At 60.3% G+C, this 57671-nt stretch carries 47 protein-coding genes and 2 pseudogenes (1 of these 49 running past the window's edge); 8 read left to right on the top strand and 41 right to left on the bottom strand.

What is annotated here, in order from left to right:
• From SE92_RS32015 to SE92_RS31980, 8 genes are all read right to left on the bottom strand, one after another.
• On the bottom strand, positions 1-1499 hold the 5' portion of the coding sequence (locus SE92_RS32015) for an ABC transporter substrate-binding protein (protein WP_063203870.1). 298 nt of this gene lie to the left of the window's left edge; the window shows 1499 of its 1797 coding nt (coding positions 1-1499); the start codon lies at positions 1497-1499; its stop codon lies off the left edge, out of view.
• Between the two features lie 74 nt (positions 1500-1573).
• The gene (locus SE92_RS32010) at positions 1574-1900 is read right to left on the bottom strand and encodes a DUF2160 domain-containing protein (protein ID WP_063202500.1); all 327 of its coding nucleotides are present in this window, start codon (positions 1898-1900) and stop codon (positions 1574-1576) included.
• A gap of 10 nt (positions 1901-1910) precedes the next feature.
• Entirely contained in the window at positions 1911-2699 is a 789-nt protein-coding gene (locus tag SE92_RS32005; RefSeq protein WP_063202498.1) for a carbohydrate ABC transporter permease, read from the bottom strand.
• Positions 2696-3589: a carbohydrate ABC transporter permease gene (locus SE92_RS32000; RefSeq protein ID WP_063202497.1), complete on the bottom strand. Its 894-nt coding sequence runs from the start codon at positions 3587-3589 to the stop codon at positions 2696-2698. Before SE92_RS32000 ends, SE92_RS32005 begins: the two co-directional genes overlap by 4 nt.
• 3 nt (positions 3590-3592) lie before the next feature.
• On the bottom strand, positions 3593-4666 hold the full coding sequence (locus SE92_RS31995; RefSeq protein ID WP_063202495.1) for an ABC transporter ATP-binding protein: 1074 nt from the start codon (positions 4664-4666) through the stop codon (positions 3593-3595).
• A gap of 2 nt (positions 4667-4668) precedes the next feature.
• Positions 4669-5796 carry an ABC transporter ATP-binding protein gene (locus tag SE92_RS31990; RefSeq protein ID WP_063202494.1) on the bottom strand — a complete coding sequence of 376 codons (1128 nt, stop codon included), beginning with the start codon at positions 5794-5796 and terminating at the stop codon, positions 4669-4671.
• 23 nt (positions 5797-5819) lie between these two features.
• Positions 5820-7607, bottom strand: coding sequence for a thiamine pyrophosphate-binding protein (locus SE92_RS31985; protein ID WP_063202492.1), 1788 nt, complete (start codon positions 7605-7607; stop codon positions 5820-5822).
• Positions 7608-7641: 34 nt separating this feature from the next.
• Positions 7642-9153: an FGGY-family carbohydrate kinase gene (locus SE92_RS31980; protein WP_063202490.1), complete on the bottom strand. Its 1512-nt coding sequence runs from the start codon at positions 9151-9153 to the stop codon at positions 7642-7644.
• Positions 9154-9386: 233 nt separating this feature from the next.
• Here SE92_RS31980 and SE92_RS31975 point away from each other — a divergent pair, with 233 nt between their 5' ends.
• The gene (locus SE92_RS31975) at positions 9387-11084 is read left to right on the top strand and encodes a glycerol-3-phosphate dehydrogenase/oxidase (protein WP_063202488.1); all 1698 of its coding nucleotides are present in this window, start codon (positions 9387-9389) and stop codon (positions 11082-11084) included.
• A 144-nt stretch (positions 11085-11228) separates the two neighbouring features.
• The gene (locus tag SE92_RS31970; RefSeq protein WP_198172844.1) at positions 11229-12005 is read left to right on the top strand and encodes a GntR family transcriptional regulator; all 777 of its coding nucleotides are present in this window, start codon (positions 11229-11231) and stop codon (positions 12003-12005) included.
• 295 nt (positions 12006-12300) lie between these two features.
• Here the strand turns inward: SE92_RS31970 and SE92_RS31965 are convergent, their stop codons facing one another.
• From SE92_RS31965 to SE92_RS31940, 6 genes are all read right to left on the bottom strand, one after another.
• A complete protein-coding gene (locus SE92_RS31965) occupies positions 12301-13722 on the bottom strand; it encodes an amidase (RefSeq protein ID WP_063202484.1) in 1422 nt (473 codons plus the stop codon).
• 135 nt (positions 13723-13857) lie between these two features.
• Positions 13858-14637 (bottom strand): ABC transporter ATP-binding protein, encoded by a 780-nt coding sequence (locus SE92_RS31960; RefSeq protein WP_198172842.1) that lies wholly within the window; start codon positions 14635-14637, stop codon positions 13858-13860.
• Positions 14561-15352, bottom strand: coding sequence for an ABC transporter ATP-binding protein (locus SE92_RS31955; RefSeq protein ID WP_198172840.1), 792 nt, complete (start codon positions 15350-15352; stop codon positions 14561-14563). The genes SE92_RS31960 and SE92_RS31955 overlap by 77 nt, the downstream gene beginning before the upstream one ends.
• Positions 15316-16326, bottom strand: a complete 1011-nt coding sequence (locus SE92_RS31950; RefSeq protein ID WP_063202481.1) for a branched-chain amino acid ABC transporter permease — start codon at positions 16324-16326, stop codon at positions 15316-15318. Before SE92_RS31950 ends, SE92_RS31955 begins: the two co-directional genes overlap by 37 nt.
• A 72-nt stretch (positions 16327-16398) precedes the next feature.
• Positions 16399-17250 carry a branched-chain amino acid ABC transporter permease gene (locus SE92_RS31945; protein WP_198172836.1) on the bottom strand — a complete coding sequence of 284 codons (852 nt, stop codon included), beginning with the start codon at positions 17248-17250 and terminating at the stop codon, positions 16399-16401.
• A 48-nt stretch (positions 17251-17298) separates the two neighbouring features.
• Positions 17299-18513 (bottom strand): ABC transporter substrate-binding protein, encoded by a 1215-nt coding sequence (locus SE92_RS31940; RefSeq protein WP_063202477.1) that lies wholly within the window; start codon positions 18511-18513, stop codon positions 17299-17301.
• A gap of 387 nt (positions 18514-18900) precedes the next feature.
• Between SE92_RS31940 and SE92_RS31935 the strand changes: the two genes are divergently transcribed.
• Entirely contained in the window at positions 18901-19497 is a 597-nt protein-coding gene (locus SE92_RS31935) for a TetR/AcrR family transcriptional regulator (RefSeq protein WP_063202475.1), read from the top strand.
• A gap of 72 nt (positions 19498-19569) precedes the next feature.
• On the opposite strand, the gene SE92_RS31930 is transcribed toward SE92_RS31935, so the two are convergent.
• The 9 genes from SE92_RS31930 to SE92_RS31890 form a co-directional block, all read right to left on the bottom strand.
• A complete protein-coding gene (locus SE92_RS31930) occupies positions 19570-21207 on the bottom strand; it encodes a flavin-containing monooxygenase (RefSeq protein WP_245324760.1) in 1638 nt (545 codons plus the stop codon).
• Positions 21208-21479: 272 nt separating this feature from the next.
• On the bottom strand, positions 21480-23366 hold the full coding sequence (locus SE92_RS31925; RefSeq protein WP_063202471.1) for an ABC transporter ATP-binding protein: 1887 nt from the start codon (positions 23364-23366) through the stop codon (positions 21480-21482).
• 34 nt (positions 23367-23400) lie between these two features.
• On the bottom strand, positions 23401-24246 hold the full coding sequence (locus SE92_RS31920; RefSeq protein ID WP_245324838.1) for an ABC transporter permease: 846 nt from the start codon (positions 24244-24246) through the stop codon (positions 23401-23403).
• A gap of 47 nt (positions 24247-24293) precedes the next feature.
• The gene (locus SE92_RS31915; protein ID WP_063202467.1) at positions 24294-25235 is read right to left on the bottom strand and encodes an ABC transporter permease; all 942 of its coding nucleotides are present in this window, start codon (positions 25233-25235) and stop codon (positions 24294-24296) included.
• Complete coding sequence (locus SE92_RS31910; protein ID WP_063202466.1) at positions 25235-26524, bottom strand: aminotransferase class III-fold pyridoxal phosphate-dependent enzyme; 1290 nt, start codon at positions 26522-26524, stop codon at positions 25235-25237. Before SE92_RS31910 ends, SE92_RS31915 begins: the two co-directional genes overlap by 1 nt.
• 68 nt (positions 26525-26592) lie before the next feature.
• Complete coding sequence (locus SE92_RS31905; protein WP_063202464.1) at positions 26593-28017, bottom strand: amidase; 1425 nt, start codon at positions 28015-28017, stop codon at positions 26593-26595.
• A 74-nt stretch (positions 28018-28091) separates the two neighbouring features.
• Positions 28092-29678, bottom strand: coding sequence for an ABC transporter substrate-binding protein (locus SE92_RS31900; RefSeq protein ID WP_063202462.1), 1587 nt, complete (start codon positions 29676-29678; stop codon positions 28092-28094).
• Between the two features lie 381 nt (positions 29679-30059).
• On the bottom strand, positions 30060-30662 hold the full coding sequence (locus SE92_RS31895; RefSeq protein ID WP_063202461.1) for a TetR/AcrR family transcriptional regulator: 603 nt from the start codon (positions 30660-30662) through the stop codon (positions 30060-30062).
• A gap of 297 nt (positions 30663-30959) precedes the next feature.
• Positions 30960-32657 (bottom strand): AMP-binding protein, encoded by a 1698-nt coding sequence (locus SE92_RS31890; RefSeq protein ID WP_063202459.1) that lies wholly within the window; start codon positions 32655-32657, stop codon positions 30960-30962.
• A gap of 108 nt (positions 32658-32765) precedes the next feature.
• Between SE92_RS31890 and SE92_RS31885 the strand changes: the two genes are divergently transcribed.
• A complete protein-coding gene (locus SE92_RS31885; RefSeq protein ID WP_063202457.1) occupies positions 32766-33989 on the top strand; it encodes an ABC transporter substrate-binding protein in 1224 nt (407 codons plus the stop codon).
• 21 nt (positions 33990-34010) lie between these two features.
• Here SE92_RS31885 and SE92_RS31880 read toward each other — a convergent pair whose 3' ends face one another.
• On the bottom strand, positions 34011-35000 hold the full coding sequence (locus tag SE92_RS31880) for a winged helix-turn-helix transcriptional regulator (protein ID WP_063202455.1): 990 nt from the start codon (positions 34998-35000) through the stop codon (positions 34011-34013).
• 337 nt (positions 35001-35337) lie between these two features.
• On the opposite strand from SE92_RS31880, the gene SE92_RS31875 reads away from it, so the two are divergent.
• Positions 35338-36147 (top strand): enoyl-CoA hydratase/isomerase family protein, encoded by an 810-nt coding sequence (locus SE92_RS31875; protein WP_063202453.1) that lies wholly within the window; start codon positions 35338-35340, stop codon positions 36145-36147.
• Between the two features lie 152 nt (positions 36148-36299).
• Positions 36300-36818, top strand: a complete 519-nt coding sequence (locus SE92_RS31870) for a VOC family protein (RefSeq protein ID WP_084251916.1) — start codon at positions 36300-36302, stop codon at positions 36816-36818.
• Positions 36819-36897: 79 nt separating this feature from the next.
• Here the strand turns inward: SE92_RS31870 and SE92_RS35255 are convergent.
• The 4 genes and pseudogenes from SE92_RS35255 to mdeB form a co-directional block, all read right to left on the bottom strand.
• A pseudogene (locus tag SE92_RS35255) lies at positions 36898-37480 on the bottom strand (transposase); the annotation flags it as partial.
• Positions 37481-38080: 600 nt separating this feature from the next.
• Entirely contained in the window at positions 38081-39811 is a 1731-nt protein-coding gene (gene lpdA, locus SE92_RS31855; protein ID WP_063202447.1) for a dihydrolipoyl dehydrogenase, read from the bottom strand.
• Positions 39812-39819: 8 nt separating this feature from the next.
• Positions 39820-41109 carry a 2-oxo acid dehydrogenase subunit E2 gene (locus tag SE92_RS31850; RefSeq protein WP_063202445.1) on the bottom strand — a complete coding sequence of 430 codons (1290 nt, stop codon included), beginning with the start codon at positions 41107-41109 and terminating at the stop codon, positions 39820-39822.
• Positions 41110-41128: 19 nt separating this feature from the next.
• Positions 41129-43816, bottom strand: a complete 2688-nt coding sequence (gene mdeB / locus SE92_RS31845; RefSeq protein WP_502686787.1) for an alpha-ketoglutarate dehydrogenase — start codon at positions 43814-43816, stop codon at positions 41129-41131.
• Between the two features lie 397 nt (positions 43817-44213).
• On the opposite strand from mdeB, the pseudogene SE92_RS37490 reads away from it, so the two are divergent.
• Positions 44214-44501 (top strand): annotated as a pseudogene (locus tag SE92_RS37490) (AraC family ligand binding domain-containing protein); the annotation flags it as partial.
• Positions 44502-44675: 174 nt separating this feature from the next.
• Positions 44676-45077: a helix-turn-helix domain-containing protein gene (locus SE92_RS37300; protein ID WP_245324834.1), complete on the top strand. Its 402-nt coding sequence runs from the start codon at positions 44676-44678 to the stop codon at positions 45075-45077.
• A 53-nt stretch (positions 45078-45130) separates the two neighbouring features.
• Here the strand turns inward: SE92_RS37300 and SE92_RS31835 are convergent, their stop codons facing one another.
• From SE92_RS31835 to SE92_RS31775, 13 genes are all read right to left on the bottom strand, one after another.
• Positions 45131-46363 carry an ABC transporter substrate-binding protein gene (locus SE92_RS31835; RefSeq protein ID WP_063202441.1) on the bottom strand — a complete coding sequence of 411 codons (1233 nt, stop codon included), beginning with the start codon at positions 46361-46363 and terminating at the stop codon, positions 45131-45133.
• A gap of 143 nt (positions 46364-46506) precedes the next feature.
• Complete coding sequence (locus tag SE92_RS31830; protein WP_063202439.1) at positions 46507-48378, bottom strand: AMP-dependent synthetase/ligase; 1872 nt, start codon at positions 48376-48378, stop codon at positions 46507-46509.
• A gap of 1 nt (position 48379) precedes the next feature.
• Positions 48380-49186, bottom strand: a complete 807-nt coding sequence (locus SE92_RS31825; RefSeq protein WP_245324759.1) for an enoyl-CoA hydratase/isomerase family protein — start codon at positions 49184-49186, stop codon at positions 48380-48382.
• Positions 49187-49188: 2 nt separating this feature from the next.
• Entirely contained in the window at positions 49189-50319 is a 1131-nt protein-coding gene (locus SE92_RS31820; protein WP_063202436.1) for an LLM class flavin-dependent oxidoreductase, read from the bottom strand.
• A 214-nt stretch (positions 50320-50533) separates the two neighbouring features.
• The gene (locus SE92_RS31815; protein WP_063202434.1) at positions 50534-51301 is read right to left on the bottom strand and encodes a creatininase family protein; all 768 of its coding nucleotides are present in this window, start codon (positions 51299-51301) and stop codon (positions 50534-50536) included.
• Between the two features lie 6 nt (positions 51302-51307).
• Positions 51308-52069: an enoyl-CoA hydratase/isomerase family protein gene (locus SE92_RS31810; protein ID WP_063202432.1), complete on the bottom strand. Its 762-nt coding sequence runs from the start codon at positions 52067-52069 to the stop codon at positions 51308-51310.
• Positions 52070-52263: 194 nt separating this feature from the next.
• Positions 52264-52983 (bottom strand): ABC transporter ATP-binding protein, encoded by a 720-nt coding sequence (locus SE92_RS31805; RefSeq protein ID WP_063202430.1) that lies wholly within the window; start codon positions 52981-52983, stop codon positions 52264-52266.
• Positions 52976-53701, bottom strand: coding sequence for an ABC transporter ATP-binding protein (locus tag SE92_RS31800; RefSeq protein ID WP_063202428.1), 726 nt, complete (start codon positions 53699-53701; stop codon positions 52976-52978). Before SE92_RS31800 ends, SE92_RS31805 begins: the two co-directional genes overlap by 8 nt.
• Positions 53698-54699, bottom strand: a complete 1002-nt coding sequence (locus SE92_RS31795; RefSeq protein ID WP_245324758.1) for a branched-chain amino acid ABC transporter permease — start codon at positions 54697-54699, stop codon at positions 53698-53700. The genes SE92_RS31800 and SE92_RS31795 overlap by 4 nt, the downstream gene beginning before the upstream one ends.
• Before the next feature lie 13 nt (positions 54700-54712).
• Positions 54713-55582 (bottom strand): branched-chain amino acid ABC transporter permease, encoded by an 870-nt coding sequence (locus SE92_RS31790; RefSeq protein ID WP_063202426.1) that lies wholly within the window; start codon positions 55580-55582, stop codon positions 54713-54715.
• Between the two features lie 237 nt (positions 55583-55819).
• Positions 55820-56347 (bottom strand): flavin reductase family protein, encoded by a 528-nt coding sequence (locus tag SE92_RS31785; protein WP_245324756.1) that lies wholly within the window; start codon positions 56345-56347, stop codon positions 55820-55822.
• Between the two features lie 49 nt (positions 56348-56396).
• Positions 56397-56756, bottom strand: a complete 360-nt coding sequence (locus SE92_RS31780) for a VOC family protein (RefSeq protein WP_063202424.1) — start codon at positions 56754-56756, stop codon at positions 56397-56399.
• A 612-nt stretch (positions 56757-57368) separates the two neighbouring features.
• Positions 57369-57671: cobalamin-dependent protein (locus SE92_RS31775; RefSeq protein WP_198172834.1), on the bottom strand; the 303-nt coding region annotated here is incomplete at its 5' end.

Here is a 57671-nt window from a genome sequence, read left to right as displayed (position 1 = left end):
TGCCACCACAGCTGCGCGAGCTTCGGATAGTCGGGCACGTTGTTGCCGGTCGGGGTCCACTGCACGCGCGCGGGCGAGCGGTAGAATTCGATCAGGCCGCCGAGCTTCGGCGCACGCTCGGTGAACGACTTGTCCCAGATGTCGGATTCACGAATGAAGGTGAGACCGACGTGGCTCTTCTTCAGCGACACCGTCTTGGAGACGATGAACTGGAGATACAGCCAGGCTGCCTTGCGGCGATCCGCCGGGGTCGACTTCAGAAGCGTGAGCGAGCCCGCGTCCTGGTAGCCGAGCTTCATGCCTTCCTTCCAGTAGGCACCGTGCGGCGACGGGGCCATGCGCCACTTCGGCGTACCGTCCGCATTCATCACGGCGATGCCCGGCTTCACCATGTCGGCGGTGAAGGCGGTGTACCAGAACATCTGCTGGGCGATGTTACCCTGCGCCGGCACGGGGCCTGCTTCGGAGAACGTCATGCCCTGCGCCTGCGGCGGCGCGTACTTCTTCAACCACTCGAGGTACTTCGTGATCGAGTAGACAGCAGCCGGACCGTTGGTATCGCCGCCGCGCTCGATCGACGAGCCGACCGGACGACAGCCTTCCATGCGGATGCCCCACTCGTCGACCGGCAGGCCGTTCGGAATGCCCTTGTCGCCATTACCCGCCATCGAGAGCCAGGCGTCGGTGAAACGCCAGCCGAGCGAGGGGTCCTTCTTGCCATAGTCCATATGGCCGTAGACCTTGACGCCGTTGATCTCCTTGACGTCGTTCGTGAAGAACTCGGCGATGTCCTCGTAGGCCGACCAGTTCACGGGCACGCCGAGCTCGTAGCCGTACTTGGCCTTGAACTTGGCCTTGTAGTCGGGGTTGGTGAACCAGTCGTAGCGGAACCAATAGAGATTGGCGAACTGCTGGTCCGGCAGTTGATAGAGCTTGCCGTCGGGCGCGGTGGTGAACGACTTGCCGATGAAGTCGTTGACGTCGAGCATCGGATCGGTGACGTCCTTGCCCTCGCCGGTCATGTAGTCGGACAGAACAACGGTCTGGCCGTAGCGGAAGTGCGTTCCGATCAGGTCGCTATCGTTGATCCAGCCGTCATAGACGTTCTTGCCGGACTGCATCTGGGTCTGCAGCTTCTCGACGACGTCACCTTCCTGGATGATGTCGTGCTTGATCTTGATGCCAGTGAGCTCGGAGAACGCCTTGGCCAGCGTCTGCGACTCGTATTCATGGGTCGTGATGGTCTCGGAGACGACGTTGATCTCCATGCCCTTGAAAGGCTGGGCGGCCTTGGCGAACCACTCCAGCTCCTTCTTCTGGTCGTCCTTCGACAGCGTCGAAGGCTGGAATTCCGCAATCCATTTCTGGATGGCGGCATCGTCGGCCGCGTGAGCCGGCATCGTGATCGCCGCAGACGCGGCTATCAACGCCGCAGCGCTTGTTACGGTTAGAAAGCGTGTCTTGGTCATAAGTCCGCCCCTTCTCCTTGAATGTCGCATGTGACGTTCCTCCATTGCAGCAACAGGCATCTCTCAGGCCCAGGTTGATCCCGGGTCTGCTTTTTTCGCCCGCCTCAAACGCTGCGAAAGATCGCAATGGTCGACGCGAGTGAAATCAATGTAGCAATCCACAGGCTCGAGATCTCAACTCCCTCGCCGATTGGCAGCGTGGCGATCGCATCCGTGCCGACGAGGCCGATCCACAGCAGGTGAACGACGGCGGCGACGATCAGGGACACGAACAGGCGGTCGCCGCGCGTCGTCGGAATGCGCAGGACGCCGACACGCTCGGCCTCCGGATAAGCGGCCGCAAGCCACGTCATGCCCCCGAGCGTCACGGCAAGCAATGTGAAGAAGATCGCTGTCGGCAGCGTCCAGGCCATCCATGCGATGGAGTCCATCGTTGCCTCCCTAAACCCGGCCGAGCGCGAAACCACGCGCAATGTGGTTGCGGACGAACCAGATCACCAGCGCGCCCGGAATGCTGGTCAGCACGCCCGCTGCTGCGAGCAGACCCCAGTCGATTCCGGTCGCCGATATTGCCTGCGTCATGATCGCCGAAATAGCCTTGTTGTTTGTCAGCGTGCGCGCCAGCAGCAATTCGACCCAGGAGAACATGAAGCAAAAGAACGCGGCGACGCCGATACCGCTTGCGATCAACGGCACGAACACCCGCAAGAAGAACGACGGCAAGGAATAGCCGTCGAGGAACGCGGTCTCGTCGATCTCGCGCGGCACGCCCGACATGAAACCTTCGAGTATCCAGACCGCCAGGGGAACGTTGAAGATGCAATGCGCGAGCGCGACGGCCCAAATCGAGTCGAACAGCCCGACCGCGGAATAGAGATTGAAATACGGAAGCGCAAACACCGCAGCCGGCGCCATGCGGTTCGACAGCAGCCAGAAGAACAGATGCTTGTCGCCGAGAAAACGATAGCGCGAGAACGCATAGGCCGCAGGCAACGCTACCAATAGCGATATGATCGTGTTGAGCGCGACGTATCCGAGCGAAAACAGCAGGCCGCCGAGCCATTCCCGGCTGTTGAAGATATAGGCGTAGTTCTTCAGCGTCGGCAATTGCGGCAGCAGCGTCATCGTGGTCGTGATCTCGTCATTGCCCTTGAAGCTGAGATTGACCAGCCAATAGAGCGGCATGATCAGGAACAACAGATACAGGAACATAGTAGCTCGTCGCGTCATGATGCCGCCCCCTCCTTCCCTTCGCGGGTCGTAATGACCGTGTAGAACAGCCAGCAAACACTCAACGTGATGAGCGTGTAGACGATCGACATCGCACCGGCCTTGCCCAGGTCGAACTGACCAAGTGCGATCTTGACGAGATTGATCGAAAGCATGGTGGTGTAATTCCCGGGGCCGCCGCCGGTGACGACGAACGGCTCGGTGTAGATCATGAAGCTGTCCATGAAACGCAGCAGGATGCCGATGGTCAGCACACGCTGCAGCTTCGGCATCTGGATGCGGAGGAACACCAGAAGCCGCGACGCGCCGTCGATCTTTGCCGCCTGATAGTAGGCCTCCGGGATGGCACGCAAGCCCGCGTAGCAAAGCAGCGCGATCAGGCTGGTCCAGTGCCACACGTCCATCAGCACGATGACGACCCAGGAGCTGACGGCACTGTTGGTGTAGTTGAACGGAATCCCGATCGCATTGACGGTCCAGCCGAACAGACCGATGTTGTCGCGCGCATAGAGCTGCCAGATGATGCCGACGACGTTCCACGGCAGCAGCAACGGCAAGGCCATGAGCATCAAGCAGAGCGCGAGGGCGGCGCCCCTCTTCGGCATCGACAGCGCGACCATGAGTCCGAGCGGCACTTCAATAGCCAGGATGATGGCCGAAAATGCCAGGCTGCGGCCGAGCGATTCGTAGAATCGCTCGCCCAATTCGCTGCGGGGATCGAGCAACTCCACGTACCACTGGACTCCGTTCCAGAAGAACTGATTGTTGCTGAACGTATCCTGGAATGAATAGTTCACCACCGTCATCAAGGGCAGGATGGCATTGAACGCCACCAGCATGAAAACTGGCGCGACGAGAAACCATGCACGGTTATCGACGGGCTTTTGCATCCGTCACTCCACCCTGTGGCTGTTGCAATAGACATGAATCTGCGTCTGCTCGGGAACGAGCATGACGCCGTCGGCTGGAATCTCCGCATCCTCGCCGGCGATCGCGGCGATCGGCATTCCCTCGAGCAGGCAATGGACGATCTTGATCCGCCCGATGTCGTCGACGCGGCGAACCTGGACCGGCAGGCCGCGACCACCTCTTTCGACCCGCAAATATTCCGGCCGGATGCCGATCTCCATTTTACCGTCGGACGCGGTCGCGGCGATGCCTTGGGCGAGCTGCAGAACCTGGGAGCCGATATGGGCCCGGTCGCCCTCGACCCGCGCCGGCAGCACATTCATGCCCGGGGAGCCGATGAAATAGCCGACGAATGTATGCGCGGGGCGATCGAACAACTCCTGCGGCGTGCCGATCTGCACCACTTCGCCCTGGTACATCACCACCACGCTGTCCGCAAACGTCAGCGCCTCGGTCTGATCGTGGGTTACGTAGATCATCGTGACGTCGGTCTCGGCATGCACCCGCCTGATCTGCGCGCGGAGCTGCCACTTGAGATGGGGATCGATCACGGTCAGCGGTTCATCGAACAGGATGGCACCGACGTCGGAACGAACGAGCCCGCGGCCCAGCGAGACCTTTTGCTGGAGGTCCGCCGTCAGACCCCTCGCACGTCGATTCATGATGGGCTCGAGGCCGAGCATGTGCCCAACCTGGCGCACACGCGCCGCGACGGTCGCCTTGGCAACGCCGCGGTTCTGCAACGGAAAGGCGAGGTTGTCGGCAACGGTCATCGTATCGTAGACGACCGGAAACTGGAAAACCTGCGCGATGTTGCGGGCTTCGGTCGGAATGCGCGATACATCGCGGCCATCGAACAGGATGCGGCCGTGGGACGGCGTGACAAGCCCCGAAATCACGTTGAGAAGCGTGGTCTTGCCGCAGCCGCTGGGTCCCAACAGCGCATAGGCCCCTCCCTGGCGCCATGTCATGTTCATCGGCTTCAAAGCCCACTGCCAGGACTGCGTCGGATTGACGAGATAGCTGTGCGCCAGATTTTCGAGCTGAATCTGGGCCATGATCAGGTCCGCTCCATCTTTGCGGTCGGCCCCACCGGCGCGACGACGAGGTTGTCCCGGGAGTCGAAGATGTAGAAGCGCTCGGGATCGAGATAGATTTCGATCCGTTCCCCGGGGGGGCGTTCATGTACACCGGCGAGCAGCGCGATCCAGCGCTCACCGCCTTCGGTGTCGACGTGCAGAAAACTGTCCGAGCCCGACAATTCCGTTACCGCGACCTCTCCCCTGACCTTGACCGACGCGGTCGTGCGCGGAGACAGCGCGACGTGATGGGCACGAAAGCCGACGGTGTAGCGTCCCGGAGGCAATTGAGCGACCAGGGGAGAGGCCGCGAACGGCACCACCCCCGAGGCGTTGTCGTTGGCAAAGTGCAGGGCAACGCGGCCGTCGCCTTCCGCGACCATCGCAGCGAAATTCATCGGCGGATCGGAAAGGGTCTGCGCGGTGATCCGGTTGAGGGGCCTGCGATAGACCTCGGCCGTATCGGCGAATTGAGCCACCTTGCCCTCGCAAAGCGCGGCGGTACGGCCGCCGAGCAGCAGCGCTTCGCTCGGCTCGGTCGTCGCATAGACGAAGATCGATCCGGTCTTGTCGAAGATGCGCGGCAACTCCACCCGCAGCTCCTCGCGCAGCTTGTAGTCGAGGTTGGCAAGCGGCTCGTCGAGCAGCACGAGCTCGGCGTCCTTGACGATGGCACGCGCGATCGCGGTGCGCTGCTGCTGTCCACCGGACAGTTGCAGCGGCTTCTTCTCCAGCGACGACTCGAGCTTGAGCAATTGAGCCGCTTTCCTCACCTTGCCGTCGATCTCCGCCTTCGACAGCCCCTTGGTTCGCAACGGGGCGGCGATGTTGTCGTAGACCGAAAACGCCGGGTAGTTGATGAACTGCTGATACACCATGGCGACGCTGCGCCGACGAATCGAACGCCCGGTCACGTCGACGCCATTGAGCACGATCCTCCCTTCCGTCGGCAGATCGAGACCCGCCATCAAGCGCATCAGCGTCGTCTTGCCCGCCAAGGTCGGGCCAAGCAGCACATTGACGCATCCCTCATGCAGGGTCAGCGACACGTTGCTGATATGGTCGACCGCATCCACCCGGCGGCTCACGGCTTGCAGTTCAATCGGCATCAGGCCACCACGCTGCTTTCTGTCTAGGACTGGCCGGACAGGATATCGGGCGACTTCTTCCACTCGCGCAGTTCGTAGACCGTTCCCGGCCGTGGCTGCACCTTGCCGGGCTGACCGAGCCGTCGCCGGAAACCATGGATGGGGGTCGCGCGCGGATCGATCAGGACTTCGAGCACGACGGGACCGTCGTGGGCGAAGGCCTGGTCGAGTGCCGCGTCGATCTGGTCGGGCGACTTGACCCGGATGCCCTTAAGGCCGAGGGCTTCCGCCGCGGCCGCATAATTCGGTCCGCCGTCGAACGAAAGATCGACCGATTGCCGAAGATTCGAGAAGTAGAACTCCTCCCACATCTGCAGCCAACCGAGAATGCCGTTGTTGAGGACGACATTGATCACCTTCATGCGGTTCTGCGCATGCGTGGCCAGTTCGCCGATCGCAAACGAATGACCGCCGTCGCCGGCGACCGTGACGACATGGCCGCCATCGCGGCCGAGCACGGCGGCCGCACCGATTGCCGCCGGAATGGAATAGCCAAGCCCGCCCTGCCCGCGCGCATAGAGAAAGCGCCGGCCCGCCTCGACCGCGGGAATGTGGACCCCGATCCAGCCAGCCGCCCAGCTTGCATCCGAGATGACGACATCCCGAGGACCGAGCTTCTCCGCAAGCGCACGCATCACGCGCGCAGGCTGAATGGGGACGGAGGAAGACGACACTTCTTCAGCCAATGCGTCGGTGTGCCGCGCCTTGACCTGATCGATATGGCTGAGCCATTCGTTCTGCGGCTCCGCCTGGAGCATCCCATCCAACGCCTCCAGCGTAAGCCGCACGTCGCCGCAAAGCAGAACCGTGGGGCGGAAGGTCCGTCCATGTTCGAGCGGATCGGAATCGATGGTGATGGTCGCCTGCCCCGGCAGCGGCAGGGTCCAGTTCATTGCCGTGTTCTGGCTCGCCTTCGAGCCGCACCAGACGACCAGGTCGGCATCCTTGATGAGCTCGATCGCGGCCGCAGACCCGAGCGGATTGAGCACGCCACCGGCATAACGCCGCGTTTCGGGAACGCTGCCCTTGCCCGACAGGCTGGTGACGACCAGCGGCTGGATCCGGTCGGCGATGCGGGTGAGCAGTTCGGCCGCGCCGGAGCCATGGACGCCGCCGCCGGCGACGATCGCCGGGCGCTTGGCGCGCTCGAACAGCCGGGCTGCCTCCGCGAGATCGGACTGCGGCGGAGCATAGCGGATCGAGGGCGCATGAATGTTACGATCGTCGACGACCGCCTTGATTGCGGCCTCATCCCATTCGGCGTCCATGACGTCATGCGGAATGATGAGCACGACCGGACCCGGGCGCGGCGCCGTCGCGATCCGAAACGCGCTACGCACGAGATCAGGAAGCGCGGCCGGGCTCGGCACCATGAAGGTTGCCTTGGTGATCGGCTGGAAAAACGCAACCTGGTCGAACCCCTGGGAGGCAACGCCCTTGGCACGCAACGAGGTCCAGTTGAGCGGCAGTTCTCCGACGATCGCCACCATGGGAATCGACGCGTTCAGGGCTTCGACAAGTCCATCAGGCAGCTTGGTGGCGCCAGGACCGACAGTCACGTCGCACACGCCGGGCTTGCCGGTCAGCCGCGCATAGGCGTCGGCGGCATAACCCGCGCTGCGCTCGTCGCGAACCAGGATATGGCGGATGGCCGGCGCGCGTCGTGCGATACCGTCGTGCAGGGCCGCAGTCTGCCCGCCCGGCATGCCGAACACGAATTCGACCTCCAATTGCTGAAGCATCTCCGCGAGGAGGTCTCCGATATGTGCCATTAGTACAAACCTTCCAGTTGATGGCCGCTCCGCACTAGCGGGCGGCGGAAAGCGTTCCGAGCGCCATGCTCGTTTCGCGAAAGCGTCGGTATTTCCGACCGTAGAAATCGTGACGTTGGAGGTCAGGCTCGAAGCGGCTGGTCACGCGAACCATGTTGCCGACGGCTCCGCGGACGCTGCCGTGCAACCCGACCGCGACCGCCGCGCAGATCGCCGCACCGCGCGCGCCGAGCTCGGAGCCGTCGGTCACCTCGATCGGAAGTCCGAGCGCATCGGCGAACAATTGTCCCCAGACGCGGCTCCGGGAGGCGCCTCCCGCGAGACGAATGCTTGTCGGCTGCGCGGCGTCCGATCCCGAGAGCAGGCGCTCTATGTCGGTCCGGTGCGCGAACGCGACGCCCTCGAAGATCGCACGGATCAGATCGCCGAGATTGTTGGAAGCCTGCATGCCGATCAGGCCGGCCGGCGCTCCATCCGGACTGCCGAAGAGATAGGGCAGGAACAGGATGTCGTTGTCGCGCGCGAGCGCGTCGTCAACGAGATCATTGCAGACGTCATAGATCGACCTTCCGCTCGCGACCGCGCGTGCCGCCTCGCCGTCAAGCACGTTGCGGCAAAACCATTCGAAGTTCGAGGCCGAGGTCGCCGATCCTTCCGTTGCGAGAATCCAGCCCTCGATCGGGTAAGGCATCTGAAGGAACGGCATGACGCTGAGCCGCGGCGCCTTATGCAGAGTCGAATTGATGCTGAAGGTGCCCGCGACCATGCTCATCTGGTGAGGCTCGATCACGCCCGACGCGAGCGAGGAGCCGACGACGTCGACAACCCCACGCACCACGGGCGTCCCTTCCTTCAATCCGGTCGCGACCGAAGCGTCCCTCGAGATGGCGCCGGCGACCTCGACCGACGGACGGATCGGCGGCAGCTTCGGACGCCAGGCTGCTAGCCCAAGGTCGTCGAGCATGGCTTCGGAATAATCCGACGTATTGACGTCGATGAATCCGGCGATGCCGGCATCGGTGGGATCGGTCGATCGATCTCCGCACAGCCGCATGCGCAGGAAGTCCTTGCACATCAGAACGGTCGCGGTGTTATCGAAGGTCTCCGGCTCGTGCGCCTGCAACCACGCCATCAGCGTGATGGCTTGGCCGGGCCAGATGCGCTGCTGGATCCGCGGTTCGTTCCGATCGAGGCGGCCTTCACCGCGCCATGCCTCGACGACATCAGCGGCGCGGCTGTCGGTTGAAACGACGCCCGGACGTACCACCCTGCCCGCTTGGTCGACGACATAGATGCCGCTGCCGTAGCCGGACACCGACACAGCCGCGACGTCCGCGGCATCCGTTCCCGTGATCTCCAGAAGGGAGTGAACGGCCTTGGCGGCCGCCTCCCACATGGCCTCGGGATCCCGCTCGGTGCAGCCTGCCTTCGGAAACAACATTCGATTGGGCCGCCGCTCGCAGGCGAGTTCCTTGCCTGCCGAGTCGAACAAGGCGGCCTTCGTCATGGTCCCACCGGCATCAATGCCAATGACGCGCTCGCGCATCTGAATTCCCCCCGCTGCGCTTCCTTGAGAAGCTTACTTGTAATTATATGTAGCTTGTGGGAAGCGACGATATTCTGTCAAGCCAGCATATTTCGCCAACTTGTATGCTTATATGCGCGCAAAATACCGCCGGAATGCTGACACGAACGGCGAAACAAGAAACCTCAAATTTCAACTTGTCATTATATGTTTTCGCCTCTTACCATGCCCCGAAAGGCAAGGGAGGAGTTGCGATGGATGCGCGCGAGGTCGTGCTGGGGCGTCAAGGGGCTATCGAAAGTCCCGACGTCCTGATCATAGGGGGCGGAATCAACGGCATCGGCGTGTTTCACGACCTGGCCCAGCAGGGCATCGCGAGCCTGCTCGTGGAGCGGGGGGACTTCTGCTCCGGCACCAGCGCCGCACCGTCGCGGCTGATCCATGGCGGGCTGCGCTACCTGGAAACGGGAGAACTGTCGCTGGTCCGGGAATCCTTGGTGGAACGCAACCGGCTGCTACTGAACGCACCTCATGTGGTGAAGCCGATCCGGGTATGGGTGCCACTTCGCAGCTGGACCGGCGGCGTGTTCGATGCCGTTGGACGCCTGCTGCATTTGAAGCGCAATCCCGGACAGAAAGGCGCGTTGGTCGTCAAGCTTGGACTTCTCATCTACGACCTGTTCGGCATGACCTTGCGGACCATGCCACGCCATCGCTTCGTCCCCTCAGGCGAACAGCGCAAGGTTTTGCCGGCCCTTGCACCGGACATCCGTGCCATCGGGGAATATTACGATGCCAAGGTCACGATGCCCGAGCGGCTCGGACTTGAACTCCTCGATGATGCGGAAGAGACCTGCCCCGGCGCTGTCGCACTGCCCTATGTGGAAGTCACTGGAATGAACGGTGGAGCGATCCGCCTGCGCGACGTCATCGGCGGCTCGTCATATGAGGTGCGGCCACGCGTTGTGGTCAACTGCACCGGCGCCTGGCTCGACCGCGTGGACGAGCGTCTCGACATTCACGAACGCATGATCGGCGGCACCAAGGGCTCACATCTCGTGCTGCGACATCCGGCGCTTGCCGGGCAGCTTCGCGACATCATGCTGTACTTCGAAACGGAGGACCATCGCATCTGCCTCGTCTACGCGCTCGACGCCAGCCACGTGCTGCTAGGCACGACGGATATGCCGACCGACGAACCCGATGAGCCCATCTGTACGCAGCAAGAGGTCGACTATCTCTACGCGGCGCTGCGGGAATTCCTGCCGGGGCTGGCCATCAGCAACGATCAAATCGTCTTTGCGTATGCCGGCGTGCGACCGTTGCCATTGACGAGAGGTGCCGTGGCGGGGGCTATCAGCCGTGATCACGAACTGCGGATGTTCGAACCGAACTCGGCGCGGCCATTTCCGGTCCTGTCCCTGGTCGGCGGCAAATGGACCACCTATCGAGCCTGCGCGGCCCAGATCAGCGACTCCGTGCTGGCACGGCTCGGCGTTGCGCGCCGCGTCAGCACGGCCGACGTCACGATCGGCGGGGGACGCGGCTGGCGATCCGATCCGGCCGAGCACACCCGTCTGATCCTGAAGCACAGCCGGTCGTTCGGCCTGGCGGCCGAGCGTGTCGAAATGCTGTTCGACCGCTACGGGTCCCGCGCCCTTCCCTTCCTGGAGCACCTGCCCGCCACCGGCGAAACCATGCTACGCCATCTTCCCAGCTATTCCGTACAGGAGATCTCGTTCCTGGTTCAACGGGAGCGTGTGGTTCGTCTCGAAGACGTTCTGCTGCGGAGAACCTCCATCGCCCTGCTTGGCGACGCCACTACGCCGGTCATCGACGAGATCGGGACGATCGTCGGGTGCAACCTGGGCTGGACAGATGAGCGCATCCGCGATGAGATCGCCGCAACGAAGCAGTTGCTTTCGAGCCGCCACGTAGTCAGAACAACCTAGCCAGGCCGATGTGCATGTTCGCAGCCAGACGCGGCAGATCAGACCATGAGATCGGCCTCGGAGCTTCAATCACAATCTTCCGGCTCCCTTGTTTTCCGAAGTTCCTGGGTGCCGGCTCATACAAACCTGGAGGGGGTAGTAGAATTGTCTGATCAGACGTCCGGCTTGGCACACCCCCGCGGACTCGCCTACGAGGCGGCTGACCGAAACTCCTCGACGCCACTCTGGTCTCAGGTCAAGGCGGCCATCCTCAACATGATCGCGACCACCCCGCTGGTGGAACACGCACGGCTGCCCTCAGAAGCGGAGCTTTGCGCGCAGTTCAACGTCTCGCGAACCGTAATACGCGAAGCGCTCAACCAGCTCGTTTTCGAGAGGGTCATCTACAAGCTGCAAGGCAAGGGCGCCTTCGTCGCGAGCCGTCGGGAGGATCAGGACTTCCTCGGTTCCAACATCGGATTCAGCGGCGAGTGGCGCGAGCGGAATCGATCGGTGTCGCGGCGTATCCTTCGTCAGGAGCTCGAGCAGGCGACCGAACGCGCGGCGCATCTGCTGCGTCTGACCTCCGATCGCTGGGTCATAGGGCTCGATCGTGTCCTCAGCGTCGATGGCGTTCCACGCATCCTTGTTTATACAAAGGTCGTCGCAGCTATCGCGCCGGGCCTCGAGCATATCCCGCTGGAGAACCGATCGCTCTACGAAACGCTGTTCCGCAAGTTCGGCCTGAAGATGCGGCGTGCCGAACGGTGGCTTGCGGCCGTGAAGGCCGGGGCCGAAGAAGCCCGGCTCCTGGATGTTGCGGAGAATACGCCACTGATTGCAATCGAATCGATTGGCTTTGCCACGCACGACGAACCGGCGGAGTACTACACGGCCTACTACCGTACCGATATAGGGCGACTGCATTTCTCGGCTGGCTGAGCAGCATAGAAGCACCAGGCCGTGTGAGAGCGCATCACCGTGGTAGATCGCGATGTATCCGATGCGTCGGGGGTTCGAATCCCTGGAGCGCTACCGCCATTCCCCCACACCAGCCCAGCTTGCGCTATTTTCTTCAATCATCCGCTTGAACCGACCCACCGCCTACCGGGCGAGTTCGAATTTTACTCGGGGCAATGCAACTGCTGAAAGACTACGACCTCTCTAAGCGGAGACGAGCGAACAACGCCGCAAAGAGCCGGACGGGAGCACATTTTCGGCGACTTGATGGAATCCATCAACACCGACCGATGATCGGACGCTGCCGCCACATCGGTACGGCGTCTTCGAACGCGGCGGCCGCCTGCAGGACTCCCAGATCGTTGAACCGGCGGCTCACGATCTGCAGGCCGACCGGAAGTCCAGCGGAGGTCATCCCACAGGGGACGCTCGCAGCCGGGTGACTGGACATGTTGAAAGGATAGAGAAACTCTGCCCAGGCCAGCCAGTCCCAAGTGTGCTCCGGCCAATGCGCCGGCCTCACCCGCTCGACCGGGAATGCCGCGACCGATGCGGCCGGCGTTATGAGATAATCCCAGTCCTCGAGGAACGACGCGATCCTGGCCACATAGGCCAGCTTGCGCTCCCGCATGTTGATGTAATCGGCCGCGGAGAACTTTGTGCCGGAGCGGATGCATGCCACGAGATCCGCGCTCATACGATCTTCCCATTCGGCCAGCAGCTTTGCGTGGCGCCCATTATAGACGCTCCAAAAAAAGCGCCCGAGATCCGGCCCAAGCGGACCCCAGTCGGGCGTCACCTCCTGGACGTCCGCCTGCAGCACGTCGGCGAAAGTCGACGCGGCACGGCGGACGATTGCGGCAACGTCGGCGTCAACGCGGGCGTGCCCAAGATCGAGGCTGAAGGCGATGCGCTTGCCTTTCATCGACGCCTTCAGCTTGGCGAGATAGGCGTCCGGCTGGGCCTCGCACGAGGTATGGTCCAGATGGTGCGGACCCGCCATGACCTCGAGCATCAACGCGGCATCGGCAACGGTTCGTGTCATCGGCCCGGCATGGGTACCGTAGTCGTTGTTCGAGACGGGAGCGTAGGGTATTCGCCCGAAGGTGGGCTTCAATCCGAATACGCCGCAAAAGTGCGCCGGCATCCGAATGGACCCGGCTCCGTCGGAGGCAAGGTGCAGCGGGCCAAAGCCGGCCGCCGCAGCGGCGCCGGCTCCGGCCGATGAGGCGCCTGCATTCATTCCGTGCCGCCACGGATTGTGGGTGACGCCGGTCACCGGGTTCCGACTCATGCCCGACCAGGCGAACTCCGACATGGTCGTCTTTCCGATCAGGACCGCGCCGGCCCGCCGCAGGCGATCCACGATGATGTTGTCGGCAGCCGCAATCGGTCCCCTCACGGCGTAGGAACCGGTCGACGTCTCGTGACCGGCGACGTCGAAGGCGTCCTTGATTGTGACTGGAATTCCCTCGAGAGGTCTCGCCGTCCCACTGCTAAGCAACGCCTCCGATTGCTTGGCGGATGCCAGCGCTTGCTCGCGCATCACCACGGAGAATGCGTTGACGATGGGATTGACGGCATCGATTCGATCGAGCACGGCGGACACGATTTCGGTCGGGGAGAGCTCTCTCCGGGCAAAGCTGTTCCGGAGTTCAACCGCCGTCGCGTATCCAAAATCGACGTCATGATCGGTCATCTGATATCCTCTTGTTGTAGGTGAGCGGCCGCTCCAAGCTCGAATTGAAGGTTCGACGCCGGGACCGCATGCGTAATTGCACTGCGCCGAAGTGGCTGACGCCGATGCGTCGGCGGGCAGCGGCGATGCAGATCTCTAATGGATGCCGAGATAGCGCTCGATCCGCTCCGGATCCTGCCGGCTTTCGTCCGCGGTGAGGCGATCGACGACGGCGCCGTTCTCCATGACCACGACGCGATCCGCGAGCGAAAGTGCAAAGGCGATGTTCTGTTCGACGAGAACGATCGACAAGTCTTCTCCGCGCAGGGCAGTCAGCATCTCTCCGACTTTCTTGACGATGACCGGCGCCAGCCCCTGCGAAGGCTCGTCGAGCAGCAGCAGTTGGGGTCCCAGCGCCAGACCGCGGCCGATCACCATCATTTGCTGCTGCCCGCCGGAGAGCTCCGCGCCTCGGCGCCTCAACAATGCCGCCAGATCCGGAAACCATCCAACGATGCGACGAAGATCGTAAGGCGAACCGGGACGATACCCGAGCATGATGTTTTCTTCGACCGTCAGCAAGGAAAACGGATCTCGCGTTTCCGGCACATAGGAAATTCCGGATCGCGCGATCTGATGCGGCCTCAGCTTCTCGATCCGGCGCCCGTTGAACGAAACTGCGCCGTTGCTGACCGGATTGATGCCCATGATGGACCTCAGCGTCGTGGTCTTTCCGGCGCCGTTCCGGCCAACGATCGCAACGACCTCGCGGCGACCCACCTCGAAACCGACACCGAACAAGGCCTGACTTCGGCCATAGTGGACGTCGATGGCATCGACGCTCAGCAGAGCCTCCTCCTCAACTGCCAAAATAGGCCTCCTGCACGTCTCTGTTCCCGCGAATTTCGTCCGGGCTTCCTTGAGCGACCACGACACCGCGATTCATCACGGTGATGCTGTCCGACAGATCCATGACAATGCCGACATTGTGCTCGATCATGATGATGCTGAACTCGCCCTTGAGCGACATGATCACCCGCTTCACGCGTTCCGCCTCCTTGCGCGACAGTCCGGCGGTCGGCTCGTCGAGAAGGATGATCTGCGGCGCGCATGCGAGGGTGACGGAGAGTTCGAGCAGACGCTGATCGCCGTACGACAGCTCCTTGACCGAGACATCCGCGATCTCGGACAAACCGAGGCGCGACAGGCAGGTGTCAGCCCATTGTCCCGCTTCCGGGAAGCTTGTTGCTTGCCGCCAGAACGCGAATGGATTTCCACCCCGGGCACGGTAGGCCGCGATCCAGACATTCTCGCGAACGCTCATGTCGGGATACACGCTCGATATCTGATAGGAACGCGCCACTCCCATTCTTGCCACGCGGTCCGGCGTCAACCGGCTGATATCGGTCGTGCCGAGGCGGATCGTCCCGGAGTCGAGCAGGAGATCCCGCGTCAAGAGATTGAACAGCGTGGTCTTGCCGGCTCCGTTTGGACCGAGAATGCTGTGCAGCCGGCCCTTGGCGAACGCTATGCTCACCCGGTCGACAGCGGTGTTTCCTCCGAAGCGCTTGCACAGCCCCTCGGCAGCCAAGGCGATCCCGTCGATATCCGCCGTCATACCCGAGCGCCTCGTTTGATCGCCCGCATCCACCTTTGCGAGGCGAGGCCCACGAGCCCCTGGGGCAAGTAGGTCATGATGATGATGACGAACAGTCCGAGGAGCAGCGGCCATCGCGTCCAGGCCAGGCTGAACAGCCCCTGCAGCCATATGAACACGGCCGCGCCTATCACGGGACCGAGCATGCTTCGTTGGCCGCCGATCACGACCATGAACACCACATAGGCGGATGCGGCCCAATGGACGGAATCGATGGGCATGATCCGGTACAGCATGCCAAAGAGCGCGCCCGCCACCCCGGAGACAGCGCCGGCGATCACGTAAGCCGCAAGTTGAAGCGCCGGCACGTGATAGCCGAGAGAGATAGTGCGTCGGCTGTTCTGGCGGGCAGCAGCAAGCACCAGGCCAAATGGACTCTGCACCAGCCGGGCCAGGACGCCTATCGAGAGCAGGAAGAGGACACAAACCAGACCGTAAAGGCTTCTATTATCGTCGAAGGAGAACGACCCGATCAGAGGCAGGTCAAGGACGGGACGACGAATGCCGGCAAGACCGTCCTCGCCCCCCGTCACCGAATGCCAGGAGTAGATGACGTAATAGACGAGCTGGTTGAAGGCGAAGGTCAGCATCATGAAATAGATGCCGAGCCGGCGAATGATCAGTCCGCCGATCATCGCTGCGAGCAATCCACCGCTCGCGAAGGCCATGAACAGGACGAGCGGCAGCGAAGTCCAGCCGTGGGCCAGGAAATAGCCGGCCGCATATCCGCCCACGCCGAAGAAGGCAGCCTGTCCAAAGGAGAACAGGCCGGCAGTCCCGATCAACAGGTTGGTGGCCATCGCAAACATGCCATAGATCAGAATCTCCGTGGCGATGTTGATGGGCATGACGAGCGGCAAGACGCAAACCGCGGCGATGGCGGCGAACGCCTTGAGGAGAGCGAAAGTTCGCCGTCCCGCCTTCACGCTCGGGATCGCCTGGCTCGCCGCGAGAGATTCTTCGGTCATCTTTGTCAAAGTGCTTCCATGATACTCGAATGGCCCAACCGTGGATTTCGCCGATGGCGCGACCGGCGCCCATCAGCGTTCGCCAAACAACCCCTGTGGTCGGAACAGCAGGATGCCGATCATCGCGGCGTAGATAATCGCCGTGCTTGCGGCTGGAGCGGCAATTGCCGTCAGACTTTGGACGACGCCGACCAGAACGCCGGCTGCGACCGAACCGTAAAGGGAGCCGAGGCCGCCGATGACGAGCACGACGAAGGCGATACCCAGCATGTCGCCCCCCATCGTCGAGGTCGCGCCGACGAGCGGCAGTGCAAGCCCGCCGGCGAGACCGGCCAGACCGGCCCCCATCATCATCCCCACCCCCAGCAGCAGATCCACATTGATTCCAAGCGCCCTCGTCGTGTCAGGCCGCTCGATGCCGGCGCGGAGATAGGCGCCGAACTTTGTCCGCTCGATCAGCAGCCAGACGGAGACGATCACCAGAGCGGAGAACACGCTCGCGAAAGCGATGTATTTCGGCACCACGGTGAAGCCCAGATTGACCGCCCCCCGCAACAATGGCGGCGGCGAATAGCTGAGGCCGATGGTACCCCAGCCGATCAGGAGCATTTGCTCGATCACCAGCGCGGCACCGAACAGCGTGACGAGCTGAGCGAGATATCCGCTCTTGCTCGCGGGCTGTATCGCAAACCGCTGCAATGCCCAGCCCGCAAGCGCAGCCCCTGCGAAGGCCGCGAGCAGACCCAGCGCAAATGGAAGCCCCATCGACACGGCCGAATAACATATGTACGCGCCGAGCGCGTACAGCGCCCCATGAGCGAAATTGGGAATGTTCAACAGCCCCTTGATGATGGAAAGCCCGAACGACATCAACGCATAGATCATCCCGATCGCAATGCCGTTGACGAGTTGCGCCGAAACCAACCAAAGCATCCGTCTTCCCCCTTCGTCGCAGTCGCCCGCCCGAGACAGCTAGAGCTCGGGCATCTGCTTGCATTCGTTCAGTTGCGACGGCTGGGGCGCATTGCCGGTGGCGACGATCTCCGCAAAATCTGCGGTGTGACGCATGGCGCTCGCGGGCTTGCATCGCGCGACAAAATACGGCCTGACCAGCTGATGGGTGTTCGGATCGATCGACATTCGGCCGAGCACACCATCCCACGACATCCGCTCGAGCGCCTTGATCACCGCCGGAACCTCGACGCTGTTCGCATTCTCCATGGCGAGAAGCAGCGTCCGGATGGCGTCATAGGCGTAAGCGGAGGAATATCCGGGAAGCGCCGCGAACTTCTTGTTGTAGGCGGCCACGAACTCCTTGTTTGCGGGCGTGTCCACATCGGGGTAGTAGTTCTGGCCCAGGATCAATCCTGTTCGCATCTCCGGAGCGAGTTCGGCGAGCTGATCGACCTCGAGCGTCCAGGGTCCCACCACGGAAATATTGTCGGCACCGAAGTTGGCGAATTGGCGTATCGCCGTGACCGCATCGGCGCCGGCCGTGTTCAAGAGCAGAATGTCCGGCTTCGCAGCGACGACCTTCGTGAGATACTGGGTATATTGACGCTCCCCAAACGGATGATTGTCGTTCCCGACAAGCTCGAAACCAAGCTCCGCGGCGACAATCCTGGTGTACTTCAGCAGCGCATGACCAAAGACGTAGTCGGCGGTGAGCGTGTAGATCGTCTTCTTCTGAGGAAAGCTCTTTCTGACGTATTCCAGCGTGGCGCGGATCGCCGTGTAGGGATGCGCCGACCATTGGAACGTGTATCGTCCGCAGCGCGTCCCGGTGAAGTCCTCCGACCCGCCCGCTGCGAACTGCAGCAGCTTCTCCCGCTGTGCGACTTCGGATTCCGCAAGTCCGACCGCGCTGGAATAGGCGCCGATGAAGTACCGCATGCCATCGCTGGTCGCTGCCTCCTGCACGCGCCGCACGCCCGATGCCGGCTTTCCCTCGTCATCGCGGGTCAGCAGACGAACATTGGTGCCGAGCACGTTGCTCCCGTGCATCTCGAGCGCCAGGGCGGCGCCGCGCGCCACCAAGTCGCCGGCATAGGCAAATGTGCCAGTGGTCGGGGTTATCACGCCCATGGTCACGGTACCGGTCTTCTGTGCCACGGCCGGCAGGATCGGAGCGGCCCCAAGTGCGGCGGCGTATGAGAGAAAGGCACGGCGCGTCGGCGTCATCTGCATGAGTATCTCCTCGCTCTAATGGACATGTTGGGATAGCGGCGGGGTCGTAGCTTTCGCGGAGCACCGCACGTCGTTGCCCGGCTTCACGCGGCGACGGACCGGACGTTCCGCAAGCGTGCGGGGGAAGGCAGACGCGAACGCCGCCGCCTGCTCCGCGGCCCCATTGCGCGGACCCCGGCCCGCGAAGAGACGGATCCCTTCACTGTGCGGGACTGTGTGATAATGCACGAGCGGATTCGGCCTTCGCAGGTGACCGACCGTGTTCTCCAGCAGGACTAACGTTCGAGAGCCACTCATGAACCCAGAACCCCCAACCCCGCGAGGTCCCTTCTCGACTCCGCCGGACAATTACAATACGGTACGTTGCGTATGTCAATAGGATCTGCCATGCCGAAAAAGACCGCTGGCCGTGCCGGGCGTCCCCGGGACGAAAACGTCCACCGCGCCATCCTCGACGCGGCGAGGGATCTCATCCGCGATGAGGGTTACGCCTCGTTCTCGATCGAAGGCGTCGCAGCGCGTGCCGGAGTCGCCAAGCAATCGATCTATCGGCGGTGGTCCTCGAAGGGCGCCTTGCTGGTGGACTTGTACATGGACGGGCTCGACAGGCCGGAACCGGCGCTGGGCCGCGGCTTTCCCGACGATCTGCTCGCGGTTCTCCAGCAGACCACCAAGCGCGTTCAGGACCCGACATATGCCAACATCCTGAAGAGCGTGGTCGTCGAGGCTCAAAGCGATCCCGACATGCGGAAGCTGGTCTTGAAGAAGATTGTCGAGCCCCGCAGGGAGGCTGCGAAGACGCTCATCACCAACGCAATCGCGGCCGGCGAGCTGCCGAGCACGCTCGACGCGGAGATGATCGTCGACTTCGTATTCGGCGCCGTCTGGTTCAACCTGCTGCTCGGAGATGCCAATCTGACCAGCCAGTTCGCGCGTCGAATCGTGAAGACGATCGAGTTGCTCAACCCGGCCGGCAGGCCGTGACACCAGGCCCGAACCGCCGAAGGAGCTTCATCCAGGCTCCCTCGCGTTATCAAGCACGCCACGAGCAGCGGTTCAGGCGAGGTGACGCGGATTCAGTTCGGCGCCGAACACCATCGGATCGTAGACCGGGGTCGGAATTCCTTCCATCCGCGCCTTGATCTGGATGGCAAGCAGCTTCGAATAGAACCGGGCCTGCTGGAGATTTCCGCCTTGCACCCAGAGCGATTGCTGGCGCGTCGGTTTCCACATATTGCGAAGCTCGCCCATCCATGGACCGGGATCGCGCCGGGTGCCCGATCCCAAGCCCCAGATGTGGCCGACAGAGCGGGCGACATCGGGCGATATCAACTGTTCGATCCAACGCTCCATGGGATCGAAGCCGGTGGCGTAGACGATGAGATCAGCCGGCAACGAGGCGCCGTCGCTCAGCATGACCCCGTTGGCTTCGACCTGCTCGATATGGACGCCGCTCTTCAGCTTGACGCGCCCGTCCATGATCAGCTCAGAAGCGCCGACGTCGATGTAATACCCGGATCCGCGCCTGATATACTTCATCGAGAGGCCGCTACCATCCTCGCCGAAGTCGAGCATGAAGCCAGCCTTGGCAAGGCGGTCGTAGTATTCGGCATCGTGGATCTTGATCTCGTCATAGACCGCCTTATGGGCCTCGGCCAGCAAGGCGTAGGGCCGGGATGCCGCAATGAAGTCGGCCCATTCCGTGGTGATGCCCGCTTTCAGCGCCTCTTCCGAATACAGCTTGCTCGAAAAGAACTTCATGATGGTCGCAGCGCGAACGACGAGAGTGGAAGAGCGCTGGATCATGGTGACGTCGGCCCCGTGCTCCCAGAGATCCGCGCAGATGTCATGCGCCGAGTTATTCGAGCCCACCACGATGCATCGCTTTCCCGCAAAGCCCTCCCCGGTGCGATAGGCGCTGGAGTGAAATTGAAGACCTTCAAAGGAGGTGGCGCCCGGATAGTTTGGAATGTGGGGCGCTCCGGACATCCCGGTCGCAATAACCAATTGCTTGGGCCGAAGCGTGACGGTCTCGCCCGCACGCTTCGCGGTGACCGTCCATTCGCGGCTCGAAGCATCGTACGCCGCCGAAGTCGCCTCAGTGGAGCTCCAGATGTCCAGCTCCATGATCTGCGCATAGGCCTCGATCCAGTCAGCCATCTTGTCCTTGGGCGTGAACACGGGCCAATGGTCCGGAAAGGGCAGATACGGCAAGTGAATGTTCCATACGGGATCATGAAGGCACAGCGACCTGTAGCGCTCCCTCCAAGCGTCACCCGGCCTTGCATGCTTGTCGATCACGAGGGTGGGGACGTTCAGCATCTTCAATCGGGCCGCAAGCGTCACCCCACCCTGTCCGCCGCCGATGATGAGGCAATAGGGCTGCGTGGAGACACCGAGTTCGCGCTGGATCTCGCGCCGTCGCTCGGTCCACGACTTTCGGCCCGCGAACGCACCATGTTGGACACCCTTGTCGCGCGCGGCACCGAGCTTCTCATCATGCCCCTTGAGTGCAACCACACAGGTGAACAAGGAGACGCAGCGGCCGTCTCTCAAGCGAATATGGCCGCGGCAATTGGCCGTCGTCGTCTCGAACCGGAACCACGCCTCCAGAGACCCTTGCGCACCCGGAAGCGGACCGTCCTCGAGCGCGAAGGCGTGCGGATTCGCGGCTTCAACGCAGCGCGCCAGCATGTCTTGAATGGCAGGGCCTCCCTCGACGGTGATGATCGACCAGGAGAACGCCAACAGGTCGCGCCAATGGGCCGCCTCGTGAAACAACGACCTCACCCGCTTCGGATCACGCCCCGCGAGACGCTCGGCGAACTCGTTCAGCCAACTTGCGCATTGATCCGCTGCTTCGCTATGGGCCACCGTCTGTCTCCTTCAAAAAAACTGATGCGCGGAAGCGGCACGATGGGCCTGCTCCTGCGGTGGCGGACACGCCAGCTGCCGGCGTCCGCCCGTCACGCGACCGAGGTCGCACCCCAGTCGTCCGACGATGTCTGAACGAAATGCCCGGGGGACACCTCGATGTAGCTCCGCTGCGGCGGCACGAAATCGACCGCGCGGACCGGACTGGGTATCTCGTCGCTGGATAGCGTGCGCCGTTGCAGCCGCCGTGCCGGATCCGGAATCGGGACCGCAGCAAGCAGGCGCTTGGTATAGGGATGCTGAGGATTGCCGAAGATCCCGGCCCGCGGACCGATCTCGACGATCTCTCCGAGATACATCACCGCCACGCGATGGCTGACGCGTTCGACCACCGCCATGTCGTGCGAAATGAAGAGATAGGCCAGTCCCATCCTGGCCTGCAGGCCGAGCATGAGGTTGATCACCTGCGCCTTGATCGACACATCGAGGGCCGAAACCGCTTCGTCAGCGACGATGATCTTCGGCTCGAGCGCGAGTGCTCGCGCGATGCAGATCCGTTGCCTCTGGCCACCGGAGAACTCGTGCGGATAGCGGCTCGCCATGTCGGGCCTCAGCCCAACGAGTTCGAGGAGTTCGGCGACCCGATCCCGGACCTCTTGCTGCCGATAGGACCCATGCGCCTCCAGAGGCTCGGCAATGGAACGGCTCACGGAGAGCCGCGGATTGAGACTCGCAAAGGGATCCTGGAATACGATCTGCAGCATTTTTCGCAGCTCGCGCATCTCCCGATCCGAGAAGCCGGAGACGTCTTGCCCGTCGATCATGATGGCGCCGGAACTAGGCTTGGTCAGCCCCATGATCGACCGTCCGGTCGTCGACTTCCCGCAGCCTGACTCTCCGACGAGAGCCAGTGTCTCTCCCTGCCTCAGGCTGAACGACACGTTCTCGACGGCGTGGACCCGGCCGGACAACCTGCCGAAGAGGCCCGATGCCTGGTCGAACCGGGTCGTGAGATTGACGACCTCGAGGACCGGACGCTGCGATGCGACCACGGTATCCGGCATATCGTCGGGGGCGTCGATCTGGCCCGTCTGCTTGTCGACGACCGGAAATCTCATCGGTCGTTCCCGTCCCAGCATGGACCCGAGCTTCGGCACGGAGGACAGCAGCGAGCGGGTATAGCCGTGTCTGGGCGAGGCAAATATCTCCTCGGTCGCTCCTGTCTCGACGACGTTCCCGTGATACATGACGACCGTTCGCTCGGCGATCTCGGCAACCACGCCCATGTCGTGGGTGATGAAAAGGACGGCCATGTCCTCTTCTTCCTGCAGCGATTTGATGAGCTGAAGGATCTGAGCCTGGATCGTGACGTCGAGCGCAGTCGTGGGCTCGTCCGCGATCAGCAGTTTCGGACGACATGCCAGCGCCATGGCGATCATCACCCGCTGACGCATGCCGCCGGAGAAACGATGGGGATACTCGCTCAGACGCGATCGCGCGGCGGGAATCCGCACTTTCTCCAGAAGACGGATCGTTTCGGCGTCAGCCGCCTGGCGCGAGAGGCCGCGATGGGTGATCAAGGCCTCGGAGATCTGAAATCCGACGGTCAGCACCGGATTGAGGCTGGTCATCGGCTCCTGGAAGATCATCGCAATCTTGTCGCCGCGAACATCCCGCATCTCCGACTCGGAAAGGCCAAGGAGGTCCCGACCATCGAGCTTGATGCTGCCGCCGACGCGGCCGTTGCCAGCGCCGATCAATCTCAGGATCGACAGCGCGGTGACGCTCTTGCCGGATCCGGACTCTCCGACCACGGCGACGGTCTCACCTCTGGCCACGTCGAAGGAGACGTCGTGCACCACCTCGTTCCACCCGCCGTCAACGCGAAACGCGACGTTGAGATTGCAGACCTCGAGGACCTTTCCAGATCCGCACGCTGCTGCGCGCGGCAAGCTCGGAGCCGTGGCAATGTTCGACATGACTGTCCCCTGCGGTTGCACCTGATCTCCTTCGTCAGAGCCGGCCGGCCAATCGCGGGTCGAGCGAGTCGCGAAGACCGTCGCCCAGCAAGTTCACAGCGAGAACTGTGAGGGACAGGAAGATTGCCGGGAACATCACGATGTAGAACTTGACCTGCCAGAGCGCGCGTCCCTCGGCCATGATGTTGCCCCAAGAGGGCACGATCGGCGGCGTTCCGGCACCGATGAACGACAGGATTGCCTCCGCGATCATCGCAGACGCGCAGATGTAGCTTGCCTGCACGATCAGGTGCGGAAACGTGTTCGGCAGGATGTGCATGTACAGGATCTTCGGAGTCCGGGTGCCGGCCGCCACGGCGGCATCGACGTAGGGTTGCTCGCGAAGGCCGAGCACGACACCACGAACGAGGCGTGCCACGCGTGGAATCTCGGGGATCGTAATTGCGAGAATGACGTTGCCGATCGAACCCCGGGTCAGCGCCATGAGCGCCACGGCGAGCAAAATCGCCGGAATGGCCATCAGGCCATCCATCAGGCGCATGATGATCGCATCGGCCCTGCGCGAGAACCCGGCGACGATACCGACCAGGAGCCCTCCGATCGAGGCAAAGACGGCAACTGAGATGCCGACGACCAGAGACACCCGCGTGCCATAGAGGACCCGCGAATAGACATCCCGACCCATTATGTCCGTCCCGAACCAGAATTGGGCCGAGGGATCGCGGGTCCGCAGCATTGGCGAGAGGGCGCCCGGATCGACCGTCCCGAGAACGGGTGCAAACAGCGCGATCAGGACCATGCAAGCCAGCAGCGCTCCGCCGACGGCGATCGTGGGATGCCGCCGCACCGTCCTGAACGCGGCCGAAGTCCGCAGTGCAATGCCCCCATGTGGCGCCGCCAATGAGGAAGCGTATGACGATGGCGTGATCAATACCGGATCCTCGGATCGACGATGGTGTAGACGAGGTCAACACCGAGATTGACCAGCACGTAGGCGGAGGAGAACAGGAGGATGACACCCTGAATGACCGGATAATCCCGACGCAGGATCGCGTCGACGGTCAACCGGCCGAGGCCGGGAAGAGCAAACACGCTTTCCGTCACCACGGCGCCTCCGATCAGGAGGGCGACGCCGATCCCGATCACCGTGACGACGGGCACGGCGGCATTCTTCAGCGCGTGAACGAACAACACCCTGGTCTGTCCGACCCCTTTAGCCCTAGCCGTCCTCACATAGTCCTGCTGAAGGACCTCGAGCATCGTGGCGCGGGTGACGCGCGTGATCAGCGCGACGTAGACGCATCCGAGCGAGAACGAAGGCAGGATCAGGTGCGACAGCCAAGACCAAAGCCCCTTGGTGATCGATGTGTATCCCTGAACCGGAAGCCAATCGAATTCCAGCGCGAAGACGTGTGCCAGCAGGTATCCGACCACGAAGATCGGCACCGAGAAGCCGAAAACCGCGAACATCATGATGGTGCGATCGATCCAGGTCCCGGCTTTCGACGCGGCGACCACGCCGAGCGGCACCGCGGTCGAGATCGCGAAGATCAACGTCACCGCCATCAGCGACAGTGTCGGCTCGAGGCGTTCGCCGATCAACCGATTGACCGGCAATCCCGTGAAGATCGAGTTGCCGAGATCGAGATGTACGAGCTGCCAAACCCATTCCAGGAATCGGATCAGGAACGGACGATCGAGACCGAGGCTCGCTCTGATGTGGGCGATCTGAGCGGGAGTGGCCTGATCGCCCGCGATCACGAGCGCGGGATCGCCGGGCGCCACGTAGAGCAGCGAAAAGACGAACAGCGCGACGGTCGCCATCACGGGGATGGTTGCCATCAGGCGACGCAGGACATAGGCCAGCATCAGTTCCTCTTCGGTTGCGACGCGAGGCGCAGAAGGAGGAGTTCGTTCGATTGGGCGGGCAAGGTGGGCAATTGCCGCTTCAGTTCGGCGAATGCCCTGTCGGTAATGTCGAGCGTGTTGTCGACGTCGTCCGTCGTCATGGCGGCGTTGAAGAACATGTTGTGATAGGGATGCAGATAGGCTCCCGATCGAGCCGCGAAGCCGGTCCAGAAATAGCCCTTCCGCATGTCCGGATCGTCATCGAACAGAATCTGCGGCATCTGCGAGGGGCCGGTCTGCCGAACGGGAATGCCATGTGCGGAAGCCTGGGCGGCGATGCCCGCCCGCAGCCGCGCGGAATTGGCGATGATCCGCTCCAGATAATCGGTCGTTCTGATCTCCCGCAGCGTTGCGATCGCCGCCGCCATCGGCACAGCGGAGAACCAGAAGGAACCGGTCACGTAGATGCCGGACGCGGCGCTGCGCACCTTCTCCGAGCCGACGAGAGCCGAGATCGGATAGCCGTTGGCGAGCACCTTGCCCCACGCACTGAGATCGGGCTGCACGCCGTGAACCGACCAGCTGCAATCGCGCGCAAGCCGGAAACCGGTGCGCACCTCGTCGAGGATCAGCAACGCGTCGGCATCATCGCAGAGCTTTCTCAGCCCGACCGCATAGTCGGCCGAAGGCGCGTACTGGTCGGCGAAGGTCTCATGCCGAAATGGGGTCGCGAACACGCCGGCGACGTCACCGTCGGCCTTCCGGAACGCGTCCGCCGCGCTGTCGAGATCGTTGTAGTCGAAATAGACGATGTGGGCCCTGTCTTCCGCGGTGATTCCCTTGGGGTTGGGCGTGTTCCAGGGCGCCGCGCCGTGATAGGTCCCCCTCGCAACCAGTATCTTGTTGCGATCGCGATACGCCCTCGCCGTGACCATCGCCATCGAGGTTGCGTCGCTGCCGTTCTTGCAGAACATCGCCCAGGCAGCATGGCCGATCATCGATACGAGATCCTCGGCCAGCACGACCATGGCCTCGGACGGCCCGGTCATCGTATCTCCCATGGCGGCCTGGGCTCGCACGGCTTCTTCGACGCCACGGTGCCGATAGCCGAGCAGATTGGGACCGAAGGCACACATGTAGTCGACATAGCGATTGTCATCGCAGTCCCAGAGATAGGTACCTTCGGCCCGCGCGAAGAATTGCGGGAAGTCCTCCGGCAGCAAGGCAACCGACTCGTGACCATACATCCCCTTTGGGATGACCTGCCGGGCGCGTTCGCGCAGTTCGGAATCCTTGGAGTTTCTCTTCATGAAAGTGTCCGTCTGAGTAGAGGAAGCACGCGCCTTACCCGCGCGGAGTTCGTCGATGCCGGCCGCCGCTAGGCCGCGGCAGCGATCTGGGGACGAAGCTGTTTCCACGGCATCGCCGCCTCGAAGGCGGCGGCGGCCTGCAGGACGCCGAGATCGTCGAAGCGCCGACCGACGATCTGCAGCCCGACGGGCAGACCCGTGCGGGTCATCCCGCAGGGCACGCTCGCTGCGGGGTGGCTCGACATGTTGAAGGGGTAAAGGAATTCGGCCCATTCGAGCCAATCCCAGTCATGCTGGGGCCAATGCTCCGGCCTCACCCGCTCAACAGGGAAAGCCGCAACAGAGGCCACAGGCGTGACGAGATAGTCCCAGTCCTCGAGGAAGCTCGATATCTGCGCGATGTATGCGAACTTTCGCTCGCGCATGTTGATGAACTCGGTCGCGGAATAGTTGGCTCCCGCGCGGATGCAGGCGACGAGGTCGCTTCCCATCCGGCTCTCCCATTCCGGCAGCAGTCCCGCCCGCCTCCCCCAGAGAACCGTCCAGAAGAAACGCCCGAGCTCCGGTCCGAGCGGCCCCCACGACGGCGTTACGTTCTCCACCTCTGCCTGAAGCTCCCCGGCAAAGAGCTTGACCGCGGATTCGACGATCTGTGCGATCTCTCCGTCGACGCGGGCGTGACCGAGGTCCGGACTGAACGCGATGCGCTTGCCCTTCATCGAGGCTCTGAGCTTCGCGAGATAGGCATCCGGGCGTGCTTCGCAGGACGTGTGGTCGAGCGGATGCGGGCCGGCCATGACCTCCAGCATCAGCGCGGCATCGGCCACCGTTCTCGTCATCGGACCGATATAGGTGGCGTAATCGTTGTTGGAGACGGGCACGTAGGGGACCCGTCCGTACGTCGGCTTCAGGCCGAACACACCGCAGAAATGCGATGGCATCCGGATCGAGCCGGCGCCGTCCGAGCCGACGTGCAGCGGCCCGAAACCGGCTGCGGCAGCAGCGCCCGCGCCGGCGGACGACGCGCCGGCATTGAAGCCCCGCTTCCACGGGTTGTGCGTCACGCCTGTCACCGGATTGCGACTGATGCCCGACCAGCCGAATTCGGACATGGTTGTCTTGCCCAGAATGACCGCCCCCGCCTCGCGCAGCCGCGCGACGACCACGTTGTCACTTCCGGCAATGGCGCCCTTGACCGCGTGCGTACAGGTCGCCGTTTCGTAGCCCGTGACGTCGAAGGCATCCTTGATCGTGACGGGGACACCTTCGAGCTGACGCGCGTCTCCATTGCGCAGGCGCCGCTCGGATTCCTTGGCGGCAGCCAAGGCGTCGTCGCGCATCAGCGCCGAGAATGCGTTGATGGCGGGATCGAGCGCCTCGATCCGTTGCAGGATGCCCGAGACGGCTTCCACCGGAGAAAGCGCCCGGCGCTGATATTGCTCCCTCAGTTCCAGGGCGGTCGCGTACCCCATTTCGGCGTGCAGATCGTTCATGTCGTCAGCCGTCCCATGGCAGTTGTCCCACGTCCGTCGGGGCGTCGTCGTCGCGCTCCAACCGGCTTCGAAGATCAAGCCTTCTTCACACCGTAGAATTGTGAGAAGCCGGCAGGGATGTCACTGAGCTTCTTCGAGTACGCAGCCGGTTGCGCGAAGTACCCGAGCGGTAAATAGGGAGTGTCCTGCATCGCCTGCGCCTGGATCTCGCGCACCAGACGCATCCGCTCCGTCTCATCCTGCGCCGACAGAAACTCCAGGCGCAGCTGCTCGATCTTCTCGCTGCGCGGCCAACCGAACGTGCCGGCTCGCCCGATGCCCCTCAGATAGGAGTGCGCCGCGGGATTGATCGCCGATGCGCCAGGTACGTAGTTGCACCACGCACTCCAGCCACCCTGATCGAGGGGACGCTGCGAAGCGATGCGCTGCAGGACAGTGCCCCAATCCGAGACCTGATAGTCGACCTCGATCCCGATCTTTCGGAACATGTCTGCAGCGACCAGGCTCATGGAATTGAGCGCGTGCAGATCCGTCGGAACAACGAAGACGATACGCTCGCCCTTGTAGCCAGCGGCCTGAAGGTCGCGCTTTGCCTTGGCGTAGTTCGGCGCTCCAGCGAAAACGTCCATGCCGGCATCGTTGGCGAAGGGCGAGCCGGGCAGGAAGAAGCCGACATTGTCCTTCCAGTAATCCGTATCGGTGCCCATCACGGCGGTCATGAATTCGGACTGGCCGATGGCTGACAGAATGGCGCGTCGAATGGCGGGATTGTCGAACGGTGGAACGAGATGATTCAGCCTGATCATCGCGAGGTAGCCACCGGTATCCTTGACCTCGACCTTGAGGTCGCGCCGCTTGGCAAGCAGCGGCAGCAGATCCGGCGTCGGCTGCTCCCACCAGTCGACCTCACCGACCTGCAGGGCGGCCGCCGCCGTTGCCGCATCGGGAAGGACGCGCCAGATCACGCGGTCGAGATGGGCGACCTTGGGTCCGGCCATGAAGCTGGGCTGGCCGGACGAGCGAGGCACGTATCCGTCGAACCGCTTGTACACGACCTGAGATCCGACGACGCGCTCCTCGGGCACGAACTGAAACGGCCCGCTGCCGATCATCTGCTTGACCTGCTCGGTCCCCGGCGTCTGAGCCAGGCGCTCGGGCATCACTGGACACACACTCGACGGCTTGCCCAGCGCGTAGGGCAGCATGGGAAACGGCTTCTTCAGCTCGAACACGATCTTGTTGTCGGAAGCCGCGCTGAGCTCGGCCGTCGCTTCGCGCAGGTCTCCGCCGAAAACGTCGCGGCTCCACCAGCGCTTGATGCTGGCCACGGCGTCTCGAGCCAGAACCGGCTCTCCATCGTGGAACTTCAGGTTCTCGCGAAGCGTCAGCGTCCAGCGCAGGCCGTCGTGTTCAATCTGGTGACCGGCCACCATTTGCGGCTGCGCCTCGAAACGCTCATCGACGCCGTAGAGCGTATCGAACACCATCAGTGCGTGGTTGCGGGTGACGAGGCCGGTCGTCTGCACGGGATCGAGCAGCGTCAGATCCGACTGCGGAACGAAGGTCAGAACCTTCTCGCCAGCCGCCAAGGCGAGGTTGGGCGCGGCGACCGAGGCCGCGGCGGCCGAACTTGCGACCTTCAGAAAGTCTCGTCGATTCATGACCCCTCCCCTGAAATGATGGATCACCCGGGCCGATCCATCCCGAAACAATATTGATAGTAATTTCGATTATCAAGTCGAGTTTTTGAGCAACCCCGCCGCGTCAGGATTAGCTGAAATTTCATCGACATAAAGGAAAACCGCATAATTTACGCCAATATTTCGACCACGACCATGTCCACATGGAAAGCAGCCATGTAGCTCCAAGGCATTTGTCAAAGCCATTTAGTCGAAAAACATATGACTATTCAAAGCCCAAGTGCCACGGCACATCCCAATTGGCCAGCGCAAGTCCGCCGCTCCCGGACCAACCGGAGGGGTCGGCGGTCGAGGTCGTAAACAGTCTTGCTGCGTGTTGTGGCTTGGCGCGCTGGCCGTTGCTCAGGGCCGGCGCCGCTCGACGATTTCCGGCAAGTAGCACCGCAGATAAACGGTGGCGCACCTGATCGATTCCGCGAGATACTCCGGGGTGATGGATCGGTGCAGGCTGTACGACAGCGCCCAAATTCCATCCACGAGCGCGATGGAAACCGCCACCCACTTCTCGAGGTCCGGCATGTTGGGCATGTCGAATGTCGCGCGCAGATAGGCGGTTCGTTGCCTTGCGAGTTCGGCGTTGCCGCTGAGATCGGTGTTTCTAACCTCGACGCTGACACCGGCACCCATGAACAGGCGCAACGCGGCGGGATTGCGATTCAGATAGGCGGCGCCGACTTTCTGATTGTTGGCGATGTACTCCTGCCAACTCGGGGGCGGAGGATGAACGGGTCCCCGGGCACGCGCGGCGATGTCTTCATGATAGCGCTGCGCCAATGCCACGAATGCTGCATTTCGGTTCGGGAAGAAGTGATAGACCGAGGCGAGAGGCACGTCAGCTCTCTCCGCGATCTGAGCCAGGCTGATATCCTCGTCGAGCCTCTCGGCCAGCAATTCGGCTGTAGCATCGAGCAGAAGGTGAAGCCGTTCGCGGCCACGCTTGCGCATGGGCGACCGCTGTCCGTCAGCCGATCCTTTGCGAGTCTCCCAGCTATTCGTCATCACGCACCGAGATTCAGACCATTCTCCCGAGACGCTCTAGATGAAGTGGCGCTGACCGAGGGCAGACGGGTGTCCGGAACCTTAGTTATCATCATCTCCATGATTGGATCAACCAACCAGCATCAGCCGCACCCACCCAGACAGGAGGCCGACCCGAACAGGTTGGACGTCGCGCCGATGACATCGGCAAGTCGGCGTAGACCGCAAGATGCAACGATCCGAAGGTTCCAGGCCAAGCGAGCTTTACAGGTCGGGGTTGATTAACCCCAGAAGTTGAGCCGAGGATTTAGCCAGAAGGAATTTTTGGACCTTGCCGCTCGTTGTCAGAGGAAAGTCATCAACAAATCGAACGTATCTGGGAATTTTATAGTGGGAGATCTTTCCCTTACAGAACTCCTGGACCTCGCGCTCTTTGACATGTGAGCCCACCTTCAGCTTAAGGCACGCACAAAGCTCCTCTCCATACCTGTCGTCTGGCACTCCGACCACGCAGGCACTCTCGATGGCCGGATGGAGGAGTAGAAACTCCTCTATCTCGCCGCAGGAAATGTTCTCGCCGCCCCTGATAATCATGTCCTTGATGCGCCCGACGATCTTGCCGTAACCACTCTCGTCGAACATGCCGAGGTCGCCGGTACGCAACCAGCCTTCCGGATCGATCGTCTTAGATGTCGTTTCGGGATCGCCCCAGTATCCCAGCATCGTGGAATAACCTCGAACGAGAATCTCTCCTGCTTCGCCGATTCGAACGGTCGTTCCGGCCGGGTCGACAATCTTCGCCTCGATGTGAGGCACGACGCGTCCAACGGTGGTTACTCGTCGTTCCGCTGTGTCCGTTGGCGATGTCACCATGATGGCCGAGCTGGTTTCGGTCATGCCGTATCCGTTTACGACGCCTGTCATATTCATCTCGGTCATGACTCGGCGCAAAAGCTCCATCGGAACTACGGCACCGGCAATGATCCCCGTGCGAAGTGATGACAGATCGCGAGGACGCTCTTCGAGGCTGGCCAACTCGGAGACGAACATCGTTGGCGTGCCATAAAGAGAAGTGCATCGCTCATCCTCCACCGCGCTCAGCACGCTGTCGGCATCGAAAGCGTCACCAGGATGGACGATCTTCGCGCCCCGCAGCATTGCAAGCAGATTGCCGGTCAGCATGCCAAATATGTGGAACAGAGGAAGGGGCACGCAGATGGCGTCGCCCTCTAAAGTCCCGCAAATTTGTCCCGTGAACCACGCGTTATTGAGTAGCCCACGGTGACTGAGTATCGCCGCTTTAGGTGCTCCAGTTGTGCCGCTCGTGTATTGAATGTTGATCGGATCAGAAGACTTGAGCCCCCTTGGCCATGCAAAGCCTTCGCGAACCACCCGCAAGCCCTTCTCGGCGACATCTTGGAACCGAATGACGCCGTCATGACACTCGAGCGCCGTGCATATCAACAATCTAAGTTCAGGCATTGCTGCCGAATGAAGTTCACCGGACCGAGACTTGCCGATTTCGGGGATAAGGCTTCGAAGCATATCCAGATAGCGGCTGCTCTTGAACGAGTGCGCAAATACCAGTGCCTTGCAACCAACCTTTGTCAGGGCGTACTCAATTTCCGCGGCCCGATAGGCCGGATTGAGATTCACGAGTATCAGGCCAATTTTTGCTGAGGCGTATTGCGTCACCGTCCACTCGACGCAGTTTGGCGCCCAAATTCCAATACGGTCGCCCGGTCGCAGCCCAGCCTGCCATAGACCCGCAGCGAAACCGTCGGCCCAACGCTTCAGATCGCGATAGCTCCATCGTACCTGTTGATGTCGAACGACGAGCGCGATGTGATCCCCATAGCGTTCTGCGACATCGTCGAGCGCCGCGCCAATGGTCGCGTCGATCAGAGGCTGCGACTGCTCCCCTTGAAAATGGCTGAGGCGTAACCGAGCGTTGTCTTCCACGACCTTGGTCCAGCAAAGCGTTGAACGGATGGGTTGCGTAAGACTACTTATCAGATATAGTAGCGCTACGCAACCGGCTCGCCTGCGGGCCGATCAGGGAGGACAACGATGCGAGCACGAGTTTTTGCGGCATTGGCATCTGGGCTAGCCATGTTTGCGTTGAGCCCTAGCGATACGTTCGCGCAAAGCAAATACGACATCGGCGCCAACGATCGCGAGATTAAGATCGGCAACATTCTGGCGTATAGCGGGCCTGTCTCCAGCCTCGGCATCATTGGAAAGGTCGAAGCCGCTTACTTTCAAAAAATAAACGACGAAGGGGGCGTCAACGGCCGCAAGATCAATTTCATTTCGTATGACGACGCTTACAGCCCACCAAAGACTGTTGAGCAGGCTCGCAGGCTCGTCGAGAGCGACGAGGTGCTCCTGATCTTCAATCCTGTTGGGACGCCAACGAACGCAGCGATTCAAAAATACATGAACACGAAGCGCGTACCGCAGCTATTCGTCGGCGGGGGCGCGACACGCTGGAATAACCCTGCAGAGTTTCCCTGGACGATGGGCTTTCAGCCCAATTACCAGACCGAGGGGCGCATCTTTGCGAAATACATCCTAACGACAAAACCAGACGCCAAGATCGCGGTGCTCTACCAGAACGACGACCTCGGCAAGGATTACTTGAAGGGTCTCAAAGATGGCCTCGGGGACAAGGCTTCCATGATCGTGGCGGAAGAAAGCTACGAAATATCAGAGCCTGTCATTGATTCACATATTGTGAAGCTGAAGGCGAGTGGAGCAGACACCTTCATCTCGATTGCGTTGCCGAAGGTCGCCGCTCAGTCAATTCGTAAGATCTCCGAGCTGAGCTGGAAACCGCTCTTCATTCTATCCAGCATCGGAGCATCGATCGGTACGGTCATTCGTCCTGCAGGCTTCGAAAATTCCCAAGGGATCATCTCGACCGTTTACTTGAAAGACCCTTTGGACCCGCAATGGGCAAATGACGAGGCGAAGCAAAGGTTCGATGCCTTTCTTGCGAAGTATGCGCCCGAGGCGGACAAGAACGACTACTTTGTCGTGTACGCATATGTCATCTCTCAGACGATGGTGAAGGTTCTGCAGCAGTGCGGCAACGACCTGACGCGAGCAAATATCATGCGACAGGCTTCCAACTTGAAGGATTTCAAGCCGGACATGCTGCTGCCGGGCATTGCCCTCAACACGAGTCCAACGGATTTTGCACCGATGAAGGATATGCGAACGGCTCGGCTCAAAGGAGAACGCTGGGAAATCTTCGGTGACATTATGTCAGGTTCGGACCGCGGAAACTGACCTAGCTAGTGCGTTGTGCCATCATGCCTTGGCTCGGCGAGCGCCCTTCTTCGAAGTAATCGCAGGAGGGCGCGCCTTGCGCGCACGAGGAGCAACCAGGTGGACCTGCTTAACTTCGACGTCTTTGGGCAAAGGTGGATTGCCGCACGCGACGCAAACTATTTCGATGTGTAGGGGCTGACCACAAGATCTGTGAAGGACCGAAGTCCTTGGGGCGTGCTTATGGAGACCGCGAAGGCCCCAGTCGTGCAGGGTTAATAGAACAGGGCAAATCGCCTTGCCGCTCTCACTTAACCGATATTCGTGCCGAGGCGGTCGTGATTGATATTCGAGACGATCCAGCAATCCGCGCTCGACGAAATGGTTCAGCCGCGCTGTAAGGGTCGTTCTCGCGATACCTAGAATGCTATGGAAGTGTTCAAATTTTGTAACCCCGGCCAAGGCCAACCATAAGACGAAGAAGCCCCAGCGGTCACCAATGACAGACAATGTTCGGCTGACGGACGTTGGCCGCCCTGCGGTGTACAACTCCGGGCGTGAAGAGACCCTGACCTGGGCGACATCCTTGCGAGCAGTCTCGGCAAGATTGCCGAGGTTTATTTGAATATCCTCCGCGTTTACTTCCCGTTTGCAAGCCGAGCAGATCGCTTTCGGACGCAGCACACGACCGCATGTCTTGTGCGACAGGATGACGGGAGGACCATCCTTCCCGGCGAGCCAGTCGTCGCCCCACCTCATCAGCGACAGGGCGTAGGGGTAAGTATCCAGCCCGCGCGCCGTGAGGCGATATTCATGGATGTCGGAACGATCAGGCAGCCTTTTCCTTTCCAGCAGACCAAATTCGACAAGCAACGACAGACGGTCGGTCAACGTGTTCTTGGCAATGTTCAAGTTGCGTTGAAAGTCACCAAATCGGCGAACCCCAAAGAAGGCTTCCTGCTGGATCAGGAAACTCCAGGGATCACCAATCGCCCGCAAGGCACGATCCAACGGAGAGGTTTCGTCAGCCATCTGGGGGCGGGATCGTGATTCTACGTTTGTCATTCGGATATCGTTGCTAGCAGAAGCGGGCACGGATCGCACGTTTTTCCTGCCGTTTCTGCCGCTGTACCGCACCTTGGTGTGGCGCGCGCCACAGGATTGCGCGGGCCTTGTAGACCCCTATCGGGTGTCTGCCGGTTGGAGAGGGCCGCTGCCAAGCACACCGATGCGGGCGCTCTTTGTGGATCGCCGCCTTGCGGGCAGGAGAAGCAACCGCGGCACAAAGATAGTTGCGCAACGCTACTAACTTGTGTATCAATCATCCCGTTAGTAGCGTTACGCAACCATCAATCAGCAGGAGACTCCCTTGTCACAGTACAAGCACATCATCTTCAAGCGCGAAGGAACGATCACTCGGATCACCTTCAACAGACCTCAGGTCCACAACGCTCTCGATCGCGAGATGTCTGAAGAACTTGCGAACGCCGTTCGCGCTGTAAAGAAGGACCGGGAATGCCGGTTTCTCGTGTTCCAAGGGGCCGGAGATACGTTCTGTGCTGGTGACGACATCAAGGACTTTTTGAGCTGGAATGACGACGATCCGTACTGGCAGTGCCGTCAGTATCAGGAAACGGCGCAGACGATCGAAGATCTCACCTGCATCACGATCGCGGCTGTTGACGGGGTTTGCACGGGCGGCGGCCTCGAGCTCACTTTGACCTGCGATTTCGTGATCGCGACCGATCGAAGCCGCTGGGGTATGCCCGAGATCGATTGGGATATCACGCCAGGCTGGGGCGGCGTGACGCGGCTGCAAAAATTTGCTGGCCGCCGCAAGACGAAGGAATGGAATTTGATCGGTCAATTGTTCGATGCGAAGACCGCGGAGCGATATGACCTGATCAATCGAATCTGCAAGCCGGCTGATCTCAACAAGGAAGTCGAAGCATTGATCGCGGTTGTCGCGGCGAAGAATCCCGTGACACTGCGTCGGTCGAAGTTTGTCCTCAATAAGAGTGCTGACCTCCCGGTGCCCGCGGCTATGGCGTTCGAAGTTCCCCTCCAACCGTTTGACAGCAAGCCCGGGCGCTTCGCTACGGACGGCATGGAGGATTTCGCCAAGCGCGAGACCCGCAGCGCGCGTCGCAAGGTGTCCAAGACGTTCTGGCAAGAGTGACAATACGCCAAAGCTTGAGTGGAACTGGCATCCGACAGGGCAACAGAAGGCACGCGGGAATGCCCCCTGTTTGCGATATCGGTGAGCTTGGCGAATAGCCGGGCTCACCCCTGCCGGTCCAAAGGCGCCTCCTTAGACAACCGGGTGATCAGATGAGCACAATTACAATTCGCGAATGGGTTCATGCCAATATCTGCGTGAGCGATCTCGATCGCAGCATCGCATTTTACGAGATGCTCGGCTTCGAAAAATTCGATGACAACGTATTCGAGGAAGGCGCCGGCGTCTGGGAGGGGCTTGGCTTGCCAGAGGGACGGCGCTTTCGCGCCGCGTTCATGAGGATACGAGGTGGCCGACCGCGCCCATTCCTGGATATCATACAGTTCATCGATCCACCCACAACCGGCAAGGCATACCCAACTCTCCACAACATCGGAATCGGGAGGCTGTGCTTCGAGGTTGACGACGTTTTTGCGGCTGCAAAGGTTCTGGAGGAGCACAAGGTCGAGTTTGTCGGACCGATCTCGCGTTACGAGACCGCCAAAGGGGTTCGATCGCACGGGATCGATTGCTCATTCTTGTGCTTCAAGGACCCGGATGGAACGATCATCGAATACATCTCATTTCAACGCAAAAACATCGTTCCTGATTGGCACTCATTGGGATTGTGAGGAATGTTCGAAGATCGTGTTCCCTGGCGTGGCGTAGCTGGTGGCGGGTCGCCGCGTTCACCTGCCAAGGTCGGGCAGGTCAGCTGGCGATAGCCGGGAGGCTGACGGTGGGATCATCGCTCAACGGCTCGATCGTTTCCAGCGTCATGTAGCGTGCCCGCTGGACGGCCCCTTCATCGTTCTGTGCGAGCAGGATCGCGCCGATGAGGCGCTCGATCGGGTTGGTCGAGTGCAGCTTGGTCCGATGCCGCGGCGGGAAGGTCATCTAGGCGAGCACATCGGTCTCGGCCTGGTCGAGGAAGCCAGCAAGCTTGGGCAGCTTGGGGCGGAGTTGATCCGCGACCCGACGCCACTGGGCACTGCCCGCCGCTGCGTCATCCTGGGCAAAGGCGGTGGCAATGAAGGCGGAGACGAGGCGCCACCCGCTCTTGCCCGCATGCGCCAGCGCGTTGCGCATGAAGTGCACGCGGCAACGCTGCCAACTGGCGCTAAGCACCCTGGCCACGGTGGCCTTGATGCCCTCGTTGGCGTCTGACACGACCAGCTCGACGCCGCGCAGGCCACGGCGGGCGAGCTTGCGCAGGAACGCGGTCCAGAACGTTTCCGCTTCGGAAGGGGCCGATGTCCATCCCCAGCACTTCGCGCCGGCCGTCGCTGTTGACGGCGTGTCGCAACCCGATCCTACCCGAGAACTGCCGGTGACCACCGCAAAGCCGCCCGCCCGCTACGGCGCTATTTGGGGCGCGCGTACCGGCGGCTTTGCTCTACCGAGATACACCACGGTGATGCTGCGGCCGAGGAACCGGGCGACGACACCCGAGGCCAATCCGACTACGATGATAGCCGTGCCAAGCGACCACATGATCGGTTGTAGCTTCCTCATTGGTCCCTACCTAGCGCGCGGAGTATCTTTCTTCTGTAGCTCGACAGGTCGAACAGGAGTCTTGGCACTCTTTTGAGCGAAATCCCCTTGCCCTCGATTGCGAGATGTAGAACTCGTACCAATCTGGCAAGACCAAGTTCTACAAACGCGAGCCGAACATGCGGATCGTTCGCAATCCTGAGCTGGTTGTCTACAATGACGATGGATGCCGCCAGATCAGGTTTCCTCTCCAGAACGAAGTCTCGACATGCGGCGGCAAATTCCTCTTCTTGAACGCTCAAAGGTACCTTGACTTCCCTGCGAGAACCTCCCGCCATATTCGGGTCCCCCATGAACGACCGGCAGCGAGGCACCCGGTGCCGGCTCAGGCTTTGGATTTCTAGTGGCTCGCGCGCTTGGTCGACCTCTTCGGACCCGGCAACACATCCGTGCAAACACCCTCATACACTTCGGCAGCCAAGCCTATTGTCTCTCCGAACGTCGGATGCGGATGAATGGTCTTGCTGAGATCAATTGCATCGGCGCCCATCTCGATCGCCAGGCAGATTTCTCCGATCATGTCGCCAGCGTGCGGGCCAACGATGACGCCGCCGATGATGCGGTGCGTCTCTTGGTCGATGATCAGCTTGGTCATGCCATAAGACGCGCCCGAGGCGATCGCTCTGCCCGAGGCAGCCCACGGAAACTTCGCGGATCTAACGTGCCTGCCTGAGGAAGCTGCTTCATGCTCCATGACGCCAACCCAGGCCACCTCAGGATCAGTGTAGGCGACGTTCGGGACGATCTTCGCGTCAAAGAAGCTCTTGAGCCCGGCAGCCGCTTCTGCCGCGACATGCCCCTCGTGAACCGCCTTATGGGCGAGCATAGGGTTACCCGCGACATCGCCGATCGCGAAAATATGAGGCAAATTCGTCCGCATTTGCCTGTCGACTGCAACGAAACCTTTTGCGTCGCACCTTACACCAATCTTCTCCAAGCCGAGATTTGCGCTGTTCGGCACTCTGCCAGCGGATTGCAGGATAAGATCGTAAGTTCGACGCCCCGGCTTTGCCCCTTCAATCTGGACCGATACGCCGTTACTATCTGCCGTGGCGCTTACTATACCCGCATTGAGATCAATATTCTGGAACCGATGAGCGTTCCTGCTTTGCCATATCCTCACAGCATCTGGATCAACGCCGGCGAGCATATTCGGCAATCGTTCAACGAGATCTATTCGAGCGCCAAGCGCGCTATAAATCGTGGCCATCTCAAGTCCGATAATGCCCGCCCCGACGACGAGCATTTGCTTCGGAATCGTCTCTACCTGGAGGGCTCCGGTCGACGTGACAATCCGCTTGTCTTGCGGAAACACACTTAACTTGTTCGCCAAGGACCCCGTGGCGATGATGCACTTCTCGAACTCAACATATCGAGACGCACCAGTTTCCAGATCAATTGCCAAGCGATTCGACGCGACAAATTTGGCAACTCCGTTGATGATTCTAACGTCCCGCGCGCGCGCCATCTGACCTAGGCCATCAGTCAGCTTCTTTACCGTCTTGTCCTTGAACGATCTGAGTGCATTCAGATCCAATTCCAGTGAGCCGAATCGCACTCCTTTGTCAGAGATCCTTTCGGCCTCTTCCTTGGCCGCCGCGATATGAAGCAACGCTTTGGATGGAATGCACCCGACGTTCAGGCACACGCCACCCAACGCTTGGTATCGCTCGATCATCGCGACTCTGACACCCAAATCCGCGGCGCGATATGCGGCAGAATATCCGCCTGGTCCACCGCCGATCACGACGAGATCGAAGCGTTCCTCGCCTCCCCCGGACACGGCCGGGTCACTCTGGGCTACAGCCTTAGACGGCGCTCGATCCGGCAAAATCGTTTGCGCCTTGGCAAGGATGGTGCCTCGTGACACTTTATCGCCAACCTTCAGAAGCACCTCCTTGATAAGGCCCGCAATCGGCGAAGGAATTTCCATCGTGGCCTTGTCAGATTCAACCACGATGAGCCCCTGCTCCGCGTCAACGATGTCACCGTCTTTGACGAGCACCTCGACAATCTGAACGTCCTTGAAGTCTCCAATGTCAGGGACCAATATATCGATCGCACGCTCCATGGGCTGCCTCACAACGCGACCCGCCGCAGATCGTTCAGCAGAGCCGCGACGAAGCCCAAGAACCTCGCGGCAGCGACACCGTCGACCACCCGGTGATCCCACGAGAGCGCTATCGGAAGCATTTGACGCGGCTGAAATCCACTTCCGTCCCAGACTGCCTCGGTGACAGCGCGGCCCGCTCCCAGGATCGCCGCTTCGGGAGCGTTGACGATCGGCGTGAATCCATGACCGCCGACGCCTCCTAGCGACGAGACCGTGATGCAGCCTCCTTGGATGTCCGCCGGGGATAGTTGACCTCCAAGGGCCTTGTCGGCGAGCGCACGCATTTCGGAAGCGATCTCTATCAGTCCCTTCTTATCGCAGTCCCTGATGACCGGAACGACTAAACCCTTCGGAGTGTCTACCGCAAACCCGACATGAATGTATTTCTTGAGAATGAGAGCGTCTCGATCATATGACGAATTGAAGCGGGGATACTTCTTCAGCGCGAGGGCTGTCGCCTTAATCAAGATTGACACCATCGTCAGTTTCGCCGAGCCCTCCTCGGCTTCACTATTGAACTTCATTCGGAACGCCTCCGCCTCGGTCACGTCGGCTTTGTCGAAGTTTGTGACGTGCGGGATCGTGTTCCAGCTTCGTGAAAGATTTGCCCCGGTTATCTGCTGGATTCTCGAGAGAGGCACTCTTTCGATCGCGCCGAACTTTTCAAAATCTGCCCTTGGCAGCGCGGAAGCGATTGCAGATGACGGGAATTGGGTCGACCCCATCACCTGTTTCACGTGGTTCGTAACATCATCGCGCAGCACCCTGCCCTTGGCTCCGCTAGGCACGACGAGAGCCAACGGCACGCCGAGTTCCCGCGCCAATGCGCGAACCGACGGTGATGCATGCGCCCGACTTACCTCAGGCAGTCCGCCCCGGTCCTCTAATGCACTGGGCTCAGGCCTCTCTCGTACCTTGACTGACGCGGTCCCTTCCTGCGCCGCAGCACCGGCATGCTTCGCCGATGAAGCCTGCTTCGCACTCATCTCTCGAGCAGGTGAGTCACCTGATGCCGATTTTGCCTCTAGAATCATCAAAATTGATCCTTGAGATACCAAACCACCGACCTCGATCATCAACTGCTTGACTTTTCCTGCCGCGGGAGACGGCACCTCCATCGTTGCTTTGTCAGATTCGATCGAGAGCAATGGCGTATCGATTACGACGTCGTCACCAACCGCAACGTTGATTTCAACGATCGGCACGTCCTTGTAGTCCCCGATGTCCGGCAGGACGATTTCTATTGAATCACCCATGATTTCGCTTTGACCTGCGTTACCTTGACCAGGGGGAATTTGCGTCCGCGGGGACGTCGTAGCGCGCGATCGCCTCGGCTACCCGGCTTCGATCGATCGTCCCCGACCGCGCCAGAGATGTCAGTGCGGCGACAGCGATCTGCGCGCGATCGACTTCAAAGAACGACCTTAGCGCGGCACGCTTATCGCTCCGTCCGAAGCCGTCAGTACCGAGAATGGTGTACGGCGCCTCGAAATACGACGCTATGAGCTGCGGATAGGCACGTACGTAATCGGAGGCAGCCACGACTGGTATGCTTCCTGAGAGACACTTCGAAACGTGGCTCTCCTGTGGCTTGGAGAGCGGGTTTAGACGGTTCTTCCGCTCAATGTCTCGAGCCTCTCGCGCCAGTTCCGCAAAGCTGGTAGCCGACCATACTTCGCAGGAGATCTGCCAATCGCTCTCCAGCATCTTTGCAGCCTCCAACGCCTCTGGAAGGATTGCGCCGGAACCGACGAGACGCACCTTCGCAGGTCCATTTTCGCTCGAAACGATGCGATAGAGACCTTTTATGATGTCGTCGCGAACATCCACAGGCATGGTCGGCTGCGCGTAGCTCTCGTTCATCACCGTGAGATAGTAGAATTCATCACGGCCCTCTTCGAGCATGGCGTGCATTCCATGGTCCACGATGACGGCGACTTCGTAGGAAAACGCCGGGTCGTATGCTCGGCAGTTCGGGATTGTCGCCGCGATGACATGGCTAGAGCCGTCTTGATGCTGCAGTCCTTCTCCGCCGAGAGTGGTGCGGCCGGCGGTCGCGCCAATCAGGAAGCCCCGCGCGCGCTGATCTGCGGCCGCCCAGATAAGATCGCCGATCCGCTGAAATCTGAACATCGAATAGTAGATATAGAACGGTAGCAATGCGAAGTTATGGACGCTGTAAGACGTCGCCGCGGCCGTCCAGGAAGAAATCGCGCCTGCCTCTGTGATGCCTTCCTCGAGCAGTTGACCGTCCGCCGCCTCCTTGTAGTAGAGCATCGAGCCCGCGTCTTCCGGCTCATAGAGCTGCCCGACCGGCGAGTAGATCCCCACCTGCCTGAACAGGTTAGCCATACCGAACGTTCGCGCCTCGTCGGCAACGATTGGCACAATTCGGGGACCGAGCACTTTGTCCTTAAGCAGATTCGAGAACAGCCGAACCACCGCCATCGTCGTCGACGTCTCTTTGCCCTCGCCCTTGAGCGCGAACTCGGCATAGGACTGTAGGGCGGGGACGGCAACGGCCGCCGCCGTCCGCCTTCTGGTCGGAATGTAGCCGCCAAGTGCCTCACGCTTCGACCGTAGATACTGAAGCTCGGCGCTGTCGTCCGCAGGACGGAAGAACTCGAGACGTTCAACCTGCTCGTTGGTCAGTGGAAGGGAGAAGCGATCGCGGAACGCATAAAGCGCATCGATGTCGAGCTTTTTCGCCTGATGAGACGTCATGCGCGACTCCCCGGCACCTCCCATTCCATACCCTTTCTTGGTCTTCGCCAGGATAACAGTCGGCCGCCCCTTGACCGCCTTCGCTGCAGCGAAGGCGGCAAATAGCTTCCGAAAATCATGGCCGCCTCGCTTCAGCGCATCGATGTCGGCATCGGACATATGCGAGACGAGAGCCCGCACCTCCGGATCTTCACCGAAGAAATTTGCGAGATTGTACGCTCCGTCCTTGGCACCGAGCGTCTGATACTTCCCATCAACCGTCGCAGCGAATTTGCGCAACAATGCATGCTCCGTGTCGCGCGAGAAGATCTGGTCCCACTCCGATCCCCACAGCACTTTGATCACGTTCCAGCCTGCTCCCCGGAAGATCATCTCGAGTTCTTGGATGACCTGTCCGTTCCCGCGCACTGGACCGTCGAGCCGTTGCAGATTGCAATTGACGATAAACGTCAGATTGTCGAGGTTCTCACGCGTGGCCAAAGACAGGCCGGCGATCGACTCCGGCTCATCCATTTCTCCGTCACCGAATACGCCCCACACGTGGCGGTCTTGGGTACGCACCAAACCCCTGTTGTCGAGATACTTCATGAAACGCGCCTGATAGATGGCGCTGATTGGTCCGATGCCCATCGAACCTGTTGGCATCTGCCAGAAGTCCGGCATGAGCCAAGGATGCGGATATGAGGACAGGCCCGCCCCGGTAAGCTCTTGACGATAGTATCTCAAGTTTTCTTCTGACAGGCGCCCTTCGAGATACGCGCGCGCATAAACGCCCGGCGAAGAATGCGGCTGGAAGTACACAATGTCGCCTTCCGCCTCCGGACTTGACGCGCGGAAGAAGTGGTTGAAACCGACCTCAAATATTTCTGCCGCCGACGCATAGCTGGCGACATGGCCCCCGAGCTCCCCATAGGCCCTATTGGCCCGAACAACCATGGCGAGGGCGTTCCACCTGATAATCGCAGTGATCCGGGTCTCCATCTCGATGTCACCCGGATAGGGCGGCTGCAACTCGAGAGGTATCGAGTTTCGATAAGGAGAGTAGGGAGGCACATCTGAAAGTACGCCGAGCTCCTTGGCTCGCTGATCAAGTGCCGAGAGAATAAAGCGTACGCGTTCAGCACCCGCGCTTCGATGGAGAGATCCGAGGGATGCAAGCCAATCGGACGTTTCGTTTTCGTCTTGGTCAAGCGATTGTCCACCGGCTGACTTGATCGGCGCGTCGATGCGAATAGTCACTTTCGTCAGGCTCCTTCGAATTCCCTCCTTGGTAGCATTGGATGTCGTGGCATATCTCGCCAAAAACTCCGGCATTTCGGGCTGAACACGCCATCGTACGAGCCAGCTGTTGCGGATTGTGGCATTCTCTGCCGTGTCGCGCGCGCTTGGCCAATGAGGTATCCGGAAAGCACACTTTGTCGCAGCTGGCTGGATCGCGCCCCGCACGGCTGCCCGCGCATCCGGCTCATGTCGCGCTCGGAAAAGGCAGAGCCGACGGCTTAGACTTCCGTTTCGACCACGTTACTTTTTCGTGACGATCATTTGCCGGACGGCTATTGTCGCCAGCAGGCCCCCGAAGCGAGCTCCACTCGCGCCACCCGACGCATGGAACCGTAGCCATTAACGAGTGAACTCAATGAGCACGTCACCCGTATCTGAAATGGATCACAGCCTGGCCAGAATGAACTTGCCGGATCTTAGGCTCAATTACGACCCGATAGATCCGGATCAGTTCGATCGCCCAATCGTCTCGATGTGCATTGAGACTGGTGAACATGGTGACGAGCTCCCGTTGCACTCGCACAAAAAGGGACAATTGGTCGTCGCCTCACATGGATCAGTCATGTGCCGTGCCCCTGGTGGGTTATGGATCGTTCCTCCGCAAGGAGCCGTGTGGATCCCCCCTGGGGTCATGCATAGCAATTGCGTATCGGACAATGGAAAGGTCTACCTCGTCTTCATCGATCCGCTGGCAAGTATGCTTCCAAACACTTGCTGCACATTCACGATATCGTCGCTCGTTCGCGAGTTGATACACCGGCTATCCGTATTTCCGCCACTTTATCCCCTTGAAGGACCGACGAGCCGACTCGGTCGAGTGCTGCTCGACGAATTGGTGCAGATGTCGACGGAACAGATGTACTTGCCAATTTCCACGGACAGCCGACTTCAACATCTCGCGGCATCACTGCTCAATGATCCCGGTGACCGCAGCACTATCGATGAACTCGCCGCCCGGTACGCAATGAGTGTGCGGACCTTCGCCCGCCTGGTCTTGAAGGAAACCGGAATGACATTCGGACGCTGGCGGCAGCGGCTTCACATCTTGGTCGCACTGCAACGCTTGACGGCCGGAGCGTCGGTGCAGGCCGTTTCACTCGATCTCGGCTATGAGACGCCGAGCGCATTCATCACTATGTTCAAGAAGACAATGGGAAAGAGCCCTCGCCGCTTCCTCGCCGAACGGTCGAGCTTCAGCAGCCAGCAGCCCTTCACATAGCACGCATCGAACCACAGCCCCGGCATTGAACCGGGGCGGTGGCTCGCGGCTCTCTATCGAGAGCTGAAGGGCACCAGCGGATATTCCAGGTCTGCTTCCGCAATTGCCCTCGGTGATACCACGCGCGGCTTGCCTTTTTGCGCCTGAAGCAGAGCCACGGCGGAATTCACGTTCTGGCCGCTTGAGTCAAATTTGATCGTCCCCGACGACATCAAGACTGGCTGCATTTCCGTCAGCTTGAGCGCGTCGTGAATTGCCCCCGATTGCGACGAGCCCGCACGCTTTGCCGCGTCCCTGACGATCTGCACGGCCTCGAAGGCGCATGCCGCATTTGCGTCGAGCCATTCATTCGGGTAGTCGGCCGCGAACATCTCGAGAATTTTGTGAGCGTCGGGCGCCTTCGGATTGTAGTAGAGCGCCGACGCCATCGCGCCGTCAGCGTATTTGCCGAGCGCGTCGTAATATGCCTTGTCGATAACGCCGTTCGAATTCGCTGAGTAGATCATTTTCGGGCTCCATCCCTGCTTTACACACTCGCGTGTGATCATGATGGCGTCGTTGACCCGGGTGATCGGGAAAAGCATGTCAGCGCCGGTCGCTTTTGCCTTTGCGACTTCGACCGAGAGATCCTTGGCCTTCTCATCGTATGGAATGAACTCGGTGAGCTTGATCGGGACATCGACCTCTTTCCAGGCCTGGGCTATGCTCGTCGCGCTCGACTGCCCCATCACGTTGTTGAGGTGGAGGACGACCGCGCTGGCTGGCGGACCGTTGAGGGTCGGCAACAGACCTTTCAAATCGATCAGCGACTGACGAATGATCATCAGCGACGTCGGATAGTAACGGAAGACCTGAGTGAAGCCCTGCGAGGTCACCTGGGTGGCGCTGGCGATATGCACGACCATAGGCACCTTCGCTGCTTCGCAGGCCTGGAGCGCCGAGATGGTCGCGCCCGAGTCCCAGGCGCCGATGAGGACCGTACAACCCTGGCGGATCAGGTTCTCCGCGGCGATGCGGCCATTTTCCGGTCGACTCTGCGTATCAGCGTGAATGACCTCAATCTCATCACCGTACTTCTGTCTTGCGAACTTCGCGCCGAGATCAATGCCGCGCACGCAAGCCTGTCCGGGGAACGCCAACACGCCGCTGCTGGGCATGATCGCGCCGATCTTGACCTTGACTTGGCCCGCCGCCCTGACCGGCCACGATACAAGCCCTGCGGCGATGCCAACACCGCTGCCGAGCACGGCCCGGCGAGTAAACCCGTTTCCGATGCGATTCTTCATGTGAAGTCTCTTTCAGTTGACTACAATGGAACTTGCGGCGATTTGTTGGGAAGCTTCAAGAATGACAGCGCGCTGCAAAGCGAACACAGCTGCGACACGGATTCAGCAGGCTTGATGATCGCACGAAGCGGAAACAAATCAGATTATGTTCCCACCTCGGTCTTGATCATGTTCTCCTCGCTATCGTCATAGAGCGAATCGATCAGTGACCGGTACCGATCCATTATTTGCTTGCGGCGCTTTTTCCGCGTTGGCGTCATCACGCCATTCTCCGGAGAGAGCTCCTCCGGAAGAATTCGAAAGGCCTTGATCTGCTCGGCCCTCGCTAGCCGACCGTTTGCTTTGGCGATCTCGCCTTCAACCATCCGGACGACGATCTCTGACTCCGCAAGATCCGAATAGTGAGCGATGCGAACATCACGCGATTTGGCCCACTCCATCGTCGCGGTCGCATCTACTTCGATCAACGCAGTCAGGTACTTCTTTCCTTCTCCGATCACCGCCGCTTCAGAGATGAAGGGACTGTGCCGGATTTCATTCTCGATCTGCGTGGGGCTGATCGATTTGCCGTTGGATGTGTTGATGATCTCCTTCTTTCGATCGACCAGCTTGAACAGGCCAGTCGGTCCAATCTCCACGATATCGCCGGTATAAAGCCAGCCATCGCGGAGGGCCGACTTCGTTTCCTCCGGCTTGTTCCAATACCCAACAAAGAGCCCGGGACCTTTGACGATCATTTCTCCGTCTTCGAGAACGGCAGTTTGCCAAGCCGCATCGTGCACTGGGACGCCCACGGTTCCCGCCTCCGGCCATTCAGCCATCTGGACCAGGTTCGCCCCAACCAGCTCGGTCTGCCCGTAGCATTCCTTTAGCTGCAGTCCCCACAGCTGCCACAGAGACATGAGTTCGGAAGGCATCGCAGCCGACGACGTATAGGTGACGGTGAGTTCTTCAAAACCGACCTCGGCAAGCAAGGGACGGAAAATCCGTTCCTGGCAGACGGCGAACAGGGAGGATATGAAGGGGTTGGGCACGCCGCGGGCCTGACGGTCGTCGAGCGCCTTGCGAGCGATGGTCATTGCAAATTGATAGTCTTGCTTCTGCTTCTCGGATCCCGAGTGAACCTTGCTGAGGATTTGGGTGGCAAACCTCTGATAGAACCGCGGCGGAGCCATGAAGTAGGTTGGCTTCACTTCCTTGATGGTCTGAGCGAAATCAGCGCTCGATTCCCCAAAGTAAGGCACAAGCCGAATCAGCAAGGGCAGCGTCGTTGCCTGTGCGCGCGCAACCGTATGCGACATCGGAAGGTGCACCACCACGCGATGTGCATCGGAACGCAATTTCGAACTGAATGTCGTTACAGAGTGCGCACCAGCGAGCAGCGAAAGGTGGGTCAACATGGCGCCTTTTGGAAACCCAGTCGTACCGGATGTGTACCCGATGCTCGCCAGGTCATCAGCCTTTGCCTTCGCAACTTGCTCCCTAAGGAACACCTCCGCGTCAACCGAAGTCTCCCCACAGAAGACTTGGAGAGGAACGACCTTCGCCGGGCCGCCCGCACCCTGCCACCTCGGATCGAGCACAATGATGTTTCTCAACTTCTCAGTCTGGCGTGACGCCAGGACAATATTGAGTTGAAGTTCGCTCCCGACAAAGACGAAGGATGCTCCGGAATCGCTGAGGTAGTAGCCAACTTCTTCTGGCGATGACGTAAAATAGACGCCGACCATCACCCCGCCGGCGCAGATCGTCGCCATGTCCGCAAGCAGCCACTCCTGGGACACGTCTCCCATGATGGCCACACGGTCACCGTGTTTGAGTCCGGCTTTTTGCAGAGCCGCGGCCAAATTGGCGACCAGGTCTGAATACTGCCTCCAGGTTGTCGCAGTCCATTCGCCCCGGCGCTTCTGCTTGAATGCTATCTCGTCCGGCCGCGCCGCTCGTCGAGAGCTCAGAAGCTGCGGAATGGTTACATCCGTGAACTGAGCCCCTGACGTGAAGTGTTCGACGTCCATTTCACCGCTCCGCAAAACGCTTGCGCTTTTCGGCGAACGCGGCGACCGCATCCCTCCGCTCTGGCGATGCGAAAGTGATGGTCTCCAGAGCAGTCGAGGTATCCAGCAATAGGTGCGCGTATTGCTTGATGATCTTGTTGACGCTGTATTTGGTCCAAATGATCGCTTCCCTCGGACCGCTCGCGATCATCTCGGCGTATTCGATCGCGACCTCCTTGACGTCTCTCTCGGAGATGACGTCGTTGATCATTCCGATGGAAGCCGCCTTTTCCGCGGAAATGAATTCGCCGGTCATGAGATAGTGTTTCGCACGGACAGGCCCCATCAGGAGAGGCCAGATCACAGCGCCACCGTCGCCCGCGACGACGCCCGCCGTAACATGCGTATCGGCGAACCGAGCTGTTGGACTTGCGAAGATGACATCGCAGAAGAGCGCGAGCGTCGCGCCGAGACCAACGGCAACGCCGTTGACCGCAGCAACGATCGGGACTTCGACTTCCAGCATATTCCGAATCAGATGACGCCCACCTCGGGTCGGCGATGGAATCGGGCTCTTGTCGAGCGTCTTCTGATCGCCACCGGAACAGAAGCCGCGCCCGGCGCCCGTTAGGACGATTGCGCGTGTCGCCTTATCGTCGTCCAGCTCGACGAAGACGCGCTCCAGCTCGTGGTGCATATCCCAATTGATCGCATTCAGGATTTCCGGGCGGTTCATCGTTATGACGGCAACGCCGCTCGGCCGCCGCTCGACGATCAGATATTTGTATCCCTGCTTCGACATTGGTCTGCTCCCGTGTTTACCTGGCAACTCTACTTTTGGGGCCGCATGGCGCGAATCCGACTGAGGATCTCCTCCGTCGGCCGCACGACATTGTTTCTGTCGTTGAAGTGCGGGATGACGTAGCGCCCGACCATTTCGATCGCTTCCATGATCTTCTCGTGATTCACGGAGTCCAGATGCAGAAGGACCTCGTCGACGCCCAAAGCCTGGAACTTTTCGATCTGTCGAATGACGGTATCGGGGCTTCCACAAACCGTAGTTGCCGAGTGATTGAGCAGATAGTCCCAGTCCTTGGCGGCGCGCTCCATGGCGGGTACACTCTCGCTCATGTACGCGTAATCATCGGCAATCTTTGCCAGGCGCGGATAAGCGTCGGTCGAGATCTTCGCATAATTCATCAACGGCTCGGCGTAGTCTTCCTTCGCCTTCTGATCCGTAGGACCAATCCCAAAAAAGAGCGGAATGCCGATGCGCGGGCGATCGAGCGGACCAAGCTCGTCGCGCTTCCAGGATCGACGATAGGAGTTGAGCAGCTTTTCCTGGACCTCCCATCCCTGGTAGATCGAATTGCTCATGACAGCGAGGCCTTCGGCGCCAGCCCAGCTGTGACTGCGTTCGCTCGTTGCAGCGATGCCGATCACCGGATGCGGCTTCTGCAGGGGCTTCGGGACAAGCATTCGCGGCGGAACCTGGTAGTACTTGCCTTCGAAGGTGAAGATGTCTTCGCGCATCGATTTCTTAAGAAGCGCGATCCCCTCCTCCATTTGAGCGAGCGTCTCGCCGGGATCGACGTTGAACGCACGCATGGCAATGGTCGTATTGGCCCGGCCGGCGTAGAACTCCATGCGACCGTTCGAGAGAATGTCCGTCACAGCCAAACGCTCCGCGGTCCGCAAGGCGTGATTGATCTTCTGCGGCATCAAAGTGACCGCCGGCCTCAGCTTGATGCGCGAGGTGACGGCAGCGAGGTAGCCATAGACCACTTCCGGCGCCGAGCTCGAAATGCCGCCCAACGCGACGTGTTGTTCGGACAGCGAGGCGCAATCGAATCCCATCTTCTCAGCGAGACGCACCTCGTCCACCAGCTCATGAAGTCGGCGCGCATAACTCTGCCCGACCTGGGTTTCCTGCTCCGACCAGAACCCGAACGTAAGTGCCATCTTCTTAATCCTTAGGGTTTCGAGATGGCTCAACATTTCACGGGCGCGGCAACATTTTCGTCCGAATGCAGGGTCTCCCTTCGTAACTTTCCATATTTTGTGCTGTACGCAGCCGAACCGTGTCATTTCTTAGGGCAGCGGCGTCCTTCATCGCAACAACGTGGCGATTTACGAAGGTGATAGTGCTCGAAGAGCGGGATGCGCCGGATAGGACCTATTTGCCAAAAGATGCGACGAGAAGCTCGGTTATCGCCTCAAGGCATCGCTCGCCAATTGCTGCAGTCGACCCGTGCGGATCGCCAATGATGCCATTGGCAGTGACCGATTTGATGCCGTTTCGCCACATGGACTGAAGTTGCTCTTCAGACAACGCGCCAAGGTGCCCCAGCTCGAACCGATCCGGCCGCACGCTGTCGGGACGGAGATACAGCATGAGAGACGTCTCAGCTATATCGGCATGTCCGCCGACCGCATCTGGGTTTGCACCGGCGTCTTTGACGGCGCTCCGCCACCTGTCGATCCAGGCGATCGAATCGGAGAATGCGTTGATCTCGACGTCTGGGGGAACAGCCTGCTTCAATCGAGGAAGCATGTCGCGCAGGATTGGAAAATTGCCGATGTGTCCCGAGAACAGCAGGATCCGCTTGAAGCCGTGCCGAGCGAGACTCGTGCAGTAGTCCAGGCAGATCGCTTCGAACGTTTCAGGACGAAGGGAGATGGTACCGGGAAAGACGAGATGGTGAGCTGAGCAGCCGACCTTGATTGTCGGTGCGATCAACGCATTTCCAAGACGCCGTGCCACCTTCGTTGCGAGCGCATCAGCGTGGTCGGCATCCATGCAAAGCGGAAGATGCGGTCCATGTTGCTCGACGGCCCCGCACGGTACCAGGATCGTCGACGTTCCCTGCGCCAGAGCTTCCGACACTTGCTCGAAATTCATCAACTCCAGTCGAACTTCATCAGAAGAAGCGAATTCGGTCATCGATGCCTACTTTGTGTTTTTCAACAGAAATCGGGCCCGCGCGTCTGCCGAACTGTCGCCCGTCAGGTAGGCCCCAAGATCCTCAATTGTCATCGCCTCAAGGGAGGCGTCGTCCATCTGGTCCGTCAGGTTTAGCGAGCGCTTGATGGCCGCAAATAGCCTTTGATCCTTTCCGCGAAGGTGCTTACACACTTCTAACGCTCGCGACGTCACGTCCGACGTCGCTGCAATCTCGTCGACTGCTCCGATCTCGAGTGCTTTCCTCGCATCGACCAGCTCCCCCCAATATAGCAGCGCTCGCGCATCACGAAGTCCCAGTTTCTGCACTGCCTTCCGCATGCCTTTGGCCGCGGGCAAGAGACCATGGTTGATTTCCGGGAAACCGATCTTACACTCACCATTCGCGATCACGTAGTCGGCGTGCAGAAGAAATTCCAACGCGCCGCCGACCGCGTAACCTCGGACGGCGCACACAAGCGGCGCCGGATATCGCTCCATCTCGCAAAGAAGCGCATGGAACGACCTCATACGAGGCCGGGATATCTCGATGCCCGTCACTTCCTTTATGTCGCCGCCTGCACTGAAGAACCGGGCACCCTGGCCGGTCAGAACAATACCTGGCGGCGCCACCTGGCTGGCAAGCGCCCGAAAGGCATCCAGCAAGCGCTCAACTAGTCCGTTGTTCAACGCGTTTGCCGGTGGCCTATTCATAGTCATTGTGACCAGGTCAAGGTCGCGATCGATTAAGAGGGCATCATCCTGTATCATGAATAGAGCCTAGGTGACGTACCTCGGAATTGATTGCTGTACACCGCTTCATCGCGGCAGGCATCAACACAAAAGGTTGCCCCAGCGGAAAATCGCGGCATTATCTGCTTCCACAGCTTTGCAATTCCGCTGGTCCGTGGGACCGTTAAGTAAGAGAGAGCACGGTGCTCGGCGCAACTTGCGCCACAGCTCCGCTACATTCCGAGATATGCACGCTGAATCTCGGAATTGTTGAGCAATTCGTGACTCGATCCGTGCAGTACGATTGAACCGTTCTCCAGGACGTAGCCGCGATTGCTCAAGGCAAGCGATTTCGCCACGTTCTGTTCGACCAGCAGCACTGTAATGCCTTGCTCGTGGAGCGATTTCACTACGCCGAACATCACGTCTGTCAGTGCAGGCGATAACCCGATCGACGGCTCGTCGAACATGACGATTTCGGGCTTCGACATGATCGCACGTCCGATCGCCAACATCTGCTGTTCGCCCCCGGATAGCGTCCCGGCCAGTTGCCGTCTACGCTCCCGTAGTCTCTCAAATAGCTGGTAGACGAACTCAAGCGTCTCGAGCTGATGGGCCTTCGCGCGCTTCAGCGATCCGCCTAGCAGAAGATTTTCCTCGACGGAGAGGCTGCCGAAAATTTGTCGACCCTCGGCGACCTGCGCTATACCGCGCTCGCAGATCTCCCATGGGGGCAGCCCAGTAATATTGACGCCGTTCATTTTTACGGTGCCGCTCGAAGATCGTACTATACCCGAGATTGATCTGATGAGCGACGTTTTCCCGGCACCATTCGCCCCAACGACGCAGATCAACTCTCCTTTGCGTATCTGCAGCGAGACGCCGCTTAATGCGCTCGATCCGTCATAGGCGACAGAGAGCCCGTCAATCGATAAGAGGGCCGCGTCAAGCATGGAAGCCTGCCCCTAGATAGCTATCAAGAACCTTCTGATCGGCAACCACTTCTGCGGGACTTCCCTCCGCGATCTTGGCACCGTGGTGAAGCACGACGACGTTCGATGCGACTTCCATCACGATCCGCATGACGTGTTCGACCAGGAGGATCGTCAGGCCGCCTTCGGCAAGTGTCTGCAGCACCCGGACGACACCCGCCGCTTCTGTCGGTCGAAGGCCCGCCATTACTTCATCCAGCAACAGCAGTCTTGGCCGAGTGGATAACGCCTTCGCCGTCTCCAGCATTTTCCGATCCGGAAGCGTTAGCTGGTCCGTCCGCGCATTGGCCTTGCCGGCAAGTCCGACGCTTTCGAGGGATTCGTAGGCTTTCGATTTGGCTTCCCTTACGCTTTTGGTCCAGCTGAAGGCGCCCACCATTGCGTTCTCGAGCACGGACATATCACGCATTGGTCGAACGATTTGAAATGTTCTTGCGATACCCATCCTGCAGACAATTTCCGGAGGGGTACCGTCGATCTGGCGTCCTTCGAAGAACACCTGCCCGCTCGTCGGGTTCAGGGAGCCGGCGACAAGGTTGAAACAGGTCGTCTTTCCCGCGCCATTCGGCCCAATGAGCGCGGTAATACGTCCGGCCTCTAACGTGAAGTTGACGTCCTTGACCGCAACCAATCCGCCAAACGATCGAGAGAGGTTCTTTACTTCCAATAGAGCCGTCATTCCTCGGCCTTCCTCAGATGCGGCAACCACACTCGGGACGGCGCCTGAATTGCTTTGCAGAGACGCGCGATCGCCGGCCAGATGCCATCTGGCAGAAGCCAGACGACCAAAATGAGGACAATACCGTACGTGATATTGTTCAGCCCCGGAATCCGAAGGCTGTCGCCGATGGCACTCATAAGATGGTTCAGAGGGATCGCGGCAAGCGAGCCAATCAGAGGACCGAACGTCGTGCCCAGCCCACCGACCACAGGTCCGATCAGCACATCAACGGAGAGCCCCATCCCCATGATCGAGTCCGGGAATATCGCCCCTTGCACGAGCCCCAAAATCCCACCCCCCGCTGCGGCCGCTGCCGCCGACACAGAGATCACAAGAATCTTGTGCCGGAAAGTGCGGACGCCCAACGCTCGTGCGGCCGGTTCATCGTCTCGCATCGCTCGCCACACGTATCCGAGGTAGGAACGTGAAATGAGTTCAGTTCCTATAATTCCCAGCGCGGCCAGTGCGAGAGCGACAAAGTAATAGAAGCCGGCTCCACCCCGGAGCATTGAGAATTCGATCGCGCCAGTCGGCGCCGGAAAAAACAGGCCCTGCATTGCGCCAACGAATTCCCATCCACCGAACATGATCCTCGCAAACTCCGCAGCCGCAATCGTCAGCAGCGCGAAATAGATTCCGCGCACTTCGAAGCGGAAGCTCAGCCACGCCAATATCGCACCGACTGACCCGGCAATGATCATTCCAAGGGAGAGGCCAATCCATGGCGAGATTCCGAACTTCACGTAGAGGACGCCAACCGAATAGGCGCCTAGCCCGACAAAGAGCGCATGGCCAATCGATAGTTGACCGCCAATACCAAGCATCAAGTTCCAGGACTGCCCCAGGAAGGCGAATAGCAACACGATCGTCATCAGTGAGATAAAGTACGGATCTGCAAATAGGCCGACTAACGTAAGAACGATGAAGACCATCGCTCCAGCGAGCCACCGCTTCATTTCAGGCCCGCCATCAAATCTCTTTTGCACCGAAGAACCCTCTCGGACGGAAAATCAGGATGATGATGAGGAGCGCATAGGGAAGCGCCGTCTTCATTGACGGTGCGAACATCAGTGCCGCAATTGCCTCGGCGACGCCGATAACAAGGCCTCCCAGCAGCGCTCCGCTGAAGCTTCCGAGACCACCGACAATGACCGTCACGAAAGCAAGAAGCGTGAAGTCAACGGCGAGATAGGGTTGGGCATCAAACAGAGGAGATATCAGCGCGCCGGCTACACCGGCGCAGGCAGCACCAATTCCGAAGGTCACGGCGTAGACCCGGGGAATGTTCAATCCAACGACAAGACCTCCCAACCGGTTGTCTGCGGCCGCTCGCAACGCCCGGCCAAACGAGGAGAACCGGAGGTATGCTCCCAGCAGAGCGATAAGCACACCCGCGGTTATCGCCGCCTGCAATCTCGCCAGATCGAGCGTCACGAAGCCGAGCGATACAGTGCGAAATGATAGTTGAGATGCAGTCGGACGCGGGTCAGGCCCGAAGGCGACGAGAAGCACGCCGCTAAAGAGCAGCGATAGGCCGATGAATACAATGAATTGGTAATGGTGGGGCCGGTTGACGAACCGCTTCACTATCAGGGCTTCCAGGAGGTACCCGAAGAAGAACATGACGACCGCAGCTATTGCCGCCGCTACGATGATCGGGACGTTCCAAAGACGGACCGCCCAGTAGCCGATATAGACGCCGAAGACGACCATCTCGCCGTGAGCGAAGTTTACCACCCGCATCACGCCGAATATGATGGTCAGCCCCAGCGCCACCAGGCCATAGACGAGACCAAGCAGAATGCCGCTCGCAAGAACGTTGAGCCAAAGTGACAGCATCAGTGAGCAACGAACTGTATGAGTGGACACCGCAGCCAAGTCATCGGGACGCCCGAAGGAGCGACTGGCGCCTGGCCTTCATCGCCCCAAATCGCAATGACTTCGCTAATGGCTTTCCGCCGAGTCCCTTTAACTCTCATCGCTGCCCCCTCGCTCCAGAATTGACCTTCGTAAACAGCGGTTCAACCTTCCCGGATCCGCCATGCCTCAAGCACGCCCCTGAAACCGGTCGGCGTTCTAACGCTTCGGTACGGTGAATTCGCCATTCACATAGACAAGTGGTTCGCGATCAGCGTTGATCGCCTGCGCGACGACCTCACCAACGAAGATCGTGTGACTGCCAGCATCGTGAGAATCAGACAATCGGCAATCGAAGCTACAAATCGCATCGATCAAACTTGGCGCTCCCGTAATCAGTTCGCGCCACAAACCCTCGGTAAATCGTATGTCGCCTTTGCTGCCGTCCTGCCCGGAGAACTTTCTTGCCAGCTCGGCGTGATCCGCCGCTAGAATGTTCCAGCAGAATGACCCGCTCTGCTTTATCGTATCGTGACCGCCAGCCGACTTGTTCACGCAGACCAGTACGCTCGATGGCTCGGTTGACAATGAGCAGCCGGCCGTCAGCGTTAAACCGTGCCTGCCAGGACGCCCCCCCGTAGTTACGATGGACACTGCGCCCGGCACGTTGCGCATTGCGTTCCGAAATTCCTTGCTACTGAACGCCGGGATTTCTTGACTAGGCATGGGCGACACTCGGAAGTTCATGGTGATAGGTTTCCCGATAAATCGAACCGAATCCAATTCAGAAAGCCGGTCAGCTGCCGTTCTTGACCACAGCCTGAAAGAACTGAATTGTGTTGCGTTGCGGATCTTTCAAATGGGCCACCCGGCCATGCGCCCCCATCTCCCGAACTTCACCGACGAGCTCAGCGCCCTCCGCCCGCGCTCGCTCAAGCGCAGCGTCCATATCCTCCACCTCGAAGACAACCACGGCATTCCGAGACTGCTCAGACGCGGATTCCGCCGGGCTTGCCAAGCAAAAGGCGGCCTTATCTCCTGCGAACTGAATCCACTTGCCGCGGTCGGCAAAACGCATCGTCAATCCGAGTGCTTCGTAGAAGCGGGCTAGTGCTTCAGGTTCCGGAGCGGTAAGATAGACGTGCTTAAGCTTCATCTTCTCACTCCTTATCTGGCGAGGACCGCTAATTCATGCCTCCGCCGAGGACGACAATCGTGTGATCATAGTTGCGCTGTCCCTTCGGCATTAATGTTCAAAGTCGTCACGCCCCGCATGACCAATCAGCATTTTATGCTGTTACCTACGGACGCAAGACTCCTCCTGCGATAACCGGCACCGCGAGAGGAGATGATCTTGTTGCATCTGGGTTCGAATTGCCCTGATAGAAGTGCGCAGACCTGAGGCAACTCTGCCGCCTATTCCAGCAGGGCTATGGACCTAGCGCTGGCACTGCAATTTCTACCCTGCGCCAGCTCTCGGATTCACCATTTCCGACGGCCGACCCTACCCTTTGTCGGACTCGGCTGTATCTTTCTCAGCTCATCTCTCTCAGAGCACAATTCTTGAATTTTCGCCTGTATCTTGCCGATGAGCGCTTCCGTTGCGCCCACGTCTATTCCTGCATGTCGCAGTCGAGACGCTTCCCTACGGTGACGTCCGACCTGAACGCGCATGTGATCTATCTCATGACGAATTCGATCCAGGGTCGACATGATTGCTGCCTGCTAGTCATATTCGGACGAGCGCTCGCGGGAGCCCGTATTCAGGCTATGCCGCCTCGCTATGCCCGAGCCGGGTATTCAGCTTGCGGATCAGCTCCTCGGCGGCCTCCGCGATCACCGTGCCCGGCGGGAAGATCGCTTCCGCGCCGGCAGCATAGAGCGCATCGTAATCCTGCGGCGGCACCACGCCGCCGACGATGATCATGATGTCGTCGCGGCCCTGCTTCTTCAGCGCGGCCTTCAGTTCCGGCACGGCGGTGAGATGGGCCGCGGCGAGCGAGGAGACGCCGAGGATGTGCACGTCGTTCTCGACCGCCTGCCGCGCGGCCTCGTCCGCGGTCGCGAACAA

The organism is Bradyrhizobium sp. AT1, from assembly GCF_001590795.1.
Lineage (GTDB): Bacteria > Pseudomonadota > Alphaproteobacteria > Rhizobiales > Xanthobacteraceae > Bradyrhizobium.
Note: the sequence above shows the minus strand (reverse complement) of the source record. Positions and strands in the feature narration are given on the sequence as shown.

Bases quoted from the DNA above. Each gene is read 5' to 3' on its own strand.
- SE92_RS31820 (WP_063202436.1), bottom strand. From the start codon at position 50,319: ATGGCACTTACGTTCGGGTTCTGGTCGGAGCAGGAAACCCAGGTCGGG.
- SE92_RS31800 (WP_063202428.1), bottom strand. From the start codon at position 53,701: ATGACGGCTCTATTGGAAGTAAAGAACCTCTCTCGATCGTTTGGCGGA.
- SE92_RS31790 (WP_063202426.1), bottom strand. From the start codon at position 55,582: ATGCTGTCACTTTGGCTCAACGTTCTTGCGAGCGGCATTCTGCTTGGT.
- SE92_RS31930 (WP_245324760.1), bottom strand. From the start codon at position 21,207: ATGCTGGCGCGCTGCGTTGAAGCCGCGAATCCGCACGCCTTCGCGCTC.
- SE92_RS31810 (WP_063202432.1), bottom strand. From the start codon at position 52,069: ATGATACAGGATGATGCCCTCTTAATCGATCGCGACCTTGACCTGGTC.
- SE92_RS31995 (WP_063202495.1), bottom strand. From the start codon at position 4,666: ATGGCCCAGATTCAGCTCGAAAATCTGGCGCACAGCTATCTCGTCAAT.
- SE92_RS31935 (WP_063202475.1), top strand. From the start codon at position 18,901: ATGCCGAAAAAGACCGCTGGCCGTGCCGGGCGTCCCCGGGACGAAAAC.
- SE92_RS31795 (WP_245324758.1), bottom strand. From the start codon at position 54,699: ATGAAGCGGTGGCTCGCTGGAGCGATGGTCTTCATCGTTCTTACGTTA.
- SE92_RS32000 (WP_063202497.1), bottom strand. From the start codon at position 3,589: ATGCAAAAGCCCGTCGATAACCGTGCATGGTTTCTCGTCGCGCCAGTT.
- SE92_RS32010 (WP_063202500.1), bottom strand. From the start codon at position 1,900: ATGGACTCCATCGCATGGATGGCCTGGACGCTGCCGACAGCGATCTTC.
- SE92_RS31805 (WP_063202430.1), bottom strand. From the start codon at position 52,983: ATGCTTGACGCGGCCCTCTTATCGATTGACGGGCTCTCTGTCGCCTAT.
- SE92_RS31905 (WP_063202464.1), bottom strand. From the start codon at position 28,017: ATGAACGATCTGCACGCCGAAATGGGGTACGCGACCGCCCTGGAACTG.
- SE92_RS31950 (WP_063202481.1), bottom strand. From the start codon at position 16,326: ATGACCGAAGAATCTCTCGCGGCGAGCCAGGCGATCCCGAGCGTGAAG.
- SE92_RS31815 (WP_063202434.1), bottom strand. From the start codon at position 51,301: ATGACCGAATTCGCTTCTTCTGATGAAGTTCGACTGGAGTTGATGAAT.
- SE92_RS31895 (WP_063202461.1), bottom strand. From the start codon at position 30,662: ATGCGCAAGCGTGGCCGCGAACGGCTTCACCTTCTGCTCGATGCTACA.
- SE92_RS32005 (WP_063202498.1), bottom strand. From the start codon at position 2,699: ATGACGCGACGAGCTACTATGTTCCTGTATCTGTTGTTCCTGATCATG.
- SE92_RS31900 (WP_063202462.1), bottom strand. From the start codon at position 29,678: ATGAATCGACGAGACTTTCTGAAGGTCGCAAGTTCGGCCGCCGCGGCC.
- SE92_RS31985 (WP_063202492.1), bottom strand. From the start codon at position 7,607: ATGGCACATATCGGAGACCTCCTCGCGGAGATGCTTCAGCAATTGGAG.
- lpdA (WP_063202447.1), bottom strand. From the start codon at position 39,811: ATGGAGCGTGCGATCGATATATTGGTCCCTGACATTGGAGACTTCAAG.
- SE92_RS31975 (WP_063202488.1), top strand. From the start codon at position 9,387: ATGGATGCGCGCGAGGTCGTGCTGGGGCGTCAAGGGGCTATCGAAAGT.
- SE92_RS31910 (WP_063202466.1), bottom strand. From the start codon at position 26,524: ATGAAGAGAAACTCCAAGGATTCCGAACTGCGCGAACGCGCCCGGCAG.
- SE92_RS31835 (WP_063202441.1), bottom strand. From the start codon at position 46,363: ATGAAGAATCGCATCGGAAACGGGTTTACTCGCCGGGCCGTGCTCGGC.
- SE92_RS31870 (WP_084251916.1), top strand. From the start codon at position 36,300: ATGAGCACAATTACAATTCGCGAATGGGTTCATGCCAATATCTGCGTG.
- SE92_RS31830 (WP_063202439.1), bottom strand. From the start codon at position 48,378: ATGGACGTCGAACACTTCACGTCAGGGGCTCAGTTCACGGATGTAACC.
- SE92_RS31940 (WP_063202477.1), bottom strand. From the start codon at position 18,513: ATGCAGATGACGCCGACGCGCCGTGCCTTTCTCTCATACGCCGCCGCA.
- SE92_RS31880 (WP_063202455.1), bottom strand. From the start codon at position 35,000: ATGGCTGACGAAACCTCTCCGTTGGATCGTGCCTTGCGGGCGATTGGT.
- SE92_RS31965 (WP_063202484.1), bottom strand. From the start codon at position 13,722: ATGACCGATCATGACGTCGATTTTGGATACGCGACGGCGGTTGAACTC.
- SE92_RS31980 (WP_063202490.1), bottom strand. From the start codon at position 9,153: ATGCGCGAGCGCGTCATTGGCATTGATGCCGGTGGGACCATGACGAAG.
- SE92_RS31780 (WP_063202424.1), bottom strand. From the start codon at position 56,756: ATGAAGCTTAAGCACGTCTATCTTACCGCTCCGGAACCTGAAGCACTA.
- SE92_RS31925 (WP_063202471.1), bottom strand. From the start codon at position 23,366: ATGTCGAACATTGCCACGGCTCCGAGCTTGCCGCGCGCAGCAGCGTGC.
- SE92_RS31850 (WP_063202445.1), bottom strand. From the start codon at position 41,109: ATGGGTGATTCAATAGAAATCGTCCTGCCGGACATCGGGGACTACAAG.
- SE92_RS31785 (WP_245324756.1), bottom strand. From the start codon at position 56,347: ATGAACTTCCGAGTGTCGCCCATGCCTAGTCAAGAAATCCCGGCGTTC.
- SE92_RS31990 (WP_063202494.1), bottom strand. From the start codon at position 5,796: ATGCCGATTGAACTGCAAGCCGTGAGCCGCCGGGTGGATGCGGTCGAC.
- SE92_RS31915 (WP_063202467.1), bottom strand. From the start codon at position 25,235: ATGCTGGCCTATGTCCTGCGTCGCCTGATGGCAACCATCCCCGTGATG.
- SE92_RS31885 (WP_063202457.1), top strand. From the start codon at position 32,766: ATGCGAGCACGAGTTTTTGCGGCATTGGCATCTGGGCTAGCCATGTTT.